The organism is Mesotoga infera, assembly GCF_900157305.1.
In the GTDB taxonomy this organism is placed as follows: domain Bacteria; phylum Thermotogota; class Thermotogae; order Petrotogales; family Kosmotogaceae; genus Mesotoga; species Mesotoga infera.
Genome location: NZ_LS974202.1, coordinates 346,029 through 400,733 on the forward strand (window position 1 = coordinate 346,029; position 54,705 = coordinate 400,733).

At 48.4% G+C, this 54,705-nt stretch carries 72 protein-coding genes (1 of these 72 cut by a window edge); 4 read left to right on the forward strand and 68 right to left on the reverse strand.

The annotated features are described in order from the left end of the window. Positions 1-29 precede the first annotated feature (29 nt). The 53 genes from rplQ to MESINF_RS01835 all read right to left on the reverse strand — a co-directional run bounded on the left by rplQ (position 30) and on the right by MESINF_RS01835 (position 37,756). Positions 30-476, reverse strand: coding sequence for a 50S ribosomal protein L17 (gene rplQ / locus MESINF_RS01575; RefSeq protein WP_169698213.1), 447 nt, complete (start codon positions 474-476; stop codon positions 30-32). A 21-nt stretch (positions 477-497) separates the two neighbouring features. Then, positions 498-1,517 carry a DNA-directed RNA polymerase subunit alpha gene (locus tag MESINF_RS01580; RefSeq protein WP_169700752.1) on the reverse strand — a complete coding sequence of 340 codons (1,020 nt, stop codon included), beginning with the start codon at positions 1,515-1,517 and terminating at the stop codon, positions 498-500. A gap of 54 nt (positions 1,518-1,571) precedes the next feature. Then, positions 1,572-2,198, reverse strand: coding sequence for a 30S ribosomal protein S4 (gene rpsD, locus MESINF_RS01585; RefSeq protein ID WP_169698214.1), 627 nt, complete (start codon positions 2,196-2,198; stop codon positions 1,572-1,574). A 16-nt stretch (positions 2,199-2,214) separates the two neighbouring features. Beyond that, positions 2,215-2,601: a 30S ribosomal protein S11 gene (rpsK, locus tag MESINF_RS01590; RefSeq protein WP_169698215.1), complete on the reverse strand. Its 387-nt coding sequence runs from the start codon at positions 2,599-2,601 to the stop codon at positions 2,215-2,217. Positions 2,602-2,624: 23 nt separating this feature from the next. Beyond that, positions 2,625-2,993: a 30S ribosomal protein S13 gene (gene rpsM / locus MESINF_RS01595; RefSeq protein WP_169698216.1), complete on the reverse strand. Its 369-nt coding sequence runs from the start codon at positions 2,991-2,993 to the stop codon at positions 2,625-2,627. 12 nt (positions 2,994-3,005) lie between these two features. Beyond that, positions 3,006-3,122: a 50S ribosomal protein L36 gene (rpmJ, locus tag MESINF_RS01600; protein ID WP_169698217.1), complete on the reverse strand. Its 117-nt coding sequence runs from the start codon at positions 3,120-3,122 to the stop codon at positions 3,006-3,008. Next, positions 3,119-3,364, reverse strand: a complete 246-nt coding sequence (gene infA, locus MESINF_RS01605) for a translation initiation factor IF-1 (RefSeq protein ID WP_169698218.1) — start codon at positions 3,362-3,364, stop codon at positions 3,119-3,121. Before infA ends, rpmJ begins: the two co-directional genes overlap by 4 nt. Before the next feature lie 12 nt (positions 3,365-3,376). After that, positions 3,377-4,129: a type I methionyl aminopeptidase gene (gene map, locus MESINF_RS01610; protein WP_169698219.1), complete on the reverse strand. Its 753-nt coding sequence runs from the start codon at positions 4,127-4,129 to the stop codon at positions 3,377-3,379. Position 4,130: 1 nt separating this feature from the next. Further along, the gene (locus tag MESINF_RS01615; RefSeq protein ID WP_169698220.1) at positions 4,131-4,781 is read right to left on the reverse strand and encodes an adenylate kinase; all 651 of its coding nucleotides are present in this window, start codon (positions 4,779-4,781) and stop codon (positions 4,131-4,133) included. A 2-nt stretch (positions 4,782-4,783) separates the two neighbouring features. Further along, positions 4,784-6,085, reverse strand: a complete 1,302-nt coding sequence (secY, locus tag MESINF_RS01620; RefSeq protein WP_169698221.1) for a preprotein translocase subunit SecY — start codon at positions 6,083-6,085, stop codon at positions 4,784-4,786. 2 nt (positions 6,086-6,087) lie between these two features. Then, entirely contained in the window at positions 6,088-6,534 is a 447-nt protein-coding gene (rplO, locus tag MESINF_RS01625; RefSeq protein WP_169698222.1) for a 50S ribosomal protein L15, read from the reverse strand. A 13-nt stretch (positions 6,535-6,547) separates the two neighbouring features. Beyond that, entirely contained in the window at positions 6,548-6,736 is a 189-nt protein-coding gene (rpmD, locus tag MESINF_RS01630) for a 50S ribosomal protein L30 (RefSeq protein WP_169700754.1), read from the reverse strand. After that, positions 6,736-7,341, reverse strand: coding sequence for a 30S ribosomal protein S5 (rpsE, locus tag MESINF_RS01635; protein WP_169698223.1), 606 nt, complete (start codon positions 7,339-7,341; stop codon positions 6,736-6,738). The genes rpmD and rpsE overlap by 1 nt, the downstream gene beginning before the upstream one ends. Positions 7,342-7,357: 16 nt before the next feature. Continuing rightward, entirely contained in the window at positions 7,358-7,726 is a 369-nt protein-coding gene (gene rplR / locus MESINF_RS01640; RefSeq protein WP_169698224.1) for a 50S ribosomal protein L18, read from the reverse strand. A gap of 17 nt (positions 7,727-7,743) precedes the next feature. Further along, a complete protein-coding gene (rplF, locus tag MESINF_RS01645) occupies positions 7,744-8,298 on the reverse strand; it encodes a 50S ribosomal protein L6 (RefSeq protein WP_169698225.1) in 555 nt (184 codons plus the stop codon). A gap of 12 nt (positions 8,299-8,310) precedes the next feature. Further along, positions 8,311-8,715, reverse strand: a complete 405-nt coding sequence (gene rpsH / locus MESINF_RS01650) for a 30S ribosomal protein S8 (protein WP_169698226.1) — start codon at positions 8,713-8,715, stop codon at positions 8,311-8,313. Between the two features lie 13 nt (positions 8,716-8,728). Then, on the reverse strand, positions 8,729-8,914 hold the full coding sequence (locus MESINF_RS01655) for a type Z 30S ribosomal protein S14 (protein ID WP_169698227.1): 186 nt from the start codon (positions 8,912-8,914) through the stop codon (positions 8,729-8,731). Between the two features lie 11 nt (positions 8,915-8,925). Beyond that, positions 8,926-9,486, reverse strand: a complete 561-nt coding sequence (gene rplE, locus MESINF_RS01660) for a 50S ribosomal protein L5 (RefSeq protein WP_169698228.1) — start codon at positions 9,484-9,486, stop codon at positions 8,926-8,928. 16 nt (positions 9,487-9,502) lie between these two features. Next, on the reverse strand, positions 9,503-9,823 hold the full coding sequence (gene rplX / locus MESINF_RS01665; protein WP_169698229.1) for a 50S ribosomal protein L24: 321 nt from the start codon (positions 9,821-9,823) through the stop codon (positions 9,503-9,505). 12 nt (positions 9,824-9,835) lie between these two features. Further along, positions 9,836-10,204 carry a 50S ribosomal protein L14 gene (gene rplN, locus MESINF_RS01670; RefSeq protein ID WP_169698230.1) on the reverse strand — a complete coding sequence of 123 codons (369 nt, stop codon included), beginning with the start codon at positions 10,202-10,204 and terminating at the stop codon, positions 9,836-9,838. Then, positions 10,204-10,509 (reverse strand): 30S ribosomal protein S17, encoded by a 306-nt coding sequence (gene rpsQ, locus MESINF_RS01675; protein ID WP_169698231.1) that lies wholly within the window; start codon positions 10,507-10,509, stop codon positions 10,204-10,206. The genes rplN and rpsQ overlap by 1 nt, the downstream gene beginning before the upstream one ends. A gap of 7 nt (positions 10,510-10,516) precedes the next feature. Further along, positions 10,517-10,717 carry a 50S ribosomal protein L29 gene (gene rpmC / locus MESINF_RS01680; protein ID WP_169698232.1) on the reverse strand — a complete coding sequence of 67 codons (201 nt, stop codon included), beginning with the start codon at positions 10,715-10,717 and terminating at the stop codon, positions 10,517-10,519. Then, positions 10,717-11,142 (reverse strand): 50S ribosomal protein L16, encoded by a 426-nt coding sequence (rplP, locus tag MESINF_RS01685; RefSeq protein ID WP_169698233.1) that lies wholly within the window; start codon positions 11,140-11,142, stop codon positions 10,717-10,719. The genes rpmC and rplP overlap by 1 nt, the downstream gene beginning before the upstream one ends. Before the next feature lie 24 nt (positions 11,143-11,166). Next, a complete protein-coding gene (rpsC, locus tag MESINF_RS01690) occupies positions 11,167-11,796 on the reverse strand; it encodes a 30S ribosomal protein S3 (RefSeq protein WP_169698234.1) in 630 nt (209 codons plus the stop codon). Positions 11,797-11,806: 10 nt separating this feature from the next. Next, the gene (gene rplV, locus MESINF_RS01695; RefSeq protein ID WP_169698235.1) at positions 11,807-12,241 is read right to left on the reverse strand and encodes a 50S ribosomal protein L22; all 435 of its coding nucleotides are present in this window, start codon (positions 12,239-12,241) and stop codon (positions 11,807-11,809) included. Between the two features lie 14 nt (positions 12,242-12,255). Further along, entirely contained in the window at positions 12,256-12,540 is a 285-nt protein-coding gene (gene rpsS, locus MESINF_RS01700; RefSeq protein WP_169698236.1) for a 30S ribosomal protein S19, read from the reverse strand. A gap of 19 nt (positions 12,541-12,559) precedes the next feature. Further along, positions 12,560-13,387, reverse strand: coding sequence for a 50S ribosomal protein L2 (gene rplB / locus MESINF_RS01705; RefSeq protein WP_169698237.1), 828 nt, complete (start codon positions 13,385-13,387; stop codon positions 12,560-12,562). 16 nt (positions 13,388-13,403) lie between these two features. Further along, complete coding sequence (gene rplW, locus MESINF_RS01710; protein WP_169698238.1) at positions 13,404-13,703, reverse strand: 50S ribosomal protein L23; 300 nt, start codon at positions 13,701-13,703, stop codon at positions 13,404-13,406. Next, positions 13,703-14,383 carry a 50S ribosomal protein L4 gene (rplD, locus tag MESINF_RS01715; RefSeq protein ID WP_169698239.1) on the reverse strand — a complete coding sequence of 227 codons (681 nt, stop codon included), beginning with the start codon at positions 14,381-14,383 and terminating at the stop codon, positions 13,703-13,705. The genes rplW and rplD overlap by 1 nt, the downstream gene beginning before the upstream one ends. Positions 14,384-14,414: 31 nt before the next feature. Continuing rightward, positions 14,415-15,047 carry a 50S ribosomal protein L3 gene (gene rplC / locus MESINF_RS01720; protein WP_169698240.1) on the reverse strand — a complete coding sequence of 211 codons (633 nt, stop codon included), beginning with the start codon at positions 15,045-15,047 and terminating at the stop codon, positions 14,415-14,417. Positions 15,048-15,069: 22 nt separating this feature from the next. Further along, positions 15,070-15,378 (reverse strand): 30S ribosomal protein S10, encoded by a 309-nt coding sequence (gene rpsJ, locus MESINF_RS01725; RefSeq protein ID WP_006492343.1) that lies wholly within the window; start codon positions 15,376-15,378, stop codon positions 15,070-15,072. Between the two features lie 71 nt (positions 15,379-15,449). Next, the gene (gene tuf, locus MESINF_RS01730) at positions 15,450-16,646 is read right to left on the reverse strand and encodes an elongation factor Tu (RefSeq protein ID WP_169698241.1); all 1,197 of its coding nucleotides are present in this window, start codon (positions 16,644-16,646) and stop codon (positions 15,450-15,452) included. A gap of 31 nt (positions 16,647-16,677) precedes the next feature. Continuing rightward, the gene (gene fusA, locus MESINF_RS01735; RefSeq protein WP_231936931.1) at positions 16,678-18,702 is read right to left on the reverse strand and encodes an elongation factor G; all 2,025 of its coding nucleotides are present in this window, start codon (positions 18,700-18,702) and stop codon (positions 16,678-16,680) included. 73 nt (positions 18,703-18,775) lie between these two features. Next, entirely contained in the window at positions 18,776-19,243 is a 468-nt protein-coding gene (gene rpsG / locus MESINF_RS01740) for a 30S ribosomal protein S7 (protein ID WP_169698243.1), read from the reverse strand. A 14-nt stretch (positions 19,244-19,257) separates the two neighbouring features. Continuing rightward, positions 19,258-19,632 (reverse strand): 30S ribosomal protein S12, encoded by a 375-nt coding sequence (rpsL, locus tag MESINF_RS01745; RefSeq protein WP_169698244.1) that lies wholly within the window; start codon positions 19,630-19,632, stop codon positions 19,258-19,260. A 124-nt stretch (positions 19,633-19,756) separates the two neighbouring features. Next, entirely contained in the window at positions 19,757-20,683 is a 927-nt protein-coding gene (locus tag MESINF_RS01750) for a DNA polymerase III subunit delta (protein ID WP_169698245.1), read from the reverse strand. Beyond that, positions 20,673-22,475, reverse strand: coding sequence for a penicillin-binding transpeptidase domain-containing protein (locus MESINF_RS01755; protein ID WP_231936805.1), 1,803 nt, complete (start codon positions 22,473-22,475; stop codon positions 20,673-20,675). Before MESINF_RS01755 ends, MESINF_RS01750 begins: the two co-directional genes overlap by 11 nt. Before the next feature lie 52 nt (positions 22,476-22,527). Further along, the gene (locus tag MESINF_RS01760) at positions 22,528-22,815 is read right to left on the reverse strand and encodes a hypothetical protein (protein ID WP_169698246.1); all 288 of its coding nucleotides are present in this window, start codon (positions 22,813-22,815) and stop codon (positions 22,528-22,530) included. 15 nt (positions 22,816-22,830) lie between these two features. After that, positions 22,831-23,694 carry a 16S rRNA (cytosine(1402)-N(4))-methyltransferase RsmH gene (gene rsmH, locus MESINF_RS01765; RefSeq protein WP_231936932.1) on the reverse strand — a complete coding sequence of 288 codons (864 nt, stop codon included), beginning with the start codon at positions 23,692-23,694 and terminating at the stop codon, positions 22,831-22,833. 101 nt (positions 23,695-23,795) lie between these two features. Further along, a complete protein-coding gene (gene prfB, locus MESINF_RS01770) occupies positions 23,796-24,908 on the reverse strand; it encodes a peptide chain release factor 2 (protein ID WP_169698248.1) in 1,113 nt (370 codons plus the stop codon). 14 nt (positions 24,909-24,922) lie between these two features. Then, on the reverse strand, positions 24,923-27,373 hold the full coding sequence (secA, locus tag MESINF_RS01775) for a preprotein translocase subunit SecA (protein WP_169698249.1): 2,451 nt from the start codon (positions 27,371-27,373) through the stop codon (positions 24,923-24,925). Between the two features lie 9 nt (positions 27,374-27,382). Then, entirely contained in the window at positions 27,383-28,834 is a 1,452-nt protein-coding gene (locus MESINF_RS01780) for a hypothetical protein (RefSeq protein ID WP_169698250.1), read from the reverse strand. A 76-nt stretch (positions 28,835-28,910) separates the two neighbouring features. Further along, positions 28,911-29,696 (reverse strand): TlyA family RNA methyltransferase, encoded by a 786-nt coding sequence (locus MESINF_RS01785; protein WP_169698251.1) that lies wholly within the window; start codon positions 29,694-29,696, stop codon positions 28,911-28,913. Then, positions 29,680-30,432, reverse strand: coding sequence for a tRNA pseudouridine(38-40) synthase TruA (gene truA, locus MESINF_RS01790; protein ID WP_169698252.1), 753 nt, complete (start codon positions 30,430-30,432; stop codon positions 29,680-29,682). The genes MESINF_RS01785 and truA overlap by 17 nt, the downstream gene beginning before the upstream one ends. Positions 30,433-30,434: 2 nt before the next feature. Continuing rightward, positions 30,435-31,043 carry a hypothetical protein gene (locus tag MESINF_RS01795; protein ID WP_169698253.1) on the reverse strand — a complete coding sequence of 203 codons (609 nt, stop codon included), beginning with the start codon at positions 31,041-31,043 and terminating at the stop codon, positions 30,435-30,437. Next, positions 31,040-32,686 (reverse strand): phospho-sugar mutase, encoded by a 1,647-nt coding sequence (locus MESINF_RS01800; protein ID WP_169698254.1) that lies wholly within the window; start codon positions 32,684-32,686, stop codon positions 31,040-31,042. The genes MESINF_RS01795 and MESINF_RS01800 overlap by 4 nt, the downstream gene beginning before the upstream one ends. Positions 32,687-32,691: 5 nt before the next feature. After that, complete coding sequence (locus MESINF_RS01805) at positions 32,692-33,030, reverse strand: YraN family protein (protein ID WP_169698255.1); 339 nt, start codon at positions 33,028-33,030, stop codon at positions 32,692-32,694. Continuing rightward, complete coding sequence (gene gatC / locus MESINF_RS01810; RefSeq protein ID WP_169698256.1) at positions 33,023-33,325, reverse strand: Asp-tRNA(Asn)/Glu-tRNA(Gln) amidotransferase subunit GatC; 303 nt, start codon at positions 33,323-33,325, stop codon at positions 33,023-33,025. The genes MESINF_RS01805 and gatC overlap by 8 nt, the downstream gene beginning before the upstream one ends. Beyond that, the gene (gene galT, locus MESINF_RS01815) at positions 33,322-34,332 is read right to left on the reverse strand and encodes a galactose-1-phosphate uridylyltransferase (RefSeq protein WP_169698257.1); all 1,011 of its coding nucleotides are present in this window, start codon (positions 34,330-34,332) and stop codon (positions 33,322-33,324) included. Before galT ends, gatC begins: the two co-directional genes overlap by 4 nt. After that, entirely contained in the window at positions 34,325-35,734 is a 1,410-nt protein-coding gene (locus MESINF_RS01820; RefSeq protein WP_169698258.1) for a glycogen synthase, read from the reverse strand. Before MESINF_RS01820 ends, galT begins: the two co-directional genes overlap by 8 nt. A 4-nt stretch (positions 35,735-35,738) precedes the next feature. Beyond that, complete coding sequence (locus tag MESINF_RS01825) at positions 35,739-36,359, reverse strand: MBL fold metallo-hydrolase (RefSeq protein ID WP_169698259.1); 621 nt, start codon at positions 36,357-36,359, stop codon at positions 35,739-35,741. 1 nt (position 36,360) lies between these two features. Beyond that, the gene (locus MESINF_RS01830; protein ID WP_169698260.1) at positions 36,361-37,149 is read right to left on the reverse strand and encodes an undecaprenyl-diphosphate phosphatase; all 789 of its coding nucleotides are present in this window, start codon (positions 37,147-37,149) and stop codon (positions 36,361-36,363) included. Next, positions 37,142-37,756 (reverse strand): CBS domain-containing protein, encoded by a 615-nt coding sequence (locus tag MESINF_RS01835; RefSeq protein WP_169698261.1) that lies wholly within the window; start codon positions 37,754-37,756, stop codon positions 37,142-37,144. The genes MESINF_RS01830 and MESINF_RS01835 overlap by 8 nt, the downstream gene beginning before the upstream one ends. Before the next feature lie 100 nt (positions 37,757-37,856). Here MESINF_RS01835 and MESINF_RS01840 point away from each other — a divergent pair, with 100 nt between their 5' ends. Beyond that, a complete protein-coding gene (locus MESINF_RS01840; protein WP_169698262.1) occupies positions 37,857-38,987 on the forward strand; it encodes an HD domain-containing protein in 1,131 nt (376 codons plus the stop codon). Here MESINF_RS01840 and aspC read toward each other — a convergent pair whose 3' ends face one another. From aspC to MESINF_RS01890, 10 genes are read right to left on the reverse strand one after another with little or no spacing between them, the layout of a single operon-like run. Further along, entirely contained in the window at positions 38,988-40,151 is a 1,164-nt protein-coding gene (aspC, locus tag MESINF_RS01845; protein WP_169698263.1) for an aspartate aminotransferase, read from the reverse strand. A 41-nt stretch (positions 40,152-40,192) separates the two neighbouring features. Beyond that, positions 40,193-40,831: a hypothetical protein gene (locus MESINF_RS01850; RefSeq protein WP_169698264.1), complete on the reverse strand. Its 639-nt coding sequence runs from the start codon at positions 40,829-40,831 to the stop codon at positions 40,193-40,195. 18 nt (positions 40,832-40,849) lie between these two features. Further along, positions 40,850-41,062, reverse strand: a complete 213-nt coding sequence (locus MESINF_RS01855; protein WP_169698265.1) for a hypothetical protein — start codon at positions 41,060-41,062, stop codon at positions 40,850-40,852. A gap of 3 nt (positions 41,063-41,065) precedes the next feature. Continuing rightward, complete coding sequence (locus tag MESINF_RS01860) at positions 41,066-41,761, reverse strand: 2-phosphosulfolactate phosphatase (protein WP_169698266.1); 696 nt, start codon at positions 41,759-41,761, stop codon at positions 41,066-41,068. Positions 41,762-41,766: 5 nt separating this feature from the next. Next, positions 41,767-42,390, reverse strand: coding sequence for a histidine phosphatase family protein (locus tag MESINF_RS01865; protein ID WP_169698267.1), 624 nt, complete (start codon positions 42,388-42,390; stop codon positions 41,767-41,769). 15 nt (positions 42,391-42,405) lie between these two features. After that, complete coding sequence (locus MESINF_RS01870) at positions 42,406-45,102, reverse strand: DNA polymerase III subunit alpha (RefSeq protein ID WP_169698268.1); 2,697 nt, start codon at positions 45,100-45,102, stop codon at positions 42,406-42,408. Then, the gene (locus tag MESINF_RS01875) at positions 45,099-46,025 is read right to left on the reverse strand and encodes an RluA family pseudouridine synthase (RefSeq protein ID WP_169698269.1); all 927 of its coding nucleotides are present in this window, start codon (positions 46,023-46,025) and stop codon (positions 45,099-45,101) included. The genes MESINF_RS01870 and MESINF_RS01875 overlap by 4 nt, the downstream gene beginning before the upstream one ends. Next, complete coding sequence (lspA, locus tag MESINF_RS01880) at positions 46,000-46,470, reverse strand: signal peptidase II (RefSeq protein ID WP_169698270.1); 471 nt, start codon at positions 46,468-46,470, stop codon at positions 46,000-46,002. Before lspA ends, MESINF_RS01875 begins: the two co-directional genes overlap by 26 nt. Before the next feature lie 45 nt (positions 46,471-46,515). Next, positions 46,516-47,274, reverse strand: coding sequence for a YebC/PmpR family DNA-binding transcriptional regulator (locus MESINF_RS01885; protein WP_169698271.1), 759 nt, complete (start codon positions 47,272-47,274; stop codon positions 46,516-46,518). A gap of 1 nt (position 47,275) precedes the next feature. After that, complete coding sequence (locus tag MESINF_RS01890) at positions 47,276-47,935, reverse strand: TIGR03936 family radical SAM-associated protein (RefSeq protein ID WP_169698272.1); 660 nt, start codon at positions 47,933-47,935, stop codon at positions 47,276-47,278. Positions 47,936-48,055: 120 nt separating this feature from the next. Here MESINF_RS01890 and MESINF_RS01895 point away from each other — a divergent pair, with 120 nt between their 5' ends. From MESINF_RS01895 to lgt, 3 genes are all read left to right on the forward strand, one after another. Then, complete coding sequence (locus MESINF_RS01895; RefSeq protein ID WP_169698273.1) at positions 48,056-48,523, forward strand: metallophosphoesterase; 468 nt, start codon at positions 48,056-48,058, stop codon at positions 48,521-48,523. 92 nt (positions 48,524-48,615) lie between these two features. Beyond that, positions 48,616-49,902 (forward strand): trigger factor, encoded by a 1,287-nt coding sequence (tig, locus tag MESINF_RS01900; protein WP_169698274.1) that lies wholly within the window; start codon positions 48,616-48,618, stop codon positions 49,900-49,902. An 80-nt stretch (positions 49,903-49,982) separates the two neighbouring features. Then, on the forward strand, positions 49,983-50,870 hold the full coding sequence (gene lgt, locus MESINF_RS01905; RefSeq protein WP_169698275.1) for a prolipoprotein diacylglyceryl transferase: 888 nt from the start codon (positions 49,983-49,985) through the stop codon (positions 50,868-50,870). On the opposite strand, the gene rdgB is transcribed toward lgt, so the two are convergent. The 5 genes in view from rdgB to MESINF_RS01930 are tightly spaced (each overlapping or abutting the next) and all read right to left on the reverse strand, a layout consistent with a single transcriptional unit that may run on beyond the window. Beyond that, positions 50,824-51,411 carry an RdgB/HAM1 family non-canonical purine NTP pyrophosphatase gene (gene rdgB / locus MESINF_RS01910; protein ID WP_169698276.1) on the reverse strand — a complete coding sequence of 196 codons (588 nt, stop codon included), beginning with the start codon at positions 51,409-51,411 and terminating at the stop codon, positions 50,824-50,826. The two genes, lgt and rdgB, sit on opposite strands and share 47 nt — an antisense overlap. Continuing rightward, complete coding sequence (rpe, locus tag MESINF_RS01915; protein WP_169698277.1) at positions 51,408-52,055, reverse strand: ribulose-phosphate 3-epimerase; 648 nt, start codon at positions 52,053-52,055, stop codon at positions 51,408-51,410. Before rpe ends, rdgB begins: the two co-directional genes overlap by 4 nt. Then, complete coding sequence (gene rsgA / locus MESINF_RS01920) at positions 52,055-52,942, reverse strand: ribosome small subunit-dependent GTPase A (protein WP_231936806.1); 888 nt, start codon at positions 52,940-52,942, stop codon at positions 52,055-52,057. Before rsgA ends, rpe begins: the two co-directional genes overlap by 1 nt. Further along, a complete protein-coding gene (gene rlmN / locus MESINF_RS01925) occupies positions 52,921-53,964 on the reverse strand; it encodes a 23S rRNA (adenine(2503)-C(2))-methyltransferase RlmN (RefSeq protein WP_169698278.1) in 1,044 nt (347 codons plus the stop codon). Before rlmN ends, rsgA begins: the two co-directional genes overlap by 22 nt. After that, positions 53,961-54,705, reverse strand: partial view of a transcription antitermination factor NusB gene (locus MESINF_RS01930; RefSeq protein WP_169698279.1) — the 3' portion only. The gene runs 266 nt beyond the window's last position; the window shows 745 of its 1,011 coding nt (coding positions 267-1,011); the start codon falls outside the window, past its right edge; it ends in the stop codon at positions 53,961-53,963. Before MESINF_RS01930 ends, rlmN begins: the two co-directional genes overlap by 4 nt.

Below are 54,705 nucleotides of genomic sequence, written 5' to 3' on the forward strand. Positions count from 1 at the left end.
CGCAAAAAATGGCTACCTTTCGGTAGCCATCACTTCGTCTCTTTCTTCTCCTCGCTGTCCACAAGCTGGAGGACGGCCATCTCGCTGGCGTCTCCCCTTCGCATGCCCAGTTTAACAATTCTGGTGTATCCACCGTTTCTGGTCAAGTATTTCACTGCAACTTCATCGCAGATCTTCTTTACAAGCTTCCTGTCGTTGAAGTTCCTGTTTATCTCTCTTCGAAGGGCAAGATTTCTGGACTTGAGTTCCATGGCTTCTGGGCTTCCAGTACTCTTCGTACCCAGTTCCTGGGTTATCGTGGTAGCCTTCTTCGCCCTGGTAATTATAGATTCCACGAACGGTCTCAGCTCTTTGGCCTTGGTGACCGTAGTGACAATGGTACCGTGTTCGAAAAGTTCTCTGGCCAGATTTTTCATCAGAGCCACTCGCTGGCTGTGGGGCATATTCAATCTGGATCCACTTACTCTATGACGCATGGCTAATTGACCTCCTCACCATCATTCTTTCTTGAGTATGATGTTGAATTTGTCACGCAGTTTCTTGACAACCTCCAGCATCGATTTTTCGCCGAAGTTCCTGATCTTCAGCAAATCAGCTTCTGTTTTGTCTATCAGATCTCCGATAGTGTTTATCTTATCTCTCTTCAGACAGTTCAGGGATCTAACCGAGAGATCAAGCTCTTCAACTCTTTTAGAGGTGAGCGGATTGGAATCGACCTCTTCAGTTTGCGGAGATTCGCTCGCCATCTGTGCTTCTTCCTGTATCAACTCTTCCTCTTCCGGTTCAACAGGGGTAACAGCCGAAACCTGATTCTGCTGACCCAGGCCGTTCGAGACAACTTCGAAATGTCTGGTAAGAATATCCGTCGCACGGAGCAAGGCCTCCGACGGTTTGATAGACTTCTTCGTCCAGACTTCGAGTACCAGCTTGTCGTAGTCCGTTCTCTTTCCCACACGAACGTTCTCTGTCTGAAAATTCACCTTCAGCACAGGACTGAAGATACCATCTATATAGATCATCTCAACATCGTGATCGATCTCCATCTCTGAAACCGGTACAAAGCCCTTACCGATTTCCGCGAAGAGTTCGATATAAACTATCGAATCAGTATTGAGCGTTGCTATATACTGAGAAGGATTCACCACTTCCACACCGGTCGGCGTCTTGATGTCCCCGGCCGAAACAACTCCCGGTCCGACTTTTTCTAGAGTGAGTTTCACGGGGTCGGAGAACTCCAGAGCAGGTTTTAACTGGACTTTCTTCAGGTTGAGTATTATCTCCAGGATATCCTCTTTCACACCCTCAATCACATCGTACTCATGGTACTTACCCGGAATCTTGAGTTTGGTTATAGCCATACTGGGTATCGATGAGAGAAGCACTCTCCTCAACGAATTACCGATGGTGATCGCGTAGCCCCTCTCCATTGGAGAGAGTACGAACCTTGTGTAGTAGCTATTTTGATCTTCCTTTTCCTCTTCGACTCGCAGGTTCTTGGGCATTATAGATGCTATCATAGTTCTCGCCCAGCTTTCGGGCACACACCTCCTTTCAAGAAGGTTAGAATCGGTTTACTTGGAGTAGAGTTCGATAATGGACTGTAGATCAACAGGAATCTCCACTTCTTCTCTGGCCGGATACCTGAGATAAGTACCCTTGAAATCCTCGTAATTGACTTCTAGCCATGGATATGCCGCTCTTTCTTTGGCAGCTTCTACTGCCTCCTTAACTGGCAGTACCACCCTGCTCTTTTCCTTAATTTCCACAACATCACCGACTCTTAAGTTGAAGGAGGGCTTGTTCACTCTTCTACCGTTCACCATAACGTGTCCGTGGCTAACGAGTTGCCTCGCCTGTCTCCTGCTAGAGGCAAACCCCATTCTAAAAACGGTATTGTCGAGCCTCGACTCGAGTATCTTCAAGAGCGCGTTACCCGTTTCTTCCTGTTTTCTTACAGCCATTTCGAAGTATCTTCTGAACTGTCTTTCGAGGACTCCGTAAATCCTCTTGACAACCTGCTTCGACCTGAGCTGCATTCCGTACTGAGTCAGTTTGCGAGTAGAAGCTCCGTGCTGCCCCGGTGCCACCGGTCTCTTGATTTGGCCGCATCTTGGAGAAAAACATCTCTCACCTTTTAAATATAGTTTGAAACCTTCACGACGACAGAGTTTACAAACAGGTCCTGTATATCTGGCCATTCAATTCCCTCCTCAATTACACTCTTCTTCTTCTTCTTGGTCGGCAACCATTGTGGGGCAATGGTGTAATATCCTTCAGCGTCTCGATGGTCAAACCTGCCGCCTGTATCGTCCTTATGGCCGCCTCACGACCGGAGCCCGGTCCCTTAACTTCGATTCCAACCCTGGTGATACCGAGTTTTATAGCTTCTTTAGCGATTTTATCGGCGCCAAGTTGAGCCGCATACGGAGTTGACTTCTTCGAGCCTGAATAACCCGCCGTCCCGCCGGACGTCCACATAAGTGTGTTTCCATCAGGATCGGTCAGGGTGATTATGGTGTTATTGAAAGAGGATTTTATATGTACAATCCCTTTGTCTGAAGTGAGTTTTCTTCTTTTCTTGGCTGCTGGTCTCTTTGCCATTCGATATACCTCCCGCTGATTTTCTAGCTCTTCTTACGGATTTTGCTCGATCTGGAACCCTTTCTGGTTCTTCCATTTGAATGAGTCTTTTGACCCCTGACAGGCAAACCATTTCTGTGCCTGTAACCCCTGTAGCTGCCTATCTCGATCAGTCTCTTGATCGAGCGGTCAACCTCCGTTCTCAATTCACCTTCGACCTTATAGTGTTCGTTTATGAACTTCGCTATTTTACTGACTTCTTCGTCGGTCAGATCCTTCGCCCTTTTGTCGCCGTCGATTTCCGTTCCGGCAAGAATCTCATTAGCTCTTGTGTACCCTATACCGTAAATATAGGTCAGGGCAACGAAAGTCTTTTTATTGTTAGGAAGTTCAACACCGAGAATACGTGCCATCTATTTTCCTCCTCAACCCTGACGTTGATTATGTTTGGGATTTTTCTCGCAGACTATTCTTATTCTCCCATTGCGCCTTATGATCTTGCAGTGTTCACATCTCTTCTTTACCGAAGCGCGGACTTTCAATTCGTTTCTCCTCCTTTGTCTATCCTTTTTCGATAAACAATTCTTCCTTTGGTTAGATCGTAGATCGAGACCTCTACTACGACCCTATCGCCGGGGATCAACCTGATGAAGTTCTTGCGCATTTTTCCGGAGATGTGAGCGAGAACGGTGTGTCCATTTTCCAGTTCGACCCTGAAGGTTGCGTTGGGCATAGATTCAAGCACCGTTCCATCCATCTTTATGATATCGCTTTTGTCCGACATCAGTGATCCTCCTCACAGTCTCGAAAGAATTCTGGGACCGTCTTCCATTATGGCTATGTCGTGTTCGAAGTGTGCCGCACGCGAACCATCAGCCGTAACGGCTGTCCATCCATCTTCCAGGAGTTCCACATCGTAATGGCCACTAGCAACCATCGGCTCGATCGCAAGTGTCATTCCGACCCTCAACAACATTCCGCTGCCCTTTCGACCGTAATTTGCGACCTGTGGATCCTCATGAAGGCTTGTACCTACTCCATGCCCTACATAGTCCCTAATTACGGAAAAGCCAGCACTTTCAACACAGGTTTGAACGGCATTACCGATATCACCCAGACGGTTACCGGCCATCGCCATTCTTATTCCTTCATATAATGACTCCTCAGTTTTCAGGAGAAGTAATCTATCTTTCTCGTTCAAAAACTCACCCACAACGAAAGTCTTTGCGGCATCACCGTAGTAGCCATCCTTCACGACTCCGCAATCGATAGATACTATGTCGCCGGCCTCAAACACCTTCTCTTTCAGGGGAAATCCGTGAATAACTTCTTCGTTGACCGACACACACAGAGTGTACGGGTACCCGCCGTATCCCTTGAAAGCAGGCGTGCCGCCTTTTTTTGCAATCAACTCGGTCGCCACCCGCTCCATATCATAAGCGGTTGCTCCAACCGATGCGTATTCTGAAAGAGTGAAAAGGACTTCTGCAACGATTTTGGCAGCAACTTCGATTTTACCTATTTCCTCTGGAGATTTCAACCTGACCATATCAAACATTCCCCAGAAGCCCGAAAATCTCTTCGGCCACTTCATCAATATTGCCTGAACCATCGATATCGAGAAAGAAGACTTCACTGTTGGAATAATAGTCGATCACGGGAGCTGTTTTTTCGGCATAAACGCGGTATCTAGACCTCACAGTCTCCGGAAGATCGTCATCTCTCTGTACCAGTTCCGAGCCGTCGACATCGCACAGCCCATCGATTTGTGGTTTGATAGTGAGTAAATTGTATACCTTGCCACATTTCGGACAGACCCTTCTGCTGGAAATCCTGTTAACCACTACTTCTTCGCTGGAATTCACCAAAAGCACAACATCGATTTTCCTGTCGAGCTCTCCAAGCATCTTATCCAAAGCTTCGGCCTGTTCGACAGTCCTTGGAAACCCATCAAGTATGAATCCATTCTTCGCGTCCCCTCTTGATAATCTTTCCTTCACCAGACCAATCATAAGGGTATCAGGAACGAGCAGCCCTTTTTCCATAATCTCTTTGACCTTCAGCCCAAGGTCGTTGCCAGCAGCCACGGCTTCCCTCAACATATCTCCTGTGGATATGTGCGGAATATTGTATTTATGGGCTATTCGCTTTGCCTGTGTCCCCTTACCGGCACCGGGAGGACCCATCAGAACGATATTCATTCTTACCTCCTTCCACGGAGTTTGCCTTTCTTGACAAAACCCTCATAGTGTCTGACCATGAGGTGCGTTTCCATCTGCTGTAGTATGTCGATGGCAACACCGACGGCGATCAATGTGGATGTTCCGCCTATCGCCAGACCTCTTATTCCAAAAACGCCGCCTATTACCAGAGGCAATAAGGCGATCACGACCAGAAACACGGCTCCCATGAAAACGACGCGGTTCAGAACTCTTTGTATGTACTGCTGGGTAGAGAAACCCGGTCTTATTCCAGGGATATACCCTCCATAGTTCTTGATATTATCCGAGACTTCCCTGACATCGAAAACGAGCGAGCTGTAAAAAAAGGTGAAGAAGAACACCATTCCACCATAGAGGAGTATATAGAGTGGCGAGGTTTGAGCGAATAACGTTTCCATAATGCTTCTACCGCTGCTTCCGACCGGGAAAGCTGTGGCGATGAATTGCGGAAGCATCATTATGGCCGAACTGAAAATGATCGGGATGACTCCACCCTGATTGACCTTTATCGGGATATGTGTGGAGACTCCACCGTACACTCTTCTGCCCGTCACTCTTCTGGCATACTGAACCTCGATCCTTCTCTCACCCATCTGGACGTAGATTACCGCCACCACTGTGAAAAGAGCGATCGCCAGAAGTATTGCCCACTGCAAGGGTGACAGTGATACAACGATCTCTGCTATGGAGGCCGGGTATCTCGCAACTATTCCACCGAAGATCAATACCGAGATACCGTTTCCAATACCCTTCTCAGTTATTCTTTCACCCAACCACAGAAGGAACATCGTACCTCCGATCAGGGTGGTGGTGGCCAGAATTACAAACAGAAATCTGCTAGGTAGTGCCATAATCGCTCCGTTAGAGGAAAGACCGAAAGATATCAGGAATCCTTGAAGACCCGCAAGTCCAATTGTTAGATATCTGGTATAGCGAGCGTACTTTTTCTTACCTTCTTCTCCTTCTTTGAGCATCTCCTTAAGACTGGGGACCACGGCAGTCAGAAGCTGCAGCATGATCTGGGCGTTTATGTAAGGGGTAACGCTCATAAGGAATATAGAAAACTGTTCCACAGCACCGCCGGTAAAGACATCGAAAAAGCCTATGAATCCACCGGCTCCTCCCTGTGAAAGAGTACCGAAATACGTGGCCCAGGCCTGAATATTGATGCCCGGTATCGGTATATAGACTCCAAGTCTAAAGACTGCCAATGCCAAGAAGGTGAAGAGAATTCTATCTCTGAGCTCTGGTATCTTGAACGCGTTCTTCAGGGCATTCCACATTTTCAGATCACCTCTGCCTTTCCACCGGCAGATTCAATCTTCTCTTTCGCAGAAGCGCTGAAAGCGTTGGCCTTTATATTCAGGGATTTCGTTATCTCCCCTCTGGCCAGAATTTTCACTCCGTCCTTGAGGTTCTTCAAAATCCTCATCTTCAAGAGTATTTCTGGCGTAACTTCGCTTCCACTCTCGAATCTCTCTTCCAGTATCGAAAGGTTGACAGTCGCATATTCAACGGCGTCTCTATTCTTGAATCCTTTAACAGGTATCCGCCTGAAAAGAGGTGTCTGTCCGCCTTCGAAGCGAGCGGAGACCTTTCCTGTTGCCCTGCCCTGGCCTTTGTGACCTCTAGTAGCAGTTTTACCCATACCCGAACCGGTACCGCGCCCTATTCTCTTGCTTCTTTTTCTCGAGCCGGGAGTCGGTTTTAAATCGTCAATGTTAAAAGCCATCTTCTTACCCCCTTCAGTCCGCTAACTCTTCAACAGCCAGGAGATGCCGAACAGCGTTTATCATGCCTCTGATCTGGGGCGTATCTTGATGAACCATCTCGCTGTCCAGCTTTCCGAGCCCCAGGGCTTTGACCGTCTTGAGCTGTCTTCTGTTATAGCCTATGGGACTTTTCACCAGTTTGACTCTTATACTCTTTGCCATCACTGACCATCCTCCTCACCAAGGCCATGGAAAACGGCTTTGAGAGAGATATCTCTCAGCTTTGCAAATTCCTGAGGGGCCCTCAAGCTTATAAGACCATTCAATGCAGCTCTGGCCATATTCAGAGTGTTAGAAGATCCGAGAGACTTCGTCAGAATGTTTTTCACTCCGGCAAGCTCTACCACTGCACGAACGGGAGAGTTCGCTATAATACCGGTACCGGGACCGGCCGGTTTCAGCATTATTCTGGCCGAATCCTGTTTTCCCACGGTTTCATGAGGTACGGTTTCGTTTCTGATAGAAACTTCGACTATGTTCTTCTTCGCCTCAAGAACGGCTTTTCTTATTGCTGTAGGGACTTCCCTTGCACTTCCAATACCGAGACCGACCTTGCCCTCACGGTTACCGACGATCGCAACGACTCTAAAGGAAAGGTTCTTTCCTCCGGCCACGACCTTCGTAACTCTTCTTATCTCAATTATTCTTTCTTCAAATTCGTTATCTTCCACCTGTTTTTCGACGGGAGCGTTCCTGGATGTTCTCGGATTTCTCCTGCCTTCACGGGAGGGTCTAGAACCACGGTCGTTCATCATTTCTTCAGACATTTAACAACTCACCTCCTCAGAACTTCAGTCCGCCTTCGCGGGCACCATCAGCAAGTGATTTGACTCTTCCGTGGAAATTGAACCCACCACGATCGAAGACTACACTTGAAATCCCCTTCTCCAGGGCTTTCTTTGCAAGAAGCTTTCCAACCTGGCTCGCCGCTTCAACGTTCCACGGTTTCCCCGTGGAGTCTCTCATTTCCCTGTCGACGGTAGAGGCAGAAACCAAAGTTATCCCTTTTGTGTCATCTATGAGCTGGGCATAAATATGCTTTTCGCTTCTATAAACTGCCAGCCTTGGCCTTTCGGCCGTACCGGAAAGCTTCGCCCTAACACGAAGATGTCTCTTTTGTCTATGTTCTTTTTTATCTTTATGCTTAAACATTCCAGCAGCCTCCTCGATCAGACCTTCTTACCGACTTTTGTCCTGACGGTCTCACCCTTGTAGCGTATTCCCTTGCCGGAGTAAACTATCGGTATTCTCCAGCGTTTGATATTAGCTGCAACCTGTCCCACGAGATACTTATCGAATCCCCTTATCACCACCGATTGGGGGTTAGGTACTTCAAAAGTAATCCCCTGCGGAGGATCTATCTCGACAGGGTGGGCGTAACCGAGGTTCATCAACAGTTTCTTTCCCTGGAGCTGGACACGGTAGCCTACTCCAACTATCTCCAGTTCCTTGACGAAACCCTTGGTAACACCGAGCACCATGTTGTTTATGAGAGACCAGAAAGTACCCGCGTATTTGGCAAGCCTCTTATGATCGCTCTTTCTAATGATTAGATCTTCGTTTGTCTTGACCCAGATCTCTTTTTCGTTGCCTTCGATCTTGACAAGAGGAAGGATCTCCTGCTTCAACTCTCCCTTAGGGCCTTTGACGGTGATCACGTTGTCTTTTATGCTATGAGTAACACCCGCAGGAAGTTTGATTGAATGCTTCAGAAGTCTTGACATCTAAATCCCTCCTTACCAGACATAGCAGATGACTTCGCCACCGACACCCATAATGCGTGCCTGCTTGTCGGTCATCACACCGCTGGAAGTACTGACGATTGCTATTCCCATTCCTGATTTCACCTTGGGCAGTTTGTCTCTGTTCACGTAGATTCGTCTGCCAGGCTTGGATATTCTTACTATCCCGGTGATAACGTTGACCTTGTTCCTGCGGTCTCCCTTATACTTGAGAAAAACTTTCAGAACACCCTGCTTGCCATCTTCGATATATTTGTAGTCATCTATATAACCTTCAGCCTTAAGAATGTCCAGTAGTTTCTTCTTCAGGTTCGAAGCTGGTATGTCCACACTCTCTTTGAAGGCCGCATTTGCGTTTCTGATTCTTGTGAGCATGTCGGCTATGGGATCACTCCACATTACATTTCCCTCCTCACCAGCTTGCTTTCTTGACACCGGGGAGTTTTCCCTCGGAAGCCAGCTGTCTAAAGCAGACTCTGCACAGCCCAAACTCTCTGTAAACAGATCTGGGCCTACCACAAATGCTGCATCTATTGTACTTTCTTACCTTGAACTTGGGTTCGCGTTTCCACTTCTCGATAATAGATTTCTTAGCCATGCCTTACCTCCTTATACCATGGCCCTTTTGAAAGGAACACCCAGAAGAGCCAAGAGCCTTCTGGCCTCTTCATCGGTTCTGGCCGTGGTCACCACTATTATGTCCATTCCCTGTACCCTCTTCACCTGATCGGGCACGATCTCGGGAAAGACTAGCTGTTCAGGAAGTCCCAGAGCGTAGTTTCCTCTCCCATCAAAGGAATCTGGATCGACACCTCTGAAGTCTCTTAACTTTGGAAGGACGATGTTTATCAGCTTGTACAGGAAGTTGTACATTCTCGGGCCTCTCAAAGTGACCTTCAATCCTACTGGCATTCCATCACGGAGCTTGAAATTCGCAATGCTCTTCTTCGCTCTGGTGATGACGGGTTTCTGGCCCACTATGTTGGTCAGCTCTTTTCCGTGAATCTCGAGCAGATCTGCGTTCCTAGAACCTTCGCCGATACCCATATTTACAACGACTTTATAAACTCTGGGAACCTCGAGCTTGTTTTTGTAACCAAACTCTTTGGTCATGGCGGGGATCACTTCGTTTTCGTATCGCTCTTTCAATGGGATATATTCGTATGCCATCAACTACTCCTCCCCATCAAACCTTGTCGATTATCTCGCCGCATTTTTTACACGCTCTTACCTTTTCTCCATTTTCGAGTATCTTATGGGCGATTCTCGTAGGCTTATCACAGTTGGGGCAGACAACCATCACTTTAGAAACATAGATCGGGGACTCCCTCTCTATTATTCCACCTTCTCGATACTGGTTTGTCGGTCTCTGATGCTTTTTTGTGAAATTGACTCCTTCGACAATCACTTTCTTTTCGGAAGGATATGTCTTCAGTACTTTTCCCTTTTTGCCTCTGTCTTTTCCAGATATGACCATGACCAGATCGTCTTTCTTCACTCTACTCATTCAGATCACTCCTCACCAGACTTCCTGGGCCAGAGAAGCGATTTTGGAAAAACCTTTATCTCTGATCTCTCTGGCAACAGGTCCAAAGACACGTGTCCCTCTGGGCTGGTTTTGTTTATCGATGATCACCGCGGCGTTATCGTCGAAGCGGATATAAGTGCCGTCCGGTCTGCGTATCTCCTTGGCTGTTCTCACCAGAACCGCTCTAACTATATCGCCTTTCTTGAAGTCCGTGTGAGGTGCCGCATCTCTGACGGCCGCAACAACAATGTCACCGATCGTTCCCGATCTCTTTCTGTATCCTCCGGTAACCTGGATCACTTTTATGACCCTGGCGCCCGAATTGTCGGCGACTTTGAGGTAAGATTCCAGCTGAACCATTATTTCTCACCTCCGAAAGCGCCTTCAACGTCCTCGGGAGTTTCAGGAATATCTCCGGTGTAGATATCTTTCTTTAGAACACGTATCAACTTGAATCTCTTCATCTTGCTGAGAGGTTTGCATTCTTCGATCTCAACAGTGTCACCCATTCCTGCCAGACCTTCAGGATCGTCTGCGTGGTACTTTTTCGTCGTCTTTATAGTCTTTCCGTAAAATGGATGAACGTGCGTTCTCGTAACGCTCACCACTATGGTCTTTTCCATCTTGTTGCTCACTACAGTTCCTATCAGTGTTTTCCTTGGCATGGCGGACTTACCTCCTTATCCCCAGTTCACGACCACGCAGGATAGTCTTTATCCTCGCTATATCGCGCTTGACCGAAGTAATCTGGGAATGGTTCTTCAACCTGTTCATCTCTAGCTGGAACCTGAGGTCCATCAGCTTTCTTTTCGAGTCTTCGAGCATCTGAAGTAGTTCCTCGTCTGTGAACTTTTGCAGTTCAACCGGCTTCATCAGAGCTCACCTCCTATTTGATACCTGGGGACTATCTTTGTTCTTATGGGTAACTTCGAAGCCGCCTTTGCCAGAGCTTCCTTGGCAAGCTGATCGGAAACTCCACCGATCTCGAACATTATCTTACCCGGCTTTACCACGGCAACCCAGCCTTCGACGTCTCCCTTTCCCTTTCCCATTCTCACACCGATTCCTTTGGAAGTTATGGGCTTGTCGGGAAAAACACGGATCCAGAGGTTTCCGCTTCTTTTTAGAGTCCTGGTTATCGCAATTCGGCATGCTTCGAGTTGCTGAGCAGTTATCCAGTGAGGCTCCAGAGCCTTTATGCCCCATTCGCCAAAGTGAACAAGCGTTCCACCCTTAGCATTCCCATTCATCTTACCTCTCTGCTGTTTCCTGTATTTTACCCTTTTGGGCATTAACATTATGAACTACCTCCCCTCTTGCAATTACACCTGCACGTCGCCTTTGTAGATCCATACTTTTACTCCAATGATGCCCATCTTCGTAAAAGCAGTGGTGTAACCGTAGTCCAGATCAGCTCTGAGGGTCTGGAGAGGAAGTCTTCCTTCCAGGTACCACTCTGTCCTGGCGATATCGGCCCCGTTCAATCTACCGGAGACCATGATCTTTATTCCTTTTGCCCCTTTACGCATGGCCGTGAATATGGCTCTCTTCATGGCTCTTTTGTAAGAAGCTCTCTTCTCTATTCTCGATGCAATGTCCTCAGCGACGAGTATCGCATCGGTTTCGGGTGTTTTCACTTCTTCGATATTCAGCTGAAACTGCCTGGTTATAAGCTTTTCCAGCTTCTGTCTGAGAAGCTTGACCTCGCTACCCTTCTTTCCTATCATCACACCGGGTCTTGCGCACCTGATAGTGATTACCACTTTGCCCGGTTCCGGCCTCTCTATGTATATCTCCGACACACCTGCGGCCATATAGTTCTTCTTGAGAAAGCCCCTGATCTTGAGATCTTCGAGGAGATATTCCTTGTAATTCTTCTCGTTTATCCAGCGTGCTTTCCAATCTTTACTGACACCAAGCCTGAATCCATAAGGATGTACCTTCTGACCCACTTATGTCACCTCACTCCTGAGGATTGCTAGTTTCTTCTCTGTTGGCTACAACAACTGTTATATGGCTAAAACGCTTCTGCTGTATATCTGCTCTTCCTCTGCCGCGAGGCCAGAGCCTCTTCATTCTCGGGCCATCGTCAACGACGGCGCTTACGACGTAGAGGTTATCCACGTTCAGCCCGAAATTGTTCTCTGCATTTGCGACTGCGGAACGGAGAACTTTATACACGAGTCTGGACGCTTTCTTTGGAGAGAACTCAAGTATCTGGAAAGCATCCCCCACGTTTTTGTTTCTTATGGCATTTACCACAGATCTTGCCTTTCTAGGAGAGATCCTGGAGTATCTGGCCACAGCTTTCGCGCTGGTAACAGGTGTCGCCGCTTCTGCTTCTTTTCTGGCTTTATGAAAGGCAGAACGCTTCTTTCTCTGTTCTGCTTGAGGCATATCGGCATCCCTCCTCATTTGACTTCACCCTTCTTGCTCTTCTTGTCTGCGTGACCACCGAACCGTCTTGTGGGAGAGAATTCGCCCAGTCTGTGTCCGATCATATTCTCTGAGATATAAACTGGTATATGCTTCATACCGTTATAAACGGCGATAGTGTGTCCGATCATCTCCGGGAGAATCATAGAGGCTCTGCTCCATGTTTTGATTGGTTTTTTCTCTCCTTTTTCATTCAGCTCTTTTATCTTTTTCAAGAGGCTCGGGTGTACGAATGGTCCCTTTTTCTTAGATCTCGACATCTTCAACTACACCCCCTGATTAATTCTGATTCCTGCGCTTCACTATGAGGTTATCGGAAGCCTTTTTATGCTTTCTTGTCTTATAACCTCTGGCCGGTTGACCCCAGGGGCTCTGTGGCAGATGACCTTTGGAACGACCTTCTCCTCCACCCATCGGGTGGTCGACCGGGTTCATCGTCATACCTCTGACCGCAGGTCTGACTCCCAGCCATCTCTTTCTTCCGGCCTTTCCGTGTATTTCGTTGGAATGCTCTTCATTGCCAACCATGCCGATGGTCGCCATGCACTTCACCACGACTCTTCGTAGTTCGCCCGACGGCATCCTCAGCAGAGCGTGTCTGCCTTCTTTTGCCATGAGTTGTGCGAAGGTGCCCGCTGCACGGGCAATCTGTCCGCCCTTTCCAGGAAGGAATTCGATATTGTGAACTATCGTGCCTACAGGAATTCTCTCCAGAGGCATAGAATTTCCTACAGAGATCTCTGCGTTCTCTCCATTGAGGATTCTGTCACCGACTTTTAGACCCTTGGGAGCCAGCATGTATCTCTTCTCGCCGTCCACGTACTGAAGAAGAGCTATTCTGGCCGTTCGATTCGGGTCGTACTCAATAGAAACAACTCTAGCAGGAATGCCGAGCTTATCTCTCTTGAAGTCAATTATCCTGTACAGTCTCTTATTGCCGCTACCCTGATGTCTGACCGTGATTCTTCCGTGATGGTTTCTTCCGGCCTTGCTCTTGTTTGGTTCGACCAGAGACTTCTCGGGATCAGATCTCGTTATCTCTTTATAATCTGGGAGAAGCATGAACCTTCTGCCATGGGTGACGGGATTGAACTTTCTCAATGCCATATCATCTCACCTCACCTTAATGCTGGCCTTCGAGTTCTTTTATCCTGTAACCGACCACCAGAGTAACAACGGCCTTCTTCCAGGATCTCGTTTTACCAACAAAGACTCCGCGTTTTTTCGGCTTCGCCTTAATATTCATAATGTTTACCCGATCCACTTTCACATTGAAAAGCTTCTCCACGGCGTCCTTAACTATGTACTTATTGGCATCTTTATGTACTTCAAAAATGTACTTGTTCAATTCACTCGCTGCAACTGTTTTTTCCGTTACCAGCGGTCTGAGGAGAACATCTCCGTAGTACTTTTTATCAGCCATTACCCCAGCACCTCCTCGATCTTGCGCACAAGATCAGTGGTGATGACCAGTTTTTCATGGTTCACGATGTCATAAACGTTCAGACCGTCTATGTTGGTCTTGTTGCCGTTGGCCGAGTTTCCAGGGTTGTCGGCTATTATGACTTTTACGCCATAAATGTTTTTTCCTGAAAGTCTAACGTTCTGATACTCGTCCTTCTGCCAGGGCAGAATGAAAAGGGTTTTCTGAGTCTTATCGAGTCCGAGATTACCCATAACGTTTCTCAGTTCTCTGGTTTTCGGTCTGTCAAACTTAAGATCGTCGAGAATAATGAGATTACCTTCCTTAAGTCTGAGGCTGAGAGCCGACCTCAGTGCAACCTTTTTCATTTTCTTGGTCATCTTTATGGACCAATCTTTGGGTTTTGGTCCGTGAATTACGCCACCATGCCTCCATAGAGGGCTTCTGGTGGATCCGACTCTTGCTCTTCCTGTGTGTTTCTGGGCCCAGGGTTTTCTACCCCCGCCACTCACTTCCGATCTGGTCTTGACAGCTGCCAACCCGGCACGTCTTCCGGCCAGCTGCATGTTGACATATCTGAACATAACGTCCAGATTGGGCTCAACATTGAATATCGTTTCATTCAGCTCAACCGTACCAACTTTCTGTCCGGCCATGTTCACAACGTCGGCTTGAGCCATGTTGCGTCCTCCTTCCAACACATTTTCGGGGCTATCTAGTTGCGCTCTTAATCACTAAGAGGCCGCCCCTCGCTCCTGGAACTGCGCCATAAATGGCTATGAGTCCGTTCTCTGCATCGACTTTTACTACAGTCAGGTTCTTGATTGTCTTCTTCTCGTTACCGTACTGCCCGGGCATCTTCTTGCCTTTCCAGATTTTCGCCGGTTCGGTGTGGTTACCAACTGAGCCGAGTTCTCTGTGGAATTTCGCTCCGTGAGAAGCCTCCCCACCCCTGAAGTTCCATCTCTTCATGGCACCAGAGAAACCCCTTCCTTTCGAATAACCGGTTACATCAACCTTTTCGCCTTCTGAAAAGACACCGACTTCTATGATATCACCAACGGTGTAGTCGTTGATGTTACCAACTTTGAACTCCTTGAGAACTCTGTGTGGCTTAACCTTGGCAGCCTCAAATTTCTTCACCAGCGGTTTGGTCAATATCTTCTTGGCTCTCTCTGGAGTGAGTTCTTCAAATCCAACCTGTATGGCATCGTACTCACCGCCTTCCAGGGTCTTCTTCTGCACAACTGTACATGGACCGGCTTTCACTACGGTAACTCCGAAGGCTTTTCCGTCTTTGTATAGAGTTGTCATACCGAGCTTTCTACCCAATATACCTTTCATTCAGCACACCTCCGAAGTCTGCTTACAATTTGATCTCCACATCAACACCCGCGGGGAGGTCCACCTTCATAAGAGAATCTATCGTTTTCGGCGTTGGATCGAGTATTTCTATTAATCTCTTATGTACAAGCTTCTCGAACTGCTCTCTTGCATCTTTGAATTTGTGGGGCGATGTCAGAACAGTGTAGAGCGTCCTCTCCGTTGGCAATGGCACCGGACCTGATACTTTGGCATTGGTGAGCTTTACGGCCTCGACGATCTTCTTGGCGGACAAGTCAAGTAGTTTATGATCGTAAGCCTTCAAGCGAATCCTGATTTTTTGCTTGGCCATGCCTTAATGTTCCCTCCTTCTGTAAACAGGGAAGGGAGAGAAACCTCCCTTCTCCTGGAAAGACCCTTAAATCACTCGATTATGGAGCTGACGACTCCGGCGCCCACAGTTCTGCCACCCTCTCGGATAGCGAATCTCATACCCTTTTCGATGGCGACCGGGTAGATCAGTTGAATCGTCATTTCGATGTTGTCGCCGGGAATAACCATCTCTACACCCTCTGGAAGATCTGCGATCTCTCCGGTAACGTCGGCTGTCTTAATGAAGAATTGGGGCCTGTAACCCTTCGTGAATGGAGAATGGCGCCCTCCTTCCTCCTTCTTCAAGACGTAAACGTTGGCGGTGAATTTTCTGTGGGGCGTTATAGACCCGGGCTTGGCAAGGACCTGACCCCTCTTGACTTCTTCCTTTGCAATACCTCTGAGAAGAGCCCCGATATTGTCGCCGGCCTGTCCTTCGTCGAGCAGCTTTCTGAACATTTCCACTCCGGTACAGACTGTTTTCTTGGTTTCGTAGGAGAGTCCGACGATTTCGACTTCGTCTCCGACATGGACCGCACCGCGCTCGATTCTACCAGTAACGACCGTTCCTCTTCCGGTGATGGTGAAGATATCTTCAACGGGCATCAGGAATGGCTTGTCGGTTTCTCTAACTGGATCCGGGAAGTAATCATCGCAAGCCTTCATCAGTTCGTATATCTTTTCCGTCCACTCATTCGGGGTTTCTGTTTCCAGAGCGAGAAGTGCAGAACCCCTGATGACAGGAAGTTCATCGCCCGGGAATTCGTAAGACGAGAGAAGTTCTCTGACTTCTTCTTCTACGAGTTCTACGAGCTCTTCATCATCGACAGCGTCGACTTTGTTTATGAATACAACCATTGCGGGAACGTTGACCTGTCTGGCGAGAAGAACGTGTTCCCTGGTCTGGGGCATAACACCGTCAGTAGCGGCGACAACGAGAATGGCTCCGTCCATCTGGGCCGCGCCCGTGATCATGTTCTTTATGTAGTCAGCGTGTCCGGGGCAGTCGATATGTGCGTAATGCCTCTTCTCGGTCGAATATTCGATGTGCGAAACGTTGATCGTGATTCCTCTTGCTTTTTCTTCGGGTGCCTTATCGATAGCATCGAACGGCGAGAAGTCTGCGAGGCCTTTGAACGAAAGGCTCTTCGTTATTGCCGCGGTAAGCGTCGTCTTGCCGTGGTCGATATGCCCGATGGTACCGATGTTAAGATGGGGTTTGGTACGTTCGAATTTTTCCTTAGCCATGGTTTCCCTCCTCCAAAACTTTTTGGGATCTTTATTTTCCTAGTATTTTCTCGGCTATTTTCTCCGGTACTTCAGCGTAATGCGAGAACTGGATTACATGGATGGCCCTTCCCTGCGAAAGAGATCTACTGACCGTCGCATAGCCGAATAGTTCCGACATGGGTACGTGAGACTTGATAATCTTCAGACCGCCTCTAGCTTCAAAACCTTCTATCTTGGCGCGTCTCGAGTTCAGGTCGGCTATGAGATCACCCATATATTCTTCGGGGGTGTTTATTTCTAAGGCCATTATGGGCTCTAGCAGAACAGGGCTGGCCTTTCTGGCGGCTTCCTTAAAGGCCATTGAACCGGCTATGCTGAAAGCGATCTCGGAAGAATCCACTTCGTGATAAGAGCCGTCAAGCAAAGTGACTTTTACATTAACCATTGGATAGCCGGCAAGATATCCAGTATCCATAGCCTCTCTCACACCGCGCTCTATAGGTTTTATGAACTCTTTGGGTATTGTTCCGCCCACAGTCTTGTCTTCGAAAAGGAAGTTCGAGCTGTTGTCTTTTATCGGTTCGACTCTGAGAATTACGTGACCGTATTGGCCCTTACCGCCGGTTTGTCGTATGTACTTAGCTTCACCCACAGCAGAGGACCTTATCGTTTCCCGGTAGGCCACCTGGGGGTTTCCAACACGAAGGGAAACGTTGAACTCTCTCTTTATCCTCTCGACTATGACTTCCAGGTGCAGCTCGCCCATACCCGAAAGTATCGTTTCTCCAGTTTCGCTATCAACAAAACTCTTCAACGAAGGATCTTCCTCCACCAGTGCAACCAGCGCTTTGGTCAATCTCGCCGCGTCGTCCTTCGTCTGGGGTTCAATGGCGATAGATATGACCGGTTCGGGGAACTCGATCTTTTCCAGTACAACTCGCGGTTCATCGACAACTACCGTCTCTCCGGTCATGGTGTTTCTCAAGCCGATCACAGCCACTATATCTCCAGCCCTTATATAATCGACTTCTTCTCTTTTGTCGGCATGCATGAACAGAAGTCTGGAAATTCTCTCTTTTTGATTCTTGTTCGTATTGTAAACATACGACCCTTTTTCAAGAGAACCGGAATAAACTCTCAAAAAAGTGAGTTTTCCCACGAATGGATCGACCATTATCTTGAAAGCCATGGCCACAAAGGGATCCTCCTCGTTGGGAAAGATTTCTATCTCCTCGTCGCGGTCAAGTACATGCCCGATAACAGGCGGCAGATCCTTCGGCGAAGGTAGATAATCTACAACGGCGTCAAGTAGTGGCTGGATACCCCTGTTCCTGAAAGCCGTCCCGCAAAGAACCGGTGTCATTTTACCATCGAGAGTTCCCTTTCTTATGGCAGCCTTCAATCTGTCAACAGGTATCTCGTCCCCTTCAAGATAAATCTCGATAAGTTCTTCGTCGTACTCGGCCACGTGCATAATCAGATCTTCACGGGCCTCTTCCGCTTCGTCTTGAAGAGATTCCGGTATATCTTCGTAGCCATATTCCGTGCCTTCATGGTTGTACCACTTTACGGCTTTCATTTTTACCAGATCAACTATTCCGTCAAAGCTGGACTCCGAACCTATTGGAAGCTGAATCGCGATGGGATTAGCCTTCAATTTTTCCACCATGGTTCTCATCGCGGCTTTGAAATCGGCTCCGATTTTATCCATTTTGTTCATGAAGGCTATGCGGGGCACGCGGTACTTATCGGCCTGCCTCCAGACCGTCTCCGATTGAGGCTCCACTCCTGCCTGAGCATCGAAAACGGCAATAGCTCCATCCAACACTCTTAGCGATCTCTCGACTTCTATTGTAAAGTCAACGTGTCCGGGTGTATCGATGATGTTAATCCTGTGGTCCTTCCAGAATGCTGTAGTAGCGGCGGAAGTGATAGTGATTCCTCTTTCCTTCTCCTGGTCCATCCAGTCCATAGTCGCGGTACCTTCATCCACGCTTCCGAGCTTGTAATTCTTTCCGGTATAGAAAAGAATCCGCTCGGTAGTCGTAGTTTTACCGGCGTCTATATGAGCCATTATGCCAATATTTCGGGTTTTTTCTAAAGTAGTAATTCTCTCTTTCACTATCTACCCTCCCGCGGAAGGACGCTTACCATCTGAAGTGAGCGTATGCCTTTCCAGCCTCCGCCATTTTATGGACATCTTCTCTCTTCTTAACGGCGTTTCCCTGGCCGTTATAGGCGTCTATTAACTCGAGAGCTAGCTTGTCCCTGAGAGGCTTACCTGATTTAGAACGTGCGGAGGAAACTATCCATCTTATCGCAAGAGAAACCGCTCTTCTTTCCGGTACTTCGAATGGAATCTGATAGGTCGCACCGCCAACTCTTCGCGGTCTAACCTCCAGAAGAGGCTTGACGTTTCCTATAGCCTTTTTGAAAGCTTCCATCGGCGGTTGCTTGGTTTTTTCCGAAAGGGTTTCGAGCGCCTTGTAAACGGTCATCTCCGCTTTACTTTTCTTTCCACCTATCATTATTTTGTTTATCAGCCTCGTGACCACTGCATCGTTGTATATTGGATCCAGTACTACTTCACGCTTTTCGGACTGTCGTCTTCTCATCTAGACTTGCCTCCTCATTTCTTGGGTCTCTTTGCTCCGTAGCGGCTCCTGGCCTGCTTCCTGTTGGCAACTCCTTCGGCATCGAGAGTACCTCTGATTATCTTGTAGCGAACACCGGGAAGGTCCTTGACTCTACCGCCTCTAACCAGTACAACGGAGTGCTCCTGAAGGTTGTGTCCTTCTCCTGGAATGTAAGCCGTCACTTCGGTTCCGTTCGAAAGTCTAACCCTCGCTATCTTTCTCAAAGCAGAGTTTGGCTTCTTGGGAGTCATAGTCGAGACCCTTACACAAACACCACGCTTCTGAGGATTGTTTTCTAGAGCTGGTGAAGCAGATTTCTGTTTCAGCTGTTTTCTTCCGTGTCTTATCAATTGATTTATCGTGGGCATCTGCTTTCGATTCGCCTCCTTCTAAACATTTAGCCGAAAGCAATTGTACAATGGACTTTTGGAACTGTCAAACTAGAACAGCGTCCTTATGATATTGAAAAAAAGAAATTTACAGACATTTTACTTACACTTGCAAAGAAGACTTTATGAGAGCGAAGTAGGCGATCTCCTGGTTTATATCGCCCCTCTTGAATTCCTCGTCGAGATCTTGGAGGCACAGCAGGAGAAAAGCGATCTTTCTCCGATCCAGCGAAGCGGTTATATCTATATTCTGCTCACCGCTGCCGGAGAAGTTGAATCCCACAATCTTCGAGATCCTAGATGCCGAGATGCCGGTCGCTTCGGAGAGTGATTTGACTTCTTTCCACGAGAGTGTACCCCCTGCGGTTTTATGTTCAAGCACCGTGCCGATCTCGATCAGGATCTTCGAGAGTACAGAGGAGAAAAGTGGAAAGGGCAATTGCCTATGGTCAAAATCGTACAGGAACTCCGGGCCACAGCTCAAAAAAGTGAAGACCAGAGCCTCGACTTCGACCTCAATATCCTTCACCACGTATTTGTCGACCATCGCGGCGGTTATATTTCGGTCAACGACCTTGAGCTTTTCGAGTTCGCTCAGTATCCTTAGCTCATCTTTGCCGACTTTTTCGATCATTCTCTTGATCGAATCGCGAGTAGCCTTCATCTGAAGCTGTGAGGCGATGTTGATACCATGTTCAACCCACCGCTCCTCTTCCCACGGTTTTGGCAGTTCGAAAGATACCTTTATCTTTTCGATACCCGGATCTATGGAACCATCGATAAAGATATCGAGAGATGGATCTATGTATTTGAGAAGTCTCTCTATCGACTTTTTTTCTTCCTTTTTCCATTTGGAGAAACCGTCGAGTCTGACGGCCGTTTCGCCGAACATATTCGAAGAGGAGATAACCGTTCTGAATTTGTATTCTTTTTCGTCGTGATCGGAGGATATCCTCCGGCAGTTCGGGGCTCGGGCCGATATGAAAAACTCTTTCAGTACCAGACTTTCGCCGGTTATCTCAAATACCATCGGCCTCTCCAACTCCCAGCCACACTTCTATTCTGTCTTCCAGAGGGTGCCCGGCCTCGGGGAATTGTTTCATAACCTTCCCTGCCCCGTGAACGATGAGCTTGTCGATTCCGTAGATTTTCCTTACTTCGCTCACATCAATCAGTGTATAGCCAGTAAGATCCGGCATTTTCCAGTTGTATATTCCTTCGTATTTCTCTTCTTCAATATCTATTTTGTATATTTTTTTGACTATCGAAGCGAACATCGGGGCAGCCACATAGCCACCGTAATAGACACCGGCCTTCGGCGTATCGATCATGATGTAAAGCGTGTAGACTGGATTTTCCACAGGGAAGAAACCATAGAAGAGTGCGTAGTAAGTTTCGTCGTTGTACCCTCCAGGTCCGGCTTTTTGAGCCGTCCCGGTCTTACCGGCTATTCTAATCCCATCGACCTGCGCGAGTGTTCCCGTACCGTTCAGGACGACACTCTCAAGAACGGGGATCATCTCTGCCACCAATTCTGGGGAGAAGAGAATTCCATCGACCTTCTTCGGAACGTTGACGAATCCATCTTCATTCCTAATAGCTTTCAAAAAAGTGGGAACGATGAACTGACCACCCGCGGGGAAGACATTTAGAGCCTTAACCATTTGAAAAATGTTCACGCCCAGACCCTGACCGATCGGAAACTGGTAAGGCGATATGAGCGACCAGACCGAAGCTTTTGGGAAAATTCCCGGCGTCTCACCGGGAAGATCCACTCCCGATAACCTTCCAAATCCCATATTTTCAAGTGCGGCATACATTTCATTCTTTCCAAGAGTGTTGAAAATCTTTCCACCGACCTGCACGGTCGCCACGTTACAGGAGTTTATAATCGCCTCCCTGAAGGTCTGGACACCGTGTCTTTCACCCTCGACGTCGCGTATAATTATGTTCAGTCCGGGGACCGGCTGTATCCTCCCGTCGCAATTGAAAGTCATCTCTTCGTTGATGGCCCCTACTGTGAGAGCAAGCGAATAGATCAGCGGCTTAATAGTAGATCCCGGTTCGAATATTCCCTTCAAGCCGAGATCCCAGTTGTATGTGCCGGCGTAAGAGAGTACTTTGCCGGTCTTACTATCGAGAAGTATGGCAAGCCCTCCATCGGCCATATTTTTTTCGACGGTTTTTTGTAGCTCTTCGTAAACCATTCTTTGGAGATCTATATCTATAGAGAGATAGATGTCGCTCCCGTTTATCGGTTCTTCTCTCTTGGCACCAGTTAAAGTCCGCCTGATCAATCCGTCTTTCTTTCCGGAAAGGATCTCGTCGTACTGCAACTCTAGCCCGTTCAGAGGTACCCCACCTTTGTCCAGCGAGCCTATTATTCTGTCTAGTCCGTACTCTTTGAAGGTCAATCTCTCCCTCTGCATCTCCAGAGATATATACCTCTTGGTAAGGGGGGTGATTTTTCTCATCATTTCCTCGTTAGTCGGGGAGGTTCCAAGAAGCATGAAACTTTTAGTGCCGCGAAGGTTCTCTTCAAGAGTTTTGTATGATATTCCGAAAGCGATTTCTATGTTTCGTAAAACCTTTTCTATCTGTTCAGCAGAAGTCGATAGCCTGAGATAACCCAGATCCAACCAGGCTTCATAAATGATCGAATCACTTGCAAGCAACTTTCCGTCGGAATCATAAATCGATCCCCTTAGAGATGGGATGCGGTTTATGCCAACAACAACCGGTATATCCGGCTCGGTGAAGAGCGAAAAATAACCGGCTCTTACAGCGAATACAGCCACGCAGAGCACAAGAATTATGTACAAAAGAAAAACTCTGTTAGTGAGATTTCGAATTTAAGATCCACCTCACAGAAAACTACTTTTCAGCCCTTATCCCTACGACAGTCTCCAAATAAGAAATTTCTCGCACTACGTTCTCCAGGCGAGATTCCATGACCGTAAGGTTCTGTTCTTTTTGTCTTACCAACTCAGAGATCTTATCGGCCTCATTGCCGAAATAGAATGGAAGAGTGACTGAAACTGCCAGGGAAAGAAAGATAATCAGAACCTGTAAAAAACCAAACAAACCCTTTGCGTCACTGCTAACCAAGGCCTGTCCGTCTTCATGTACCAGTGGCTTCCGCTTCGCTGTAATAGATTGCACGAGATGTTCCTCCCTTCAAATCCGCTCCGCTGCCCTCAATCTTGCGCTTCTTGCCCGTAGATTGAGATCAATCTCATCTTTAGACGGCAATAGGGGTTTCTTCGTAAGTATCTTCAACTCAATGTCCATCTTTTCTCTAAACACCCTTTTAGCTATACCATCTTCCAGAGAATGAAAAGAAATAATTACAACACGACCGCCTGGATTAAGATAACAGGGAATTGCCCTCAGTGCCTTCTCGATGTTTTCCAGCTCATCGTTCACTTCAATCCGAATAGCCTGAAAAGTGCGAGTTGCGAAATGACTCTTTCTTTTGTACCTCTCGGCCGGTGGTATCGCCTTCTTGATAGCCTCTACGAGATCTTTAGTGGAATACAACGGTCTTCTTGAGATGATGCTTCGTGCGATCTTCCTCGCAAACCTCTGTTCCTCACCGTACTCGAAAATTATCCTCGCGAGGTCCTTCTCACTGTAGCCGTTCACGACTCGCTCAGCTGTAAGTTCTCTTGAAAGATCCATACGCATATCCAGCGGTTCGTCGATATCGTAGGAAAAACCCCTTCCCAGAGACTTCAACTGAAAGGTAGAGACTCCCACATCCAGTAAAAAACCATCAACCTTGGTAACACCGAGCTGTCGCAACACAATTTCAAAATTAGCATAAGATAGATTGAAGAGCTGGAAGCATCCCTGATAATCTTTCAGGTTCCGCTCCGCTAACTCCAGAACCTCCCGATCTACATCGAGCCCTACGACTCTAGATAGACCTTTGGTGGCCTCAAGAATAGCTCTCATATGGCCACCTTCTCCAGCGGTACAATCAAAATAAAGACCGCCCTCTTGCTTAGAAAGCAAATAATGGAGCGCTTCGTGAATCATTACGCTCCTATGGTGTTCGTCATATTGCCTTGACAACTAATTCACTCCGCTTGAAGAAATCATACCACTTTTTGGTGGGCAATGTCAAACATTTGGAAAATTTATTCAAGAGATTTCTCTATCGCCGAGAAGAAAAGCAATTCTTTTTCGATGAATTCTTCTATGTCGCCATCCATAACCGATTGAATATCCCCAGTCTCTGTTTCCGTTCTGTGATCTTTCACCATCGTGTAAGGCTGGAATACGTAAGATCTTATCTGGTTGCCCCAGGAGATATCTTTCTGGTCACCCATGAGCTTGAGCTTTTCGTTCCTCTTTTTCTCGAGCTCGATTTCGAAAAGCTTGGCGTAAAGCATTTTCATGGCGTTTGCCTTGTTCTGGTGTTGAGACCTCTCTGTCTGGCAGGCAACTACTATACCCGTCGGTAGGTGAGTTATTCGAACGGCAGAATCGGTTTTGTTAACATGTTGGCCGCCAGCACCGCCTGACCGGTAAGTGTCTATTTTCAGATCTTCTGGTCTTATCTCGATCTCCGGGACTTCTTCCATTTCTGGAAAGACGCTGACGGACGCAAAAGAAGTATGCCTCCTGTGGTTGGCGTCGAACGGGGAGATCCTGACCAGTCTGTGAACTCCCGCTTCGAACTTCAACTTTCCATAGGCGTAAGGTCCGGCAAAGTTCAGAGTCACGCTTTTTATTCCGGCTTCGTCTCCGGGTAGTTCATCGACGATCGTGACTTTGTATCTGTTCGCTTCGGCCCATCTCGTGTACATGCGCATCAACATCGAAGCCCAATCCTGAGACTCGGTTCCACCAGCTCCAGGATGGATCGATACAAAACAGTTGTTGTCGTCGTACTTACCGTTGAGGAGAATGGTTAGTTCAAATTCTCTAACTTTTCTCGACGCTAGGGCGACAAGTTCCTCCACGTGGTGGATGTAGCTCTCATCTTCCGAGGCCAGTTCGACGGCGATATCGATATTTTCGAATTCGCCCTCCACGTCTTTCAACAATTCAAGAGTGTTTCTGAAAGACTGAGCTTCCTTTCCAAGCTGGGAGGCCTGCCTTTTATCGCTCCATATTGATGGATCGCTCATTTTGTTCTCGATTTCCCTCAGCTTTTCCTTCATTCTCTCCAGATCAAGCGTTCCCTTTATCGAGTCGAACTTGTCTCTCAATTCCTGAATCTTTGAGTTGATTTCGTAACTGATCAAACCACACCTCCGTACTAGCGCTTAACCTTGAATCTTTTGGTGCTCTTCTTTTTTCCTGAAGAATCGGATTTCTTTTCGGCGGTACCGAACTCCGAGTGTACGGCCTGAAGATTTTTGAATTCTTTATCGGCTTTTTGCTGGGCCTTGTCGCTATCGACCTTTACTATTCTAACAATGGCGCTCGCTATATCGTCGTAAAGAGAATCCGTTAGTTGCTGGAAAAGTTCGTAAGATTCCTTTTTAAATTCTATCACGGGATCTTTCTGGCCGTAAGCTCTCAATCCAACGGAATCCTTAAGGTGATCGACGGATTCCAGATGTCTGCGCCATCTTTCGTCTATCATCCTCAGCATTATGTATTTCATGACTTGAGGGAACTCCTTGCCGAAGGACTTCTTCTTCTCCTGGTATGTATCTTCAAGCAGTTTTATGGCAGACTCTTTCAGTTCCTCAATAGTTTTCGACTCGCTCAGGCGATTCAGAGAATCGGGCGATAGAAAAGCGAAGGAACTTCTAATCTCCTCTCTGGATGGCATCGCCTGTAAGCCGTCAACTCTTCTTTCAACCACGTCATGAATTATCTCGGAGATATTTGAATCCAGTTCTTCACCCTTCAGAACCCAGTCCCTGTGGGCGTAAATCGCGCTCCTCTGTTGGTCCATGACTGAGTCGAGCTCAAATAACCTTTTTCTTATCTCGAAGTGTATCCCTTCGATCTTCTTCTGCGAAGAGGATATAATTCTGCTGAGGAGCGGATGCTCTATTGGCTGTCCCCTTTCGATTTTCAGGGTCGTCATTATCGATTGCATTCTTTCGCCGCCGAACAACCTTAGCAGATCGTCTTCTGTCGAAAGATAGAACCTGGATTCTCCGGGGTCTCCCTGTCTACCCGACCTGCCCACGAGTTGGTTGTCTATCCTCCTGCTCTCATGGCGTTCAGTTCCTAACACGAAGAGACCTCCGAGATCTACGACTCCTTCGCCAAGCTTGATATCGGTTCCTCTACCGGCCATGTTCGTGGCTATGGTTACGGTTTTTGCCTGCCCGGCTTTGGCCACAATTTCGGCTTCGCGCTCGTGATACTTTGCGTTAAGAACTTCATGGGGCACGCCTTTCTTCTTAAGTAAATTGCTCAGCTGTTCACTCTTCTCTATGGAGGTTGTTCCTACCAGCACTGGCTGGCCCTTTTCGTATCTCCTGACGATCTCCTCAATTATCGCTTCGTTCTTTTCTTCGCGAGATTTGTAAATCAGATCTTCCTTGTCCACTCTTACAACTTCGCGGTTGGTGGGAATGACTGCTACCGGTGTGTTGTACATGGATATGAATTCGGCCTCTTCCGTTGCGGCTGTCCCGGTCATACCGGAGACCTTCTCGTACAACTTGAAGTAATTCTGGAAAGTGATAGTAGCGAAAGTGACCGATTCCTGTCTTATCTGAACGTTTTCCTTTGCTTCTATTGCCTGGTGGAGACCTTCCGAGTATCTTCTACCCTGAAGAAGTCTCCCAGTGAACTCATCCACTATCACGACTTCACCCTCTTGACTCACGAGATAATCGACCTCTTTTCTGTAAAGAGTCATGGCTTTAAGCGCGTTGAGCAGGTGGAAGAGGTAGTCATAGTTGCTCGGATCGTATAGATTGTCTATCTGCAGCAATTTCTCTGCCTTTGCTATACCTTCGTCGGTAAGGGTGACAGTCCTGTCTTTCTCGTCAACCAGAAAGTCCTTTTCCTGCTGAAACCTCTTGGCGAAGAAGGCGAACTGCCGATAGAGACTGGACGAATCCTCGGCCGGTCCGGAGATTATTAACGGCGTTCTCGCCTCGTCTATCAGTATGGAGTCGGCCTCATCCACGATAACGAAGTTGTGGCCACGTTGAACTTTGTTTTCGAGCGAATAGACCAGGTTGTCCCTGAGATAATCGAAACCGAACTCGTTAGCCGTACCGTAAGTAATGTCGCAGTTGTAGGCTTCTTTCCGGTTGACCGGGTCCATGCTGGCCTGTATGAAGCCTGCCTTCATCCCGAGATATTCGTACACGGGTCCCATCCAGCCCGCATCTCTCTTAGCCAGGTAATCGTTAACGGTTGCGAGATGGCAGCCCTTTCCGGTAAGAGCGTTAAGATACAGTGGCATGGTCGCGACAAGGGTCTTTCCCTCGCCGGTTTTCATTTCGGCTATCTTTCCTTCGTTCAGGGCCATTGCTCCCATAAGCTGCACGTCGAAAGCCCTCATTCCTGTGGTCCTCTTCGCGGCTTCCCTTACCAGCGCGAAGGCCTCGGGTATCAAGTCTTCCAGAGGGCTGCTTTCGGCCGCTTTCTTCAGCTCCTCGGTTTTTTTCAAAAATTCTTCTTGAGTAAGTTTACTAATTGAGGGCTCTAAGGAGTTAATTTTCTCGACTACTTTTGAGTACTTTTTGAGAAGCATTTTGTTTTTGTCGAAAATCTTGTCGAAAATGGACATACAATCACCTCAGTAAAACCGGAGCGCGTGTACCATTTTACCGTTCTCCAGAAAAGTTTGCTGATAGAAGATCGCACTGTCCAGCGAAATCCCTATCAGCGATTTGAAGATCTTCTTCACATCGACGAAGGCCTCGACGATGTCTTTCTCCATTCCCAGTTCTCTCACAAACTCATAACTGACGTTGTCCCGAAGCGTTCCCGACGATGAAGCGGCCGAGTAATACTCTTCGGGAGTGAGTGTCGTGAGCACCGTGGTCGAGGGTGAGAAAATGAAATATATCGTATCGAAATCATTCTCCAGTTCATATACCCGGTTTCCCCTGTAAAGCGAAGTCTTAGCACCCCACTCTTTGAGAGGGTTTTCGAGGAAAGAGGTATCGCCGTTCTTGTTTTTGAAAACAGCCGAGACTTTTGGAACCTCCGAAACCAGTTCTCCGTATATCCGGGCATTTCCGGTACTTTCTCTAGACAGGAGTACTATGTAATCGGCCAGTTCCCTGTAAGGTTCGAGATCAAGCTCGAACCAGTGGGTCAATTCATTTCTAAGAGTTTCCACGGAAGAGGAGGGGAAGAAGACCGTATAGTCGCCATAAGTCTTTTCCGAAGCCTCGCTCTCTTTCGTATCGGCGAGCTTCAAAAAAACTTCCAGATCCTGCGAATTGAGGAATATCGTGTCCTGAACTATGGTTGCAGACAGCGTATGGCCTTCTGGCCGGGCGAAAACAACCGTATTGTCCACCGAGAAGGGTGATTGAAGTCCGAGATCGATCTTGAAACGATCGCTGTCGAAGAAGCCAGTGATGGTGTAGTCGTAACTCATCTCGGCTATCTCTCTAGCCTTTTCACTCGATTCGAGCAACCTTCTTCCCTGTCCCTGATAGGTGCTAAGGGCCGTTTGAACGGCTTCCCTGTTGCCGCCTATTATAAGGAACCCGTCTCCGGTGTGGTAGTAGAGTGTCCCACTATTGCTTCTCAACTCGCTTATTATCTCCCCGGGCTGTGCAAAGATAGTCATATCCAAAAGGGCCGCTACAGCTTTGAGGAGGGGAAAGGAAGACTCGCTCTTCCAGACTATGAAGATTCTCGCCCTGGAAAGCTTGAGCTTCTCGAGGAGGTAAAAGGGATCGAATGTGAGAAGGTCTTCCAGCGAGAGCTCCAGACCTTCTCCAGCCAGAAGAAGATCCCTGTTCAAAGCGTTCTTCAGAAGACTCGTATCGACTTCGGCGTTGTAGCCGGTCGCGTCTATTATCCCGTAAATAGCTCTCTCGGCGCCGAAACCATCGTCTCCAAGGTAGGCACCGAAGAAATTGGTATTGTCCCTCAGAGTCTCGAGAGTCGATCGCATACTTCTTAGAACAAGAAAATATCCCGCACTCTCTGGCACGAAATCGAAAAGCTCTTGAGCCGCTACTCCAGAAAAATGAATCACAAAGCACAAAATAAAAATGAAAAGCTTCAAAATGAACCCGATGGGCCAAATTTAAAGCGGATCGGGTTTTCCCTCCCTTCGATTGACCTTAAAACTCTACCGGTTGCTAAAGAGAAAAAACTCTATCAACTATACACCACGTATCGATATCGGCATAGATCTGTTTTTTCACTGTCAGGAGCAAATACTCTATGTTACCATTCTTTCCACGAATTGGAGAAAAAGTCACGTTCTGTGCGTATAGGCCGGCCTCTCTGAAGGCCTCTATGGATCTCTCCAGAACTTCCACGTGAATGGCACGTGACTTTACGACTCCTTTTGAGACTCTGCCGGGACCGGCTTCGAACTGGGGTTTCACCATGGAGACGCACAATCCCTCATCCTTAATAAGTTTGCCGATTTCACGGGCAATCGAAGAAGTCGATATGAAGGAGAGATCGACAGTTACCAGGTCAACACTCCCCCCGATCATCTCGAGCGTGAGTTTTCTCAGATCCGTCTCTTCTAACGATACGACACGTTCATCGTTTTTCAGCGATGGGTGAAGCTGATTCTTACCCACATCGACGGCAACTACACGCTTGGCCCCCTTCTCAAGAAGCAGCTGAGTGAATCCTCCAGTTGAAGAACCGAGATCTACAACCTCTTTACCTGAAACATCGAGACTAAAAAACTCCAGGGCCTTTTCCAGCTTGTAGTATCCACGACCCACAGGCTGTTTCCCACCGGTTATCGCGATGCGGCTCTCGACATCGACCCTGAAGCCTGGTTTTTCAACGACTGAGCCCTCCACCATCACTCTGCCGGCCTTTATCAATTGGCTGGCCTTGCTTCTACTCTCTGACATTCCTTTGCTTAATAAAAGTTCATCGAGCCTAAGTTTCGAATTCATCGAATATGACCTTGTAAAAGACCAGTCCCTGAGGAGGTGCAGAGCTGGGAAGATTCGACCTATCCTGAGAAAGAAGGAACTCTCTAACCTTGTCCTCTTGAATTGCACCCGTTCCCACCTTTACAAGAGTGCCGACTATGTTCCTCACCATTCTTTTCAAAAAGGAAACGCCCTCTACTCTGATTAGAATCAAATGGGAAGGATATCTGATTATCCTGATCGACGAGATAGTTCTGATTGGGTTTCTATCGTCTCTTCCCGTCTTGAAAGCTGAAAAATCGTGTTCTCCGGTCAGCTGATCGGCAGCTTTCCTCATCGCTTCTATATCCAACCTATAAGGAAACCACCAGACGTACCTTCGCCTAAATATATCAGGATCGTTCGAATTGAGTATGTAATAGTGGTATATCCTCTTCTTCGCCGCAAATCTTGGACTGAAATTGGACTCCACTTCGTGAACCCTTCTGACATAAATGTCGGCCGGAAGATTCGCGTTCAGGGCATCGCACATTATTTTGGCACTCAAATGATCTAGGTTAGAATCGAAAGCTATGACCTGTCCGTAACCATGGACGCCGGTGTCGGTTCTTCCGGCACCCTGAGTCACGATCCTGTATTTGTGGATCCTCTCGAGCGCATCCTCGAAGGTACCCTGAACCGTTCGCATTTCCGGCTGATTCTGAAAACCGAAGAAATCCGTCCCGTCGTAGGAGACAACAGCCGCAAATCTTTTCATGATTAGGCAGTTAAGGCCAGATCTAGCATCTCTGTGTAAAGATAGACCATCGAAGATAAATCTTTACCCATCCTTGACAGATCTCCGCCGTAAACATTCCACAGGATTTTGCTCACGATCGTTTCTACATACTTCAAGAGCGCGCTTTCGAGTTTGCCCTTCTCGAGATTTTCAAGGTAAAGTGAACTTATTTTTTCGCCAAGCCACGAAGAAATGATCTGGTCGTTGAATTTCAGCGATCCATCGGCGTAGTCGCGGAGCATTTTATAAACCTCTTCGGTGGTTTCCCTTATTGAAAGATGACTGGAAACGGCTCCTATAACGGCCATATCGAAGTATCCCTCCAGAGAGTCTGGAACTTCCATTTCGTATTTGAAATACAGGAGATTCGTGTCACTGTGCTTTCTTTCGAAGGATATCTTTCTTCTCATGGCACTCTCCAGACCGAAAGCGCTCAGACAGTTCCAGTATTTCTCCTTCAGAAGCAAAGAGGCTTGATCGGTCGACCAGGTAGTCATAAAGCCGGTTTTGGTCCGGTGATCGAACGTTGCTTTTTTGGGAGTCAAATACTCGTTGTCGTTGTACAGTATGTGTGCATATTTGTGATTCATCGGCCTACAATCCCTTCAACCAGTTCTTTCATTTCATCTATATTCTTTCTTGCTTCTTCTCTGCTCGATCCCTTGGCCATGAGATAGAATTTGATTTTGGGCTCCGTCCCTGAGGGTCTAGCGATGAGTTTGAGGTCACCCTCAAACTGCATAGATATGACATCCGAAGCCGGTAGTCCTTCTATGCCCGGGCTGTAATCTAGTATTTCGATCAACTTTCTCCCTTTCATTGGCGGGACCCCCTTCTCTCTCAATTCTTTCATTATGGAATCTATTTTGAACTTACCCTCGATCCCTTCGTATTCTTTGTTCACCAGGTCCTCCATGAAATACCCGTACCTGGAGTAAATCCCCTCGAGATAATCGTAGAGAGTTTCGCCCTTCTTTTTGAGGAACCCACCGATAACACTCGCAAGAGCTGCCGCGACAACCGCATCCTTATCCCTGGCGTGCTTTCCGAATAGATATCCATAACTCTCCTCGAAACCGAACAGGAAGTTTTCTCCTCCAGAGACTACGGATTTCTCTATCAATTCCCCTATGAACTTGAAACCCGTCAGGGTTTCCTTGACAGCCACTCCATAATTGGAGGCAATTTTCTTAACCAGATCGGTCGTTACTATCGTCTTCACTATGAAGGGATTATCCGGAAGCTTTCTTTCCATCATATCGAGTATGAAAGCCACCATGATAGAACCTGTCTGATTGCCGTTCAGAAGAAGGAAGTCGCCATTATGCTTAACCATCAGCCCCATACGATCGCAGTCGGGATCGGTAGCTATTATCATGTCGCAGTTGCGTTCACGCGCCAAATGCAGGGCCATTTCAAAGGTTCGTGGATCCTCGGGATTGGGGTAGCCTACCGTTGGGAAATTGCCGTCGGGCGTCGATTGCTCTTCGACACGGAAAACTTCGTGGCCGAGATCAGATAGCACTCTGTACACCGGATAGTTTCCGGTACCATGTAGAGGAGTGTATACCAGTCTCATATTATCATAATTGTTGCATAAAGATCTCACTTCATTTTCTATAGTTTTCATGAAACTGGAAAGTATATTTTCCGGAGCGATCTCGATAAGTTCCTTCCTTGGGGTATACTCTTCGAAGAAATCCGACTCGTTTACCCTTTCCGTTATCCTCGCGGCAGGTTCGGGAACGGCCTGCGTTCCGTCAGAAGTGTAGACTTTGTATCCGTTGTACTGAGAAGGGTTGTGACTCGCCGTAATCACAATGCCGCCGCTCGCTTTGAGTTCCCTGACGGCGTAACTGAGAACGGGAGTCGGAGTTGGTTCGTTGAAGAGGTAAACCCTTATTCCCATAGAAGACAGTACATCCGCCGCCACTTCAGAGAACTCCAGCGATTTGTTCCTCGTATCGTAGGCTATGACAACCGACGGCTTTTTCGAAGTTTCGAGTATCCACTTTCCAAAACCCAGCGTAGCCCTCGTAACGGTTTTCGAGTTCATCATATTGGTTCCCGCCCCCAGCTTTCCTCTCATGCCGCCGGTCCCGAATTCCAGATCCGTGGCGAACCGTTCTTTCACATCTTCAGCCGAAAGGTTTTCAAGTTCGCCGAGTAACTCACCGGAGGAATGTTTAAGCCATCTACTGTACTCTTTTTCTATCGCCAGGTTATCTCTCATGCTTCCTACCACCTTCCGACACTTTTTATATGATTTATCTCTCCCGTACTCAGCACTTCCACAACGTCAAGGCGAATTTCGTCGAATTTCGGCTTTTTCTGTGCTATGAATCTGTTGGCAGCCATCTCGAGATGCCTCAATTTTCTCTCGTCCACCCTGTATCTTGGCGGGGAGAAACCATTTCCACCCTTGACTTCAACGAAGACCAGGACTTTGCCATCGTAAGCCACTATATCGAGTTCTCCGAACCTGTAAGACACGTTTCTGGCGACTATCCTGTATCCCGTACTTTTAAGGTACGTGCAGGCAATTTCTTCGAACTCGCTTCCAAGTTCTCTACTCATCTTTATAGATTCTGGGAACGTTTATGTAGGATCCAACCTTCTCCGGGAAGTTATCCGTTATCTTTTCGTTGTTTTCAAAGTGTTGAACCACGTCGGATCTGGGCTCTAAGTCTATCTCCACTGGAGATATCATCTCGTCCACGCTCAGGTCGAGGTTATCGAGCAGAGTCATGTACTGTAGAATCTCTTCGATATCCCTCTTGAGACCGATTCTTTCTTCTTCTTCAAGCTCGAGTTTTGAAAGGCTCTCAAGGTGATGTAAAAGCTCCTCGCTAATTCTGGTCTCCAAGTTCATCCCTCCCCATCGATTTTGACTTCTCTCAAATACATTGCCGCATGTTCGGGGGGCATTGGATTTATATAAAAGCCCGAGCCCCACTCGAATCCCGCCACTCTCGTAAGGCGCGGCACTATCTCGAGATGCCAGTGATAGTGAGTCATATCCTTTCCATCCCTGATACCCGTATGAAGCATGAAGTTGTAAGGCGGGTTATCGAGGGACTTATGTATTCTGAGCAATGTGTTCTTCAAGATAAAGGCGAAGCCATCTATCTCTCCTGCCGTTATTTCACCGAAATTGTGGTTGTGGACTTTCGGAACTATCCAGGTCTCGAAAGGAAATCTGGCAGCGAAAGGTTCGAAAGCTATGAAATCCTTATTTTCTTCGACAACCCTGGTCCCTTCGAGTCGTTCCTGATTCACCATATCACAATATACGCATCTTTCTCTGAAGCTATAATAATCTATTGATCCGGCAATCTCTTCGCCAACTCGCTTCGGCACAATTGGCGTGGCTATCAGCTGACTGTGCGAATGTGCAAGAGAAGCGCCTGCCTCTCTCCCGTGGTTTTTAAAGATCAGAATGTATTTGATCCTCTCGTCTTTTTCGAGAGATCTGAAACGCTCTTTATAAGCCCAAATTATTTCTTTCACCTGCTGGTAGGAAAGAGTTGCCAGCGTAGCGTTGTGATCGGGCGTTTCGACGATGACTTCATGACCTCCAAAACCCTTTATAACATCGTACATACCGTGTCCGAATCTCTCCGGTTCCGCCCCGGGATCGAGGGCGGGAAACTTGTTCTGTACTACCCTGACCCACCAGCCAGGGCTATCCTTCTCGGTATCGGCCGGTCTGAAGGCCATGACTTCCGGTGGAGTCGTGTGTTCATTGCCGTAATCGAATGGACAGAAGGTGGTTTCGGCTTTTTCTTTGGAGTTTATGAAATCGTGGGGCCTTCTCGCCCTCTCAGTAGCTATTATCACCCAGCGCTTTATTATCGGATCTTTTCTGAGTTCAGGCATCGCCTTTGACCTCCAGAATCTTCTCGTAAACGGCTAGATAGTTCCTTGCTGAGGCTTTCCAAGAGAAGTCTTCCTCCATAGCGTTGAGGACGATCCTGCTCCAGGTTCGCGGATCTTCGTAAGCCTTTATAGCCCTTTTCAGAGTCTTGAAAAGCTCTTCGGGACTGTAATCGTAGAATCCAAAACCGTTTCCCTCGAAACTCGATGGGTCGAATTCCTTAACCGTATCGGCGAGACCACCGGTGAACCTCACCACGGGCACCGTTCCATATCTCATGGCGAAAAGCTGACCGAGTCCGCAGGGTTCGTATCTCGAGGGCATCAAGAACATATCGCAGCCACCGTAGATCTTCTGGGCCAGGTCCAGATTGAAAGTTATCTTCGCCGCAATTTTATCGGGACACTCAACCTGCAATCTTTCAAACATACTTTCGTACTTCTTCTCACCCGTACCCAGCACTATTAACTGGATAGGCAGTTCTATCAAATCCTCTTTAATCGCGGCTATCAGGTCTAGCCCTTTCTGGTCTACGAGTCTCGAAATGAGGCCGATCACGGCGTTTCCCGTGTGTGGCAGGCCAACAAAATCCTGCAAATACTTTTTATTGACAGCTTTGCCTTCGACATTTTTAGAATCGAAATTGACCCAAAGGTGTCTGTCCTTAGCCGGGTCGTACTCGGTTGTATCAATACCGTTGAGAATACCTATCAGATCGTCTTTTCTCTCTCTCAACACCCCGTCGAGCCCGGCGCCGTACTCGCTTGTCTGTATCTCTTTAGCGTAGGTCGGCGATACTGTGTTAATCATATCCGAAGCTATCAACCCGGCTTTCAGGCAGTTGATGTTGTCGCCAGAAGAAATCTTCTCCCATCTGTCTTTTTCAATTCCAGAGATACGCAGATAGCTTTCGGGATAGATGCCCTGGTAAGCCAGGTTGTGTATGGATATCAGTGTTCTGGCTGGCTTTCCGATCTGGTCGAGATATACGGCCATCAGTCCGGTGTGCCAGTCGTTCAAATGAACGATGTCGTAGCTGCCTTCTGAGGCGAACACGGAAGCTGCGTCGGAAAAGGCCATGGCTTGAAGTCCAAGATCGCTCACGTTATAAACATCTGGAACGTTCATGAGTTCGTCGTTCTTGAGAAGGTAAACGCTCACCTCGCTGGAGGGTAGTTTCGTTCTGTGAAGCTCGAATTCGTATTCCTTTTTGATGAACCTGGTCTTGACAGTCCTGCCGGTATTCTCTATTCCTATATTCTGCACAGAGCCGTGAAAAGGCATCAGCACGTCTATATCCAGTCCTAGTTCCTTCAAGGCTTTGGGAAGAGATCCCGCCACATCGGCGAGCCCTCCAACTTTTGCCAAAGGATAAACTTCATACGAAACGAAAAGCACTCTCATATATTCACCTCTTGAAAAGCGGCAAATCGTGAGAGAAAATAACCGTGTCGGCTTCCTCGAAATACTTCAAAACGAAGGCCGCCGCGTCGTCGTCTCTCATTCCCTTGCGCATTTCATGATAATTTATCTGCCTTATGCAGACATCTCCACAGATGAAAACCTTTCCGAAGTTGGTCGAATCGAAGAAATACGATACATGGTCTCTCGAATGATAGGCAGAACCGAGAACCTTTATGCTTCCGAGGATCGTGTCGCCGTCGGAAACCGTAACCACTTTATTCCACGAATCTATGACCTTTCGATACATCTTCCCGATCAGCGGTCCAAAGGAGGCGTAATTCCTGCTGGAATAACTCCCGTGGAGATAGACAGTTGCGCGGGTAAAGAAAATCGTGTTGAACGCGTGGTCCAGATGTAGATGTGTGAGAAGGATATCGGTTATGTCTTCAGGAGAAAGGCCAAAAATGGATAGCTTTTCCTCGAGGATCTTTATTGAGGGAAATCCACCTGGATCGACCAGCACTTTTCTATTATCTTCTATAAGTAATGAACAACTACTATTTGAGGCATCCACCATTCCCGGTACATAGAGGGTGCTACCGGGAAAGAGGAGATGTAAGTCCAAATCACATCACTCCCAGAATAATCAAACCCACTGTACCAATAATTATACAGTAAATACCGAAGAATCTCAGTCTTCCCTTGAGTACGAGCAGTTTCACCAACCATAGACCGAACAACCCTGTAACGAAGGCAATTGTCGCCGCCGGTAGCAACGTTGTAAGAGGAAGATCGACATTGGACAGTTTCAGAATGCCTGCTCCCAGAGTGACAGGCAGGCTCAGCAGGAATGAAAACCTGACCGCTTCGCTTCTGGTCAGACCTATGAGTAAAGCGCCGAAGATAGTCATGCCGCTTCTTGAGATGCCTGGTACGATCGCTATGGCCTGGAAAAGTCCAATCGAAAGCGCACCCGCTATAGAGATTTGCAGAACCCTTCTCTTGCCCTTGAAACTGTCGGAGATGAGTAATACCAAAGCCGTCACGAACAGCATAACCGAGGCGAGCCACGCGTCCGAGAATAGAACCTCTATCTTTTCTTCGAAGAAAAAACCGAAAACCACGGCCGGAATCGTGGCCACCAGAAGCAGGAGTATATATCTCAGCGAGTTCTTTCTGTCTTTTCTGTCGGCCAATTTCGAAAGGATCAACCAGATGTCGCGGTACGTGAAAACCAGAACGGCAAAAAAAGTGGCGAGGTGAAGAACTGTGAAGAAAGCCGCTTTAGATTCCTCATTCAGAGGGACATTTAAAAAACGCGAGAAGATCGTCAGATGACCCGATGAAGAAACTGGGAGAAACTCCGTCGCACCCTGCAAAAATCCAAGAAATATGTACTTAAGAAAGTCAGGCACCGAAACCCTCCTCTTCGCTTATAGTCTCGAAGGATATACCGTTCTCCTCGAGTATTCCGGCTATGTACTGAATATCTGTCTCGTCCGTCCTTATCACTACCCTTTTGGTTCCTTCGCTATCGCCGGAGGCAGTGATTATCGAGAGAATGTTGATCTCCTTTTCGGCCAAAAAGTCCACCACATCTCTCAGCGCACCGGGTTTATCCACCATACAGATCGAGATCCTCGCACCGGGTTTGTCCATGGCGGTGAACTCCATGAGACCTTCGAGAATCTCGAAAACGCTAATTACACCCGTCACGACAAATTCTTCATCGACGACCGGCAATAGATAATCGTGGCTTTCGATCAACATCAGCGCCGCGTCTTCTATGAAGTCTGATTCGGTGCAATAGAAGGCCGGCTCCCTGACTATCTCGGCCAGTTCTTTCGTGTAGTCTTCGCTATCTATTTCATCTACTGAAACTATGCCTGAGAGCCTTCCATTCTGAGTCGTCGTTATTATCGTAGATAACCCGTACTCCCTAACTTTTTCGAGAACACTTCCCAACAACTCGCTTTCTTTGAAAATGGGGTAAGTCCTGTTCATCCATTTTTCGATGTTCACTCTTCTCGCCTCTCTTCAATTACCCGGAATTTTTATCAGTTTCCGTCATCTTTAACTTATAATTGAACAATCCAGTATACTCTCGATTGGGGGAATAACGGTGTTTCATGGTTATGTAAAACTCCTTGAGCTTGCAACGAATCTCTTTACGATGTACAGATGGAACAACATGCCAACGCTCGTCAGAACCAACGAGGCGGAAAACGCCTTTGTGTCGGCACAGTACTGCCTGTTGATGTCGGAAATGTCGGCCCTCCACGGGTTGAAGCTCGACAAGAACAAGCTCTTCCAGCGGCTGGTTCTCAAAGAACTGCCCAAGTGTCTTCTCTCGGATATCTCGGTCGATACGAAGATACTTATAAAATCCCTGTCTCCGGAAAAATGGACCGCCGTCTTCTCCAAAACTGTCGAAGAGGTCGTACAGTACTTCCCCTCTAAAAGAAGGGGAGAGTTCTTCGTCTCCATGGTCGACACGAAGGACTCTTCGATCGAAGGCCGCATAATTCAAACGGGTGATCTGCTTTCGGCAATGCTGGAGGCCGAAATACACGGCAGATACTTCCCGGATTTCTTTGCCAGACCCCTCAAGGATCTTGAAAAGAGACTTGAGAATTTCAAGGATTTCCAACCCTACAGTCTAATAGCAAATTCCGACTGGATTAAGCGATACTCCGACGCCCTGGTGGTCCTTTTGCGCGCGGTCAGATGGAACAGGCTCAACAGGAACGTTCCCACAACCGTCGCGGGTCATTCCTTCTACGTCACTCTCACATCCTACATTCTATCCAGCATGGAGATAGAGAATGGGGGGAAAATCGACCCGGTGGAAGTCATAAAGCGCGCCCTCCTGCACGACATACCGGAGAGCATGACCGGGGATATAATCACTCCGACGAAAAAGAAGGTCCCTGGATTCGAAGAGGTGATATCCCAGGTCGAGGAGCAAATGGTCAGCGGTAACTTGCTCCGCGGTATGCCAGATGAACTTGTCAAAGAGCTCAAATCACGAATGCTCGATCCTTTCGCCACAACCGAAGGGGAACTAGTAAGAGCGGCCGACCAATTCGCTGCCACGGTGGAGTGTCTCATGGAGATCCGTTCCGGCAATACCCAACCGGCCTTCAGGGATGCCCTGCACAGAATGCTCGACGACCTCTCCTCTTCGACTTTCGAAAGCGTCCGGTTCGTAACGGAATCATTCAGATGGGGACTCGACTGGGCCGGCAGGTGATCAGCGCTTCCCTTCCCTTAGAAAAGCCTCGAACCTGTCAAGCCCCTCCTTTAGATCTTCCATGGAGCTGGAGTACGACATCCTAACGAAGCCTTCGTAAATGAAAGCGCTACCTGGAACCATTCCAACTTTCTTCTCTTCCAGTAATCCTATAGCAAACTCCTGCGAGTCCTTGAATCTACCCCCAAGGTAAGGTCGAACATCTATAAAAACATAGAAGGCCCCGGAAGGGTTGTTAAAAACCATGTTCATGGCGTTCAGCCTAGAAACGACGAAATCCCTCCGTTCCTTGAAGGTCTTCACCATATCGGAAGTATCGACTTCGAAGGCCTTCAGTGCGGCGTACTGGGCCATCGTGTTCACGTTCGAGACCAGATGACTCTGTATCTTTCCAACAGCCTTCGCCAGTTTCAAAGAAGTGGCCGAATAACCGACCCTCCAGCCAGTCATCGCATAGGTCTTCGAGAAGGCGTTTATAACGGCCGTTCTCTCTTTCATTCCAGGCACAGAACCTATAGAAAAATGCGGAGCATCGAAAACAAGCTTTTCATACACCTCGTCGGATATGACTAGAAAATCCCGTTCAATGCTTAGCGCGGCCAGTTCCCTGAGGAAGCTTTCCGGATATATGGCGCCTGTCGGGTTGTTCGGCGAATTTATAATGATACCTTTGGTTTTTGAAGTGAGCACCTTCTCTATTTCGGCTATTTCCGGTACGAAGCCGTTCTCTATTCTCGACTCTACGATCACTGGCTTTCCACCACAGAGTCTTATCTGGGCTTCGTAGCTCACCCAGGCCGGCGAGATTATAACTATCTCGTCGTCGGGATTCATAATGGCCTTAAGAACGTTGTAAATAGCCTGCTTCCCGCCATTGGCGACTACGATCTCATCGGCCGAGTAGTCTAGTCCGTTGTCGATTTTAAGTTTCAAAGAGATCCTCTTTCTCAACTCATCAATACCCGTCGCGTTAGTGTACTTGGTTTTTCCTTCGTTCAAAGCGAGTATGGCGGCGTCGATTATCGGTCTGGGAGTCGGAAAATCAGGTTCACCGGCCGTGAATTTGACCACGTTCTCGCCCGCTTTTGCCAGTTCCAGTGCCTTTTTATTGAATTCCAGAGTAGCAGAAGGAGTAACCGAAGAAACTAAGCGTGATAACTCCATTGGAGCACCTCCATAATAAATACTTGTATATGGTTGAAAGATCAGATTTTATTTACGATTTCAAGTACAACCATTGCGAAATCGTTCAGGCTATCTTTTTTACAGAGCCTTGCACCGGCTTCTTTCTTTCTCTTGCCGTTCACCAGGGAAGAACCGACGGCCATGACGATTTCGTTCATGCCGTACATCAACTTCTCTATGAACTCCACCCTGAAGCCTGGTATTTCGTCCCTGATGGCAGTCACCGTCGCTTCAACCACGGCCATGTACTTTTCGTCATCACCTAAATCGACGACCGAGGTCCCCTGAAGCTCTTTTCCGTAGTGGTCCAGAGTGACCGTGATGTCCAGTTTTTTGTTGGTGGCCTTCGTTTCGAGACTTTGTAACTGGAAGGAGTATCCCTGCGAATCTTCTTTGGTGAAGCCGTCCGTTGCGGAAGTCTTTTTCTCTTCGGTATCCAGCGCTATCTGCGCTATGGATACTATTTTCCTGTCGATCTTAACTCCAGAGGCTGCAAAGATGGCAGTTTCAATGTCTCGCACCAGTTGCTTCGCCGGTTTGGAAATATCTGCGAGCACGTGGATTTCGACCATTTCGCCGTCTTCATCGTTGACGATGCGTGCGCCGTGCACACCCGGTAACTTTGAAACTATTTCATCAACCGCGAGCTTGGTTTCCATAAAATCAACCCCCTAGACCTAAAAAACTATCGCAAAGAGTAACGAAAGACCCAGAAAACTGCCGGCAACCAGGAGGGAAATCCAGCCTTTCTTGTCGTACGGCCTGTAATCCTGAGGCTTTACTTCACCCTTTGGTTTACGCACCTTCTTCGTGCCGATCTCGAAAAAAACAACCGACAGAAAAAAGGCACACATCGCAATTATGAAAAGAACGTTAGATATCTGATCCATGAACTACCCTCGCACGAATCCATTTTCCCGCCAGACGGGTAGCAAATCGTACATGTTGATTTTAGCACAAAATACCACATCTTCGAAATAACCGATGGAGAAGAGTTTTTTGGCGTGGTCGCAGTTATCGATAAGGAATTGATCGAGAGGAAGCTTTGCGCTCCTGAAAAGGAACACAGCCGCTCTGGAAGCGTCGTCCAAGAGACGATCCTCGAAAGCTGAAGCGGCGGCGCCGGCCAGGAGTACGTCCTCCATAGAGAAGGCCCCTCCAGACCCGGCACATTGAATCACTACCGACCCCGACTCCTTTTTGATCTCTTCGATTACCCTGGCGAGATTTAGGAAGGATGCGGCCACGATCTTTCTGGCTCCCTTCGAATGCAGGGCAGCCGAAGTACCGTTTGTCGTTTTCATGACTATCTCCCTGCCCCTCACCAATTTCTCCTTGAAATCCAGGGGCGAGTTTCCCAGATCGAATCCCGGTATCATGTGACCGCCGCTTTCGCCGGCCAAAAGAACCCAAGGTTCTCTCTGCTTCATCGCGAAGGCCTCTTCAACCGTCTCCACAGGCACTACCCGGCTCGCTCCAGCATGGAGGGCGGTGACGATGGTGCTCGTGGCCCTCAGAACATCCACAACGACAGCCAGATCAACCTCTCTTGAAAGTTCGGCGGGAAGGAAGTTAACCTTTATCTTCATTCAAATCACCGTGCTTGCGCAAGATGACGGTGGATGTTGAGTTCGAAGAGCCTCCAGCCCGTTCCGCTTTCACCGGTGCATATGGTCGATATCGAGCAGTTGTCCAGGTTGAAACTGTAGTTGTTCTGAAGCGGCATGCCCAAAACATAACAGAGGATGCTCTTTATGAAAAGGGCGTGCGAGACGACTATTATGGACTGGCCTTCTTTATGGAGCCCCTCAACGTATTTCAGAAAACCGACCGAACGTCTCTGCAGCTCTCCTAGAGATTCCGTCTCGGGCATATCTGCCCATGGATCGCTGCGCCATTTTTGAATAAGCTTGCCGTGAGTCTTGAAAGACTCTTCGATTTCGGCACCGCTCCAGAGACCGATGTGAGCCTCTCTCAGCAACGGTGTAACGATGGGTTCTTTGCCGAACTCACCGGCGATAAATTCCGAAGTCTCCAACGCCCTCGACAGATCGCTGGTGTAGATCGCCTCCGGAACTTCGAAGTGTTCGAGGAGATACCTGGCCGTGACCCTGGCCTGGGCACGACCTACATCTGAAAGCGGCACATCGGAACTTCCCTGCCATCTTCTTTCTTTGTTCCACAAGGTGGTGCCGTGTCTTACGAAAACGATCTGCATTCATTCCCTCCCAATTCACTTCAGAAGTATTTCGTCGGGTTCCAGCGCTTTGAGACGCGCCCTCTGGATAAGGCGAGTCTTTCCTTTCACCTTGATGGTCACGCTTTCCCTGGGCGACGCATCTTCTATGAAGTCTCTATCGACACTCCCGTACACGATCCTAGAGACTTCCCTGACACTTTCCTTCCACACCGAAGGTTTGCCGTCCTTGAAAACTACGTATCCCTGAATCGGGAGCGAATCGTTAACCTCTATGAATGTTCTCCCGTCTGTTATATAACTCTTACCCATGTAGTCTACCCTTCTGAAAGTCGCAAGCCCCGTTTGCAGTCTCGCCAGGGCTGCCGTTACGCTTGTATCGGCAATCTCATCTGAAATTTCAGGCCCTTCGATGAAGGTCAAGTTGAAACTCAATGCTTCCAGCTCCATCAGCGCTCTCTCTATATCGGTATCGTACTCCTTCTTCTCCTGAACTTCTTCTTTGAAGCCGAAGACCGATCTGATAGACTTCAACTCCGGGGCCATACCAGTCAGCGCGTTGTTGATCTGCCGGAGGAGCTCTTTGCGGTTTCCGTAAAGATCGAAATACCCGCTCTTTATAAGCCGCTCGAGATCCTTGGCATGTAGCTTTCTTCTGTATGTTCTGACGAAAGAGAAGAAGCTCTCCTCTTCGGGCCTCGCCGGCAATTCGCCGTATCCAAGCAAAGATGGAATTGAAAGGAATAACTCCCCGCCTTCTTGAGTGGTCTCTGCGTTTGTAGAGATCTCTACCCCGCTATCTCGCAACTCGGCCACGAGCCTGGAAAGGTTGTGTCCGGAGACCTCTTTGATGATCTCCCCGTAGAAACGGCTGGGCCGGTTGGCCTTGAAGTAGGCCAACCAGTAAGAGATCAGGGCGTAGCAGAGACTGTGCGATTTGTTGAAGGCGTAACCAGCGAAGTTCATCAGAAAGGAATAAACACTTCTCCGCTTCTCGTCAGGGAGGCTGTTAAAACCGGCAGCACGGTTCAATATCTGATCGACTTTTTCTGCGTCCTTTTTCGAGATAGCCCTTCTCAGAAGTTCGCCATCGTCAAGGCTCAGGGCAAGCTCTTTGCCCGCTATGCTCAGCAACTGTTCCTGATAGACCAGAAAGCCGTTCGTTTCCGAGAGTATCGAGTCTCTGTTCCTCACTCTCTCAAGCTCGCCGGGAACCCTGTTCAACTTGATGTATCTATCGGCAACCCCGGATTTTATCGGACCGGGGCGGTTGAGGGCTATAGCTATTGAAACGTCGTTTATTGACGAGAGGTCTATGGATTTGACTATCTTGGTGGCGAAGGGGCTTTCCAGTTGAAAAATGCCCGTTGTGTAGCCTTTCTTCAACACCTCGTATGTCTTTCTGTTCGATGTGCCAAAATCCCAGGGTTCCTTGCCCAGCGTGAGTCTCTTCAGGAGCGTCAAGTTACGCAGCCCCAGTATATCGATCTTCTGCAATCCCATCGCCTGAAGCGATTCCATATCCCAGAGCGAAACCTGGAACTCCCCCTCCCTCTCCAGGGGGACCATCGTATTCAATGGAACATCGCTCAGGAGCACACCGGCGGCATGGATCGAAAAACCTGAATAAAAGCCCACCAACTCGCACGACAAATCGAAGAGTTTCCTCATCTCCTCGTCTCTCTCGAAAGAGCGGGGAAACCTCTTTCCGTCGTTGCTCCAGTCTATGAGGTGCGAGATCCTGGCTTCATCTATTCCCAACCGTCTCCCGATTTCTCGGGCCGCCCCTTTGAAGCCGAAAGTCGAGGCGGTCCTTATCAAACAAAAGCGATCGTCGCCGAAGAAGTCCCTCAGTTTCCGAAGAAGCTCCTGTCTCATGCGGTCTTCGACGTCTATGTCTATGTCGGGAGGATCGTCTCTTTTTACGCTTAAAAACCTTTCGAAATAGAGTCCTTCCTTCACGGGATCAACTCTAGTTATACCCAAAAGATAACTCACCAGGGAACCAGCCGCCGAGCCTCTCCCAGGGCCTATCCAGCAACCAATCTCCCGTGCCAGCGATACTATTCTTGACACTGTCATGAAGTAATCCTGGATGCTCTTTAGACAAATGACCGATACTTCTCTATCAAGTCGAGATAGATACTTCTCCTCGGCGGTTCTGTCGGAAAGCCTTCCCGAGAGAAGCGCTCTGAAGTTCTCCGGAGAAATCTTCTCGGGGAAAGTCTGCGTGTAGGGCTTGAGCGAAAAGCTTTCGGGAAGGTTCGACTCTCTTTCGATTCCGTTCCGGAGGGTCTCATATCTCTCTTTGTCCGGCAGCGAGTAGTCTCCGTCAAGATCGATTCCCCTAAGAGACGAGTAGATCTCGAACTTCTTTCTGTCCCGGCTCAGATAGCGCGTCTCCCAGATCGGATTGGGCGAGGCGGGATCGAGATTTTTCGGCCGCCCTTCGAACCTTATAATGTTGGGGGATTCGCTTTTAGAGGCGGCGATAAGTTCGCGAAAGCCTTCCATATTTCTGGCAATCCTGTAAGATTCGCCCTCTCTGATTCCCGGGAGTGTTGTTATCGAGTGTCGTGCCAGGACCTTCGACCACTTCACGAAAGAGGCCAATGTCCGGTCGATTATGACGCATCTTCTATAACCATGTCTCTCCAGCTCACGTGCCGTCTCCTCCGGGAGCAGTACGGACTGGTAGAGATCGTAAGAGGTAACTATGAAGGCCGTTTTCATCTCGTCATCCCAGACAGGTTCACCAGAACCTTTTTCATATCGTCGGGCAGCGGTGCTATGAAAGTCATCTTTTCCGAAGATCTGGGATGGAAGAGAGTCAACTTCGCGGCGTGAAGCATCTGACGTTCAACTCCGTATATCGTATCCTCCCTCGCCCTGCCGTACATGGCGTCACCCAAGAGAGGATGGCCTATCTCCTTCATATGCAGCCTTATCTGGTGGGTTCTGCCCGTTCTCGGGCTGGCCAAAATCAGTGAAGCCTCCCCGCCGAAGGTCGCCAGCGTTTTGTAGTAAGTCAGTGATTCCTTCCCGTCCTCGCTCACCCTCATTTTCAACCTGTTGACGGGGTGGCGTGAAATGGAAAAAGCAACCTTACCCGTCGGCGGAGTTTTTCCTTTCACAATCGCGAGATAGTCCTTCGATGTTTCTCGGTTCTTGAACTGCGCCGAGAGAGCGATATGAGAAAGATCGTTCTTGGCGACGACTATCACACCGCTGGTATCCTTGTCGAGCCTGTGGACTATCCCCGGCCTCATTACGCCTCCGATCCCCTGAAGATCCATACAGTGATTCAAAAGAGCGTTCACCAGCGTTCCAGATTGTCTGCTGGGGAGCGGGTGCACGATAACCCCGGGATCTTTGTTCACCACTACGATATCTCTATCTTCGTAGATTATTTTCAGCGACATCTCTTCCGGCTCTATCGACATCGCTTCGGGCCTGTCGGGAAGTTCGAAGGTTATCGATTCGCCGGATTTGACCCTGTAACCGGGTTTCTTCGAGATCTTATCGACAAAGACCTTGCAATCTCTTATTTGGCGCTGAATGGCCGTACGAGATATCCATGGAGGAGCTTTCTCAGAAACTAGTTTATCGAGGCGCCAACCGTTCTCCCGGTTAGTCACGAGTATTTCGTGAATCACGTCTTTCCCTTCGATACATTGATAAGATCAGAAGGATCGCTCCAAAGACTATACAACTATCGGCGGCATTGAAGATCGCCGGAAAGCCTCTGAATTCGAGAAAATCCACGACGTGTCCGAGTCTCAACCTGTCTATCAGGTTGTTGCCGACCGCCCCGCCAACGATCACGCCTATCAGAAAGGTCTCGAACCGGGATAGTTTCGAAGCGAAGACCATAGATAACACGACTATCGCCATGACCAGCGAGACCGCGACAGAAACTAGAACCAACGGCTCCTGGCTACTGAACAGACCGAAAGCGACTCCAGTGTTCTTGACATACCTGAGACCGAAAATATCACCGATCAGATCTATTCTCTGAAAATACGTCATATTCTTCTCTACTAAGTACTTTGTTACCTGATCGATTATCAGTGCCAGAGACATACCAAATATTGAAAGCAATAAAACCACTCCAGATAGTTCCGCCCTCACCCGGGGCCATCGATCTTAACCAATCTCTTCTGCCAGCGCTTCCATTTCCGATTCGTCTATATCGGAGTTGTCGTAGACTTCCTGAACGTCGTCGTTATCCTCGAGAATATCCAGAAGCTTCAAAAGCCGGCCGGCCTCCGAGCCCGATACTTTGAGACTGTTGCTGGGTATATAGCTCAGCTCGTAAGAGAGAGTGTAGCCGTTCTCTTCGAGGGCGGTCTTGACGTCCGACGCGGTATCCGGAGAGGTGACGATCTCTATGGGGTCGATATCGTCTTTTATATCCTCGGCGCCGGCCTCTATTGCGAGAAGCTGGAACTCTTCAAGATCCGAGATCTGTTCTTTGGAAACCGAGATGACGCCTTTTCTTTCGAACATCCAGGCAACCGCACCGCTCTCGGCCATTGTGCCGCCGTATTTGGATAGCGTGTGTCTTATCTCTTGGGCCGTCCTGTTCTTGTTGTCAGTCAGACACCTTATCAAAAGAGCCACTCCGCCGGGAGCGTAACCTTCGTATAATGCTTCCGAGAAAGACTGCCCCTCCATTTCTCCGGCGCCCTTCTTGATGGCTTTTTCCATCGTGTCTTTAGGCATATTGGCCGCTCTGGCCTTTTCAATGGCCGTTCTGAGTGACGTGTTAGTATTGGGGTCCGAGCCTCCTTCTCTGGCAGAAACCATCAATTCTCTGATTATCTTGGTGAAAATCTTGGATCTTTTGGCGTCCTGAGCACCTTTTCTGTGCTTAATGTTCGCCCATTTGTTGTGACCGGACATTTCAAATCCCTCCTATTTCATCCAGAATATTAGTCGTAGCTCTATTCTTGTAGTAACCTTCTTTTACATAAACAAATACCCCTTCGTTAGAAGCGGTTTCCTCTCTCGACAGGATCTTCAGCAATTCTTCCGATGGTACCGGTCTTTCCGTTGGCTGGAAATATTCTACCATATGGCAGGTTTTTAGAGTTGTTACTGTCAAGTTTTGAAAAACTTCTCCGGCCATGAAAGAACGCTGCCCGTTCTTGGTCTTTTTCACCACAATCATTTGCGGGTTGAAGCGGGATGGCTCGAAGCGTTCTGCGGGAAGACTCAGCGAAAACCTGTAGGAATCAAGAAAATCGTCGATCTTTATGTCCTTTGGTAGATACCAAGCCCCCAATGCTCTCAAGGTGAAAACCGAATACGCTTTTAGAAGTTCCAGAACGTTATCCACCCTATTCTCGCAGTCCAGCAGCACATAATTTGCCAGACTGCCCACACCCGTTGGAACGGCCGGTGAGTAGCTGATCTTCATTCTCGGATGAAAGCCCTGGGTGAAGGAAACTGGGATCGACGATCTGCGGATCAACCTCTCGATGGCCGTCGCCATCTCCTGATGGGACAGAAACCTCAGAAGACCGCCCGTAGAGAAACGAATCGCAAGTTTTCCAGCGCTCAAAAGACCCTCCAGGTGACTGAACAGAAACTCTTTGTTGTTCGACAGTTGTGCAGTTATAATTGTATTCGATACTCCAGGACTTTGCAATGATATATTGATCTTTTAGATAGAGGTGCGCAAATGTGGATGATAATGTCCGACTCTCACGACAATGTACCGAAGGTTTCCAGAGCGATCGATCTCGCCATCGAAAGGGGAGTCTCCGTCGTTTTCCACTGCGGCGACCTGGTCTCTCCCTTCACCGCGAGGGAACTGTTGAGATACAAAGGTACGCTCTATGTCGTTTTTGGAAACAACGACGGCGAAAGGATTGGTCTGAAGAATCTTCTTGGATCTTCGATCGGAACGGGCCCCGTTTCTCTGTGGCTGGAAGGCAAGAAAGTGGTGATGATGCATGAGCCTTTCGGCCTGAACGGCACCATCATGGCCGATTACATATTCTACGGTCATACCCACAGAATCGATACGAGCAAGGAGGGCGACAGATTGATTTTGAATCCAGGGGAGAGCTGTGGATACCTCACGGGAAGATCTACCGTGGTCCTGCTCGACCCTGTCAATCGATCATACGAGGTGGTGGAGATTTGAGCCGGTCAATAATAACATCAGTTTAACCGTGCCATCGGAATGGATAAGTATAATTGGACAGCAAGTAACAATCTGAATGGAGGGAAAGATAAGTGGAAAAGAATTTTTTGAAGAAGGAGAAGAACATCGAGAAATTCATCTTCTACTTCACGCCCGAGGAAGTCGAAAAGGCGGAGGGCGAAGTTGTGAAATACGTGAACCAGCACTATTCGATACCGGGATTCAGAAAGGGCAAGGTCCCTGTAAGTATCGTGAGAAACTTCCTCGACGAGAGTTTCGATGAAATGGTTCTCGAGAACCTTTCCGATACCATAGAAAAAGAGATCAAGGAGGAGAAGCTCTATATTCCCGCGTCCATAGTCAGCCAGAAGCGAGAAGGAGATGTCGCTTCGATAGAGGTTGAACTCCACAGAGAGCCCGAATTGAAGATAAAGGATTTCGGTGAGCTCGAACTGATGATACCAAAAAGAGACGAGGTGGTCGCCAACTATGTCAGCAACAGGCTTGAAGAGTTGCGGAACGAACACGCGATCATCGAACCGAAAGACGGCCCGGTCGAAATCGGAGACATGGCAAAGATCGAGTACTCCATAATTAAAGACGGGAAGAAGATCGCCGACAAGAAGGTCCAGGAGGTTCAGATCACTGCGGAGGACGACAGGCCGATGGTGAAAAACCTGATCGGTCATTCCAGGGGTGATACTATTCAGTTCAACAGGACTTTCGAAGGATCGGACAACGAGTATTTTTACAGCATAGAGCTTAACGAAGTCTTCAAGAAGAGCCTACCTGAGATCGACGATGAATTTGCCCGAACGGTCGATCCCGATCTATCGACCCTCGATGAACTGAAGAAGAAGATCGAGGAAGAGGGAGTGAAATCCTTCGCCGGCTGGAAAAAGGACTTCCTTCGTCAACAGGCTATGGATAAAATAGACGATCTTGTGGAAATCGAGATAGCAGAATCCACGATCGGGTTTTTCGTCCAGAGGGCGATCGAGAACTCGAAAAAGGACAAGAGCTACGACGGGTATCTTAAGCAGGCAGAAAGCCTGGAAAAACTCGTAGAAGAATTCAGGACGGGGATAATCAATGAAGTGAAGAAGAACAGATTCATCGAGGAGATGGCCAGAATAGAGGGGCTCAAAGTGGAAGAGGATGAACTTGTATCCTACTCCGAAGAGATGTCTTCTTACTGGGGAATGTCGGCCGATAGAGCCCGCGAGATGATCAAATCCAGAGAGGATATCAGAGAGGACCTGACATCGACGATTCTTAGAAACAAAGTCCTGGATATAGTGGTTGAAAGGGCTAAAGTCGTTGAGATAGAGCCAAAGAAAGAGGCCCCGGAACAGTCCGAGCAAAAAGAAAAAGAGTAAAAACAAACCGATTCCGTCCGCGGGGAAGAGGTCTTCGACCCTTCCCTCCTGGATGGAAACCATCTTTTGGGGGTGGAGTTATGAAAAAGAAGATCGTAATATCGTCAATTTTGATAGCGGTTGCAGTGGTCATGTTCTTTTTCCTCAAGGCCGTTTTCAGGGGCGATTTGATACTGAACCCGATTATTGTCGAGAATCTCGGCCCATTCACGATAAGATGGTACGGGGTGTTGATAGCCGCCGCGATAATCACCGCCTATCTTCTTGCCAGGAGAAAGGCCTTTAAAGAAGGAATAAAAGAGGAACACATAATAGAAGGGATCTTTCTCGGGATAATCTTCGGAGTCATGGGAGCGCGGCTCTATTACGTGGCCTTCAATTTCGAGTTTTACAGGGGCGACTTCTGGAGTATATTCAGAACCTGGGACGGAGGCCTTGCGATACATGGAGCCTTCTTCGCCGCGTTGTTGGTAGCCTTTTTATATGTGAAGTTGAGAAAGAAGGCTCAACTCAACTTCTTTCAGGTAACGGACCTTTTTACAGCTGTCCTTCCCCTGGCCCAGGCCATCGGCAGGTGGGGTAACTTCATGAACTACGAAGCCTACGGCAGTCCGACAGATCTGCCCTGGAAGATGTTCGTGCCAGAACAGTACAGAATGCCCGGTTATTCGAAGTTCGAGTACTTCCACCCAACCTTTCTGTACGAGAGTCTGGCAAACATCGCCATTTTCGCTTTTCTTTACTGGTATCTCGAAAAGAGAAGAAATTATGGCGAGGTAACCGCGCTGTACATGATACTTTACTCGACAATCAGGTTCTTCGTCGAGGGACTGAGGCTGGACAGCCTTTACATAGGTCAGACGGAGCTGAGAACGGCAAAAGTCGTGTCCGTGGTCCTGTTTGTCGCCGGCATCGTGCTTTTCATCCTTGCCCGTTATAAAGGCAAACCAGTGAAAAGAGTTTCTTGAAAGCTATGGCCCTGTGCGAAAGTCGGTTTTTCACTTCGCATCCAAGTTCGCCGAAGGTTTTGTCGTACCCGTCGGGAATAAAAATGGGATCATAACCAAAACCTTCCGTTCCCGAAATGCCAGGGGCTATCCTTCCCTCCACGCTGCCTTCAGCTCCCAGAAGGCTACCGCTGGAGCAATCGTAGAAGAGAGCTGCGCAGATGAATCTCGCAGTTCTCTTTTTTTCTCCTTTCATACGGGCGAGTATCTCCTGCATTTTATCGCGGTAGGAGGCTCCTTCCATGAACCTCGCGGAATTGACGCCCGGAAAACCGCCTAAGGAGTCTATCACGAGGCCGGAATCATCTGAAAGGAGATACACACCGCTATTTCTGTACGCTTCGATCTTCTTCAGAGCATTTCCATAAAAAGTGCCGGCGTCTTCCGCAACAGACTTTCCCGGAATAATCGAAGTTATAAGATCCAGATCGAAGCCCTCCGGCAGCAGTTGCTCGATCTCCTTGAATTTATGATGATTTCCGCTCACAAGGTACAGCCTCATCTCTTCATCTCCCTGATCTTCGCGATCACCTTCGAAGGCGAAGAAGTCCTGAAGACGGCGGCTCCCATGATGAGTATGTCTGCGCCTCGTTCCACAAGTTCCCCCGCATTTGAAAGACTTACGCCACCGTCGACGGCTATTTCGTAGGAGTATCCTTGCTCATCTCTCAAACGATGTAACCGTTCTATCTTCAACGATGCCCGGGGTATGAACTTCTGGCCGGTGAATCCTGGGTTTACGGTCATAACCAGCACCCCGTCAACGAAGGGCAGTATCTCCTCGAGAGCCTGAACTGGTGTCGCCGGATTGATTACGACGAAGGCCGAAGCCCCCAGATCCTTTATCGAAGTTATTAGCCTATGGAGGTGAGGGTTCCCTTCAACATGCACGTGCAGGTTTCTTGCGCCGAGTTGTACGTACTCGGCGATGAACTTTCCAGGGTCTTCGATCATAAGGTGGACGTCCAGCGGCGGGTGGTCAATCCTGCCGAGCGCCTCCATGATCGGAGTGCCAAAGGTGATGTTCGGAACGAAGACTCCGTCCATGACGTCCACATGGAGCAGATCGGCATCGATAACCTTTTTCACTTCTCTCGAAAGGTTCGAAAGGTCCGCGGCTAGAATCGAAGGCGATATTTTGGCCACTATTTTTTTCCTCCTTCATTGTCTTTAAGCTCTCTGGTCATTCTAAAGTAACTGTCGTACCTGCTTTCGGATATATCCCCCGCTTCCAGCAGTTCTTTTACATAACAACCCGGCTCGTCTATATGGATGCAATCGGAAAAGGCGCACATTCCCCTCTCCTGCGCCAGTTCGGGAAAGTGATCCTGCAAGTCTTCCACTTCAATCGATGGCAATTCGAGGTTGGCAAAGCCCGGCGTATCGGCTATAAGTCCTCCGAAATCGAACTGGAGGAGCTCGGCGTAGGTTGTAGTATGCCGTCCCTTCTCGAGGGTCCTGGAAAGATCGGAGACTCTAAGCTGCAGACCGGGATTGAGAGTGTTCAAAAGGCTGCTCTTGCCCACGCCCGACATGCCAGCCATCGCGCTTATCTTGCCCTTCAACGCCTCGCGCATCCGTTCAATATTGATCTTCTTCTTAGAGGACACCGGGATTATCTCGTAGTATTCGCCATAAATACCGGTGAACTTCGAAAGCTCTTTCCCTTCGAGGAGGTCTATTTTGTTGACGACTACCACGACCGGGATTTTCGAAATGCTCGACATGACCAGGAAACGATCGGTTATGAAGTTTGGAACTTCCGGCTCTCTAAGAGAGAGCACGAGGATTATTTGCTCTATGTTAGAAATTCTCGGTCTCGGCAACTCGCTTTTTCGAGGAAGTATCGCCTCTATTCTGCCCTGCCCTGCGCTTGAGAGCGAATATTCGACCACGTCTCCCACAATTGGCCTGATTCCCTGCGCCCTGAATTTGCCAGGCATTGAACAAAGAACCCTACCGCCCGACGCTCGATCGACCACTTCCATATTCCTGCTACCGAACCTTACTACTATTCCCCTTCTTCTTTCCAAACCCTTCCCCCTTTCTGTCGTCTCAATTGACCGCAGGCGGCCGCGATATCAATCCCACGTTCGTATCTCAAGGCCGCCTCGATTCCCTTCGATTTTATGGCCTTCACGAACTCATCTATCGTTTTTTCGTCGGGCCTTTCATGTTCCCGATCGACTGGATTGACCGGAATGACGTTTACGAAGGCCTTCAGACCCTCGAGGTATTTCACGAGCCTCTCCACGTCTTCTTTAGAGTCGTTCATCCCCTTCACCAGCGCGTACTCGAAAGTCAATCGGTTTCCTGTCTTTCTCTGGTAATAATCAAGAGAAGCCCTGAGAGTCGAAAGTGGAAATCTTCTGTTTACAGGCATCAGAAGACTTCTGATACGGTCGTCGCAGCTGTGCAGAGAAACGGAAAGCCTGAGATCCCTGCCCGAGTCGGCCAGTCTCATAATTCCCTCCGGAAGGCCGGCGGTTGATATCGTGAAGTGTCTTATTCCCAAGTTCCTTCCAGCCGGTTCATGCAGGATATCTATCGAGGCGTACAGATTCTCCTCATTAAGAAAAGGTTCGCCCATTCCCATAAAGACTATGTTATCAACCTCCGAGCCGAGATCTTTCTCCATGAGCAGGACCTGTCCCACTATCTCGCCGGTTGAAAGATTCCTGGTGAAGCCACCGACACCCGTGGCGCAGAAGGAGCATCCCAGCGCGCATCCCACCTGCGAGGAGATGCAAAAAGTGAAGTGTTCGGGATGTCTCAAGAGCACCGATTCGATGTACTCACCATCGTGAAGACGCCAGAGAAACTTCTCAGTTCCATCGGAAGAAACCTGCTTATTGACGACTTCCATTAGCGGGAAATACAGTTCCTCCCGCAGCTTCGCGCGCAGCGCCTTCGAAAGGTTTGTCATTGAATCGAAATCGGTGATCTTCTTTCTGTAAACCCAGTCGAAGATCTGGTTGGCCCTGAAGGCTCCCTCGCCCAGCCGGCACATTAAATCCCTTAACTCGTTAAGTCCCGTCGAAAGCAAGTCTATCATTTGATCCTCCCGAGAAGGCAGATATAACCGGGGAGCGGTGATGAGTCGGGTAGCAGCCAGTAACCATAACCGTCGAAAAGCCCATCTATCCCGAAATCTTTCAGAAACGCCCCCATCTGCATGGCGGCATAACCGGGTATCTCTCTGACCAGCAAGGTGTTCTCTTCAAGACTCAGCGCCTGTGAGTAATAAATGAATTCCTCTAGAGGAGATTCTTTAAGCCTCCCGACAATTGACGCCCTGATCTCTTCTGCGCTTCTGATGAGGCTTTCTCTGCCTAGTGTATGGAAGAGCCATGGCTTGGAGTTGAGCCGGGCCGTTTGGCTGCCGGAGTACTTGAAAATTGGGAGGCCGGGTTTTTGCAGGATGAACTCCATCTCGTCCCGTCTCTCGATTCCATCGGCCGGTCTGCCTTTTTGAAAGACCACGAAGAGATCTGAAAACTTGCTCTTTTCGAACACGTAACCGTTCTCGAGCATTGCCCTTTCGCCGCTCTTCGAATAATACGTCTCGAGCGGAGGCGTCTGGTTATACTCCATCAGGCCTTCGAGATCAGTGATGTACTCGATGCCCCTCCAGAGATCGAAGAGCCATTCTGGATGGGAGTGTTTCACGTGAGCGGGTACATCTCGAGTAAGACCGCCCGAAGAGAGTTTCCGCAGAACGGCGTTGGCGAGCCGCCTGAACTCTTCGACGCCTATAAGCTGTACCGAAGAGTGAATAGCTGCGTAAGGAGGAACG

Excerpts from the sequence above, each read along its gene's own strand:
- rplF (WP_169698225.1), bottom strand. The coding sequence starts at position 8,298 with ATGTCAAGACTTCTGAAGCATTCAATCAAACTTCCTGCGGGTGTTACT.
- aspC (WP_169698263.1), bottom strand. The coding sequence starts at position 40,151 with ATGGAGTTATCACGCTTAGTTTCTTCGGTTACTCCTTCTGCTACTCTG.
- MESINF_RS01895 (WP_169698273.1), top strand. The coding sequence starts at position 48,056 with ATGTGGATGATAATGTCCGACTCTCACGACAATGTACCGAAGGTTTCC.
- rplX (WP_169698229.1), bottom strand. The coding sequence starts at position 9,823 with ATGAGTAGAGTGAAGAAAGACGATCTGGTCATGGTCATATCTGGAAAA.
- MESINF_RS01865 (WP_169698267.1), bottom strand. The coding sequence starts at position 42,390 with ATGCAGATCGTTTTCGTAAGACACGGCACCACCTTGTGGAACAAAGAA.
- lgt (WP_169698275.1), top strand. The coding sequence starts at position 49,983 with ATGAAAAAGAAGATCGTAATATCGTCAATTTTGATAGCGGTTGCAGTG.
- MESINF_RS01855 (WP_169698265.1), bottom strand. The coding sequence starts at position 41,062 with ATGGATCAGATATCTAACGTTCTTTTCATAATTGCGATGTGTGCCTTT.
- rplQ (WP_169698213.1), bottom strand. The coding sequence starts at position 476 with ATGCGTCATAGAGTAAGTGGATCCAGATTGAATATGCCCCACAGCCAG.
- MESINF_RS01850 (WP_169698264.1), bottom strand. The coding sequence starts at position 40,831 with ATGGAAACCAAGCTCGCGGTTGATGAAATAGTTTCAAAGTTACCGGGT.
- MESINF_RS01805 (WP_169698255.1), bottom strand. The coding sequence starts at position 33,030 with ATGAGTAGAGAACTTGGAAGCGAGTTCGAAGAAATTGCCTGCACGTAC.
- rpsE (WP_169698223.1), bottom strand. The coding sequence starts at position 7,341 with ATGTCTGAAGAAATGATGAACGACCGTGGTTCTAGACCCTCCCGTGAA.
- rpsL (WP_169698244.1), bottom strand. The coding sequence starts at position 19,632 with ATGCCCACGATAAATCAATTGATAAGACACGGAAGAAAACAGCTGAAA.
- rpsK (WP_169698215.1), bottom strand. The coding sequence starts at position 2,601 with ATGGCAAAGAGACCAGCAGCCAAGAAAAGAAGAAAACTCACTTCAGAC.
- rplN (WP_169698230.1), bottom strand. The coding sequence starts at position 10,204 with ATGGTTCAGCTGGAATCTTACCTCAAAGTCGCCGACAATTCGGGCGCC.
- MESINF_RS01820 (WP_169698258.1), bottom strand. The coding sequence starts at position 35,734 with ATGAGAGTGCTTTTCGTTTCGTATGAAGTTTATCCTTTGGCAAAAGTT.
- rplO (WP_169698222.1), bottom strand. The coding sequence starts at position 6,534 with ATGGCTTTTAACATTGACGATTTAAAACCGACTCCCGGCTCGAGAAAA.
- rplB (WP_169698237.1), bottom strand. The coding sequence starts at position 13,387 with ATGGCATTGAGAAAGTTCAATCCCGTCACCCATGGCAGAAGGTTCATG.
- MESINF_RS01655 (WP_169698227.1), bottom strand. The coding sequence starts at position 8,914 with ATGGCTAAGAAATCTATTATCGAGAAGTGGAAACGCGAACCCAAGTTC.
- rplR (WP_169698224.1), bottom strand. The coding sequence starts at position 7,726 with ATGTTTAAGCATAAAGATAAAAAAGAACATAGACAAAAGAGACATCTT.
- rpsS (WP_169698236.1), bottom strand. The coding sequence starts at position 12,540 with ATGTCGAGATCTAAGAAAAAGGGACCATTCGTACACCCGAGCCTCTTG.
- rpsM (WP_169698216.1), bottom strand. The coding sequence starts at position 2,993 with ATGGCACGTATTCTCGGTGTTGAACTTCCTAACAATAAAAAGACTTTC.
- tuf (WP_169698241.1), bottom strand. The coding sequence starts at position 16,646 with ATGGCTAAGGAAAAATTCGAACGTACCAAACCCCATCTTAACATCGGT.
- rplW (WP_169698238.1), bottom strand. The coding sequence starts at position 13,703 with ATGGCTGATAAAAAGTACTACGGAGATGTTCTCCTCAGACCGCTGGTA.
- rpsH (WP_169698226.1), bottom strand. The coding sequence starts at position 8,715 with ATGTGGAGTGATCCCATAGCCGACATGCTCACAAGAATCAGAAACGCA.
- rpsQ (WP_169698231.1), bottom strand. The coding sequence starts at position 10,509 with ATGCCAAGGAAAACACTGATAGGAACTGTAGTGAGCAACAAGATGGAA.
- fusA (WP_231936931.1), bottom strand. The coding sequence starts at position 18,702 with ATGGCTCATATAGACGCCGGTAAAACTACGACTACCGAGCGGATTCTT.
- rplP (WP_169698233.1), bottom strand. The coding sequence starts at position 11,142 with ATGTTAATGCCCAAAAGGGTAAAATACAGGAAACAGCAGAGAGGTAAG.
- rplV (WP_169698235.1), bottom strand. The coding sequence starts at position 12,241 with ATGCCTCAAGCAGAACAGAGAAAGAAGCGTTCTGCCTTTCATAAAGCC.
- secY (WP_169698221.1), bottom strand. The coding sequence starts at position 6,085 with ATGTGGAATGCCCTGAAGAACGCGTTCAAGATACCAGAGCTCAGAGAT.
- rplD (WP_169698239.1), bottom strand. The coding sequence starts at position 14,383 with ATGGCTCAAGCCGACGTTGTGAACATGGCCGGACAGAAAGTTGGTACG.
- rpsG (WP_169698243.1), bottom strand. The coding sequence starts at position 19,243 with ATGAGAAGACGACAGTCCGAAAAGCGTGAAGTAGTACTGGATCCAATA.
- MESINF_RS01580 (WP_169700752.1), bottom strand. The coding sequence starts at position 1,517 with ATGATAGCATCTATAATGCCCAAGAACCTGCGAGTCGAAGAGGAAAAG.
- MESINF_RS01885 (WP_169698271.1), bottom strand. The coding sequence starts at position 47,274 with ATGTCCGGTCACAACAAATGGGCGAACATTAAGCACAGAAAAGGTGCT.
- MESINF_RS01615 (WP_169698220.1), bottom strand. The coding sequence starts at position 4,781 with ATGAATATCGTTCTGATGGGTCCTCCCGGTGCCGGTAAGGGGACACAG.
- rplC (WP_169698240.1), bottom strand. The coding sequence starts at position 15,047 with ATGAAAGGTATATTGGGTAGAAAGCTCGGTATGACAACTCTATACAAA.
- rpsD (WP_169698214.1), bottom strand. The coding sequence starts at position 2,198 with ATGGCCAGATATACAGGACCTGTTTGTAAACTCTGTCGTCGTGAAGGT.
- gatC (WP_169698256.1), bottom strand. The coding sequence starts at position 33,325 with ATGAACTTGGAGACCAGAATTAGCGAGGAGCTTTTACATCACCTTGAG.
- rdgB (WP_169698276.1), bottom strand. The coding sequence starts at position 51,411 with ATGAGGCTGTACCTTGTGAGCGGAAATCATCATAAATTCAAGGAGATC.
- rsmH (WP_231936932.1), bottom strand. The coding sequence starts at position 23,694 with ATGATTCACGAAGCGCTCCATTATTTGCTTTCTAAGCAAGAGGGCGGT.
- secA (WP_169698249.1), bottom strand. The coding sequence starts at position 27,373 with ATGTCCATTTTCGACAAGATTTTCGACAAAAACAAAATGCTTCTCAAA.
- MESINF_RS01785 (WP_169698251.1), bottom strand. The coding sequence starts at position 29,696 with ATGAATTCGAAACTTAGGCTCGATGAACTTTTATTAAGCAAAGGAATG.
- MESINF_RS01860 (WP_169698266.1), bottom strand. The coding sequence starts at position 41,761 with ATGAAGATAAAGGTTAACTTCCTTCCCGCCGAACTTTCAAGAGAGGTT.
- MESINF_RS01795 (WP_169698253.1), bottom strand. The coding sequence starts at position 31,043 with ATGAATCACAAATATGCACACATACTGTACAACGACAACGAGTATTTG.
- infA (WP_169698218.1), bottom strand. The coding sequence starts at position 3,364 with ATGTCGGACAAAAGCGATATCATAAAGATGGATGGAACGGTGCTTGAA.
- rpmC (WP_169698232.1), bottom strand. The coding sequence starts at position 10,717 with ATGAAGCCGGTTGAACTGCAAAAGTTCACAGACGAGGAACTACTTCAG.
- rplE (WP_169698228.1), bottom strand. The coding sequence starts at position 9,486 with ATGGCATACGAATATATCCCATTGAAAGAGCGATACGAAAACGAAGTG.
- galT (WP_169698257.1), bottom strand. The coding sequence starts at position 34,332 with ATGCCTGAACTCAGAAAAGATCCGATAATAAAGCGCTGGGTGATAATA.
- rpsJ (WP_006492343.1), bottom strand. The coding sequence starts at position 15,378 with ATGGCCAAGCAAAAAATCAGGATTCGCTTGAAGGCTTACGATCATAAA.
- truA (WP_169698252.1), bottom strand. The coding sequence starts at position 30,432 with ATGAAAAGATTTGCGGCTGTTGTCTCCTACGACGGGACGGATTTCTTC.
- rpmD (WP_169700754.1), bottom strand. The coding sequence starts at position 6,736 with ATGGCAAAGAGTATAAGAGTCAAACTGGTGAAAAGTCCCATAGGCTAT.
- MESINF_RS01750 (WP_169698245.1), bottom strand. The coding sequence starts at position 20,683 with ATGGTATTTGAGATAACCGGCGAAAGTCTGGTACTGAAAGAGTTTTTC.
- MESINF_RS01800 (WP_169698254.1), bottom strand. The coding sequence starts at position 32,686 with ATGAGAGATAACCTGGCGATAGAAAAAGAGTACAGTAGATGGCTTAAA.
- rlmN (WP_169698278.1), bottom strand. The coding sequence starts at position 53,964 with ATGATAGACTTGCTTTCGACGGGACTTAACGAGTTAAGGGATTTAATG.
- MESINF_RS01870 (WP_169698268.1), bottom strand. The coding sequence starts at position 45,102 with ATGAAAACGGCCTTCATAGTTACCTCTTACGATCTCTACCAGTCCGTA.
- map (WP_169698219.1), bottom strand. The coding sequence starts at position 4,129 with ATGGTCAGGTTGAAATCTCCAGAGGAAATAGGTAAAATCGAAGTTGCT.